General features: G+C 30.6%; 52 protein-coding genes and 1 CRISPR repeat array (1 of these 53 running past the window's edge). Of the genes, 24 read left to right on the top strand and 28 right to left on the bottom strand.

The annotated features are described in order from the left end of the window. Nucleotides 1-491: a CRISPR direct-repeat array (repeat unit 46 nt; unit sequence GTTGTGAATTGATTTCAAATTGTATTTTTACGTGAGCAATCGCAAC) (it extends 1,075 nt beyond the left edge of the window). A gap of 58 nt (nucleotides 492-549) precedes the next feature. The 3 genes from cas2 to cas9 are packed head-to-tail and all read right to left on the bottom strand — an operon-like array spanning nucleotide 550 to nucleotide 6,487. Continuing rightward, nucleotides 550-888, bottom strand: coding sequence for a CRISPR-associated endonuclease Cas2 (gene cas2 / locus SLH33_RS06155; protein ID WP_320418206.1), 339 nt, complete (start codon nucleotides 886-888; stop codon nucleotides 550-552). 24 nt (nucleotides 889-912) lie between these two features. Continuing rightward, entirely contained in the window at nucleotides 913-1,806 is an 894-nt protein-coding gene (cas1, locus tag SLH33_RS06150; protein ID WP_320418205.1) for a type II CRISPR-associated endonuclease Cas1, read from the bottom strand. 49 nt (nucleotides 1,807-1,855) lie between these two features. Then, nucleotides 1,856-6,487, bottom strand: a complete 4,632-nt coding sequence (gene cas9, locus SLH33_RS06145; RefSeq protein WP_320418204.1) for a type II CRISPR RNA-guided endonuclease Cas9 — start codon at nucleotides 6,485-6,487, stop codon at nucleotides 1,856-1,858. A 721-nt stretch (nucleotides 6,488-7,208) separates the two neighbouring features. Here cas9 and SLH33_RS06140 point away from each other — a divergent pair. Beyond that, nucleotides 7,209-7,751, top strand: a complete 543-nt coding sequence (locus SLH33_RS06140; RefSeq protein WP_320418203.1) for a GNAT family N-acetyltransferase — start codon at nucleotides 7,209-7,211, stop codon at nucleotides 7,749-7,751. Here the strand turns inward: SLH33_RS06140 and SLH33_RS06135 are convergent. The 7 genes from SLH33_RS06135 to moaA all read right to left on the bottom strand — a co-directional run bounded on the left by SLH33_RS06135 (nucleotide 7,729) and on the right by moaA (nucleotide 14,236). After that, complete coding sequence (locus tag SLH33_RS06135; RefSeq protein ID WP_320418202.1) at nucleotides 7,729-8,808, bottom strand: HesA/MoeB/ThiF family protein; 1,080 nt, start codon at nucleotides 8,806-8,808, stop codon at nucleotides 7,729-7,731. The two genes, SLH33_RS06140 and SLH33_RS06135, sit on opposite strands and share 23 nt — an antisense overlap. A gap of 65 nt (nucleotides 8,809-8,873) precedes the next feature. Next, nucleotides 8,874-10,001, bottom strand: a complete 1,128-nt coding sequence (locus tag SLH33_RS06130) for an NTP transferase domain-containing protein (protein ID WP_320418201.1) — start codon at nucleotides 9,999-10,001, stop codon at nucleotides 8,874-8,876. Next, the gene (gene proC / locus SLH33_RS06125) at nucleotides 10,001-10,786 is read right to left on the bottom strand and encodes a pyrroline-5-carboxylate reductase (RefSeq protein WP_320418200.1); all 786 of its coding nucleotides are present in this window, start codon (nucleotides 10,784-10,786) and stop codon (nucleotides 10,001-10,003) included. The genes SLH33_RS06130 and proC overlap by 1 nt, the downstream gene beginning before the upstream one ends. After that, entirely contained in the window at nucleotides 10,779-11,255 is a 477-nt protein-coding gene (gene moaC, locus SLH33_RS06120; RefSeq protein WP_320418199.1) for a cyclic pyranopterin monophosphate synthase MoaC, read from the bottom strand. The genes proC and moaC overlap by 8 nt, the downstream gene beginning before the upstream one ends. A gap of 25 nt (nucleotides 11,256-11,280) precedes the next feature. Further along, entirely contained in the window at nucleotides 11,281-11,637 is a 357-nt protein-coding gene (locus SLH33_RS06115) for a four helix bundle protein (RefSeq protein ID WP_320418198.1), read from the bottom strand. A gap of 20 nt (nucleotides 11,638-11,657) precedes the next feature. Then, complete coding sequence (locus tag SLH33_RS06110) at nucleotides 11,658-12,893, bottom strand: molybdopterin molybdotransferase MoeA (RefSeq protein WP_320418197.1); 1,236 nt, start codon at nucleotides 12,891-12,893, stop codon at nucleotides 11,658-11,660. Between the two features lie 353 nt (nucleotides 12,894-13,246). Then, nucleotides 13,247-14,236, bottom strand: a complete 990-nt coding sequence (gene moaA, locus SLH33_RS06105) for a GTP 3',8-cyclase MoaA (protein ID WP_320418196.1) — start codon at nucleotides 14,234-14,236, stop codon at nucleotides 13,247-13,249. A 65-nt stretch (nucleotides 14,237-14,301) separates the two neighbouring features. On the opposite strand from moaA, the gene uvrC reads away from it, so the two are divergent. Next, the gene (uvrC, locus tag SLH33_RS06100; RefSeq protein WP_320418195.1) at nucleotides 14,302-16,095 is read left to right on the top strand and encodes an excinuclease ABC subunit UvrC; all 1,794 of its coding nucleotides are present in this window, start codon (nucleotides 14,302-14,304) and stop codon (nucleotides 16,093-16,095) included. Beyond that, the gene (locus tag SLH33_RS06095; RefSeq protein WP_320418194.1) at nucleotides 16,095-18,305 is read left to right on the top strand and encodes a patatin-like phospholipase family protein; all 2,211 of its coding nucleotides are present in this window, start codon (nucleotides 16,095-16,097) and stop codon (nucleotides 18,303-18,305) included. The genes uvrC and SLH33_RS06095 overlap by 1 nt, the downstream gene beginning before the upstream one ends. A 66-nt stretch (nucleotides 18,306-18,371) precedes the next feature. Here the strand turns inward: SLH33_RS06095 and SLH33_RS06090 are convergent, their stop codons facing one another. Both SLH33_RS06090 and SLH33_RS06085 read right to left on the bottom strand, forming a co-directional pair. Next, nucleotides 18,372-19,904 carry a ribonuclease E/G gene (locus tag SLH33_RS06090; RefSeq protein ID WP_320418193.1) on the bottom strand — a complete coding sequence of 511 codons (1,533 nt, stop codon included), beginning with the start codon at nucleotides 19,902-19,904 and terminating at the stop codon, nucleotides 18,372-18,374. 283 nt (nucleotides 19,905-20,187) lie between these two features. Beyond that, a complete protein-coding gene (locus SLH33_RS06085; protein ID WP_320418192.1) occupies nucleotides 20,188-20,478 on the bottom strand; it encodes an HU family DNA-binding protein in 291 nt (96 codons plus the stop codon). 130 nt (nucleotides 20,479-20,608) lie between these two features. Between SLH33_RS06085 and mutY the strand changes: the two genes are divergently transcribed. The 4 genes from mutY to gldD are packed head-to-tail and all read left to right on the top strand — an operon-like array spanning nucleotide 20,609 to nucleotide 23,983. Further along, nucleotides 20,609-21,655 carry an A/G-specific adenine glycosylase gene (mutY, locus tag SLH33_RS06080; protein WP_320418191.1) on the top strand — a complete coding sequence of 349 codons (1,047 nt, stop codon included), beginning with the start codon at nucleotides 20,609-20,611 and terminating at the stop codon, nucleotides 21,653-21,655. Nucleotides 21,656-21,692: 37 nt separating this feature from the next. Next, nucleotides 21,693-22,127 carry a single-stranded DNA-binding protein gene (locus SLH33_RS06075; protein WP_320418190.1) on the top strand — a complete coding sequence of 145 codons (435 nt, stop codon included), beginning with the start codon at nucleotides 21,693-21,695 and terminating at the stop codon, nucleotides 22,125-22,127. Nucleotides 22,128-22,146: 19 nt separating this feature from the next. Further along, the gene (gene gldE / locus SLH33_RS06070) at nucleotides 22,147-23,439 is read left to right on the top strand and encodes a gliding motility-associated protein GldE (RefSeq protein WP_320418189.1); all 1,293 of its coding nucleotides are present in this window, start codon (nucleotides 22,147-22,149) and stop codon (nucleotides 23,437-23,439) included. Beyond that, entirely contained in the window at nucleotides 23,432-23,983 is a 552-nt protein-coding gene (gene gldD / locus SLH33_RS06065; RefSeq protein WP_320418188.1) for a gliding motility lipoprotein GldD, read from the top strand. The genes gldE and gldD overlap by 8 nt, the downstream gene beginning before the upstream one ends. Nucleotides 23,984-24,018: 35 nt before the next feature. Here the strand turns inward: gldD and SLH33_RS06060 are convergent, their stop codons facing one another. The 3 genes from SLH33_RS06060 to SLH33_RS06050 form a co-directional block, all read right to left on the bottom strand. Then, a complete protein-coding gene (locus SLH33_RS06060; protein ID WP_320418187.1) occupies nucleotides 24,019-24,378 on the bottom strand; it encodes a hypothetical protein in 360 nt (119 codons plus the stop codon). An 8-nt stretch (nucleotides 24,379-24,386) separates the two neighbouring features. Further along, nucleotides 24,387-25,418, bottom strand: a complete 1,032-nt coding sequence (locus tag SLH33_RS06055; RefSeq protein WP_320418186.1) for a COX15/CtaA family protein — start codon at nucleotides 25,416-25,418, stop codon at nucleotides 24,387-24,389. Between the two features lie 233 nt (nucleotides 25,419-25,651). Beyond that, nucleotides 25,652-26,164 (bottom strand): cation transporter, encoded by a 513-nt coding sequence (locus SLH33_RS06050; protein WP_320418185.1) that lies wholly within the window; start codon nucleotides 26,162-26,164, stop codon nucleotides 25,652-25,654. A 93-nt stretch (nucleotides 26,165-26,257) separates the two neighbouring features. Here SLH33_RS06050 and SLH33_RS06045 point away from each other — a divergent pair, with 93 nt between their 5' ends. Then, complete coding sequence (locus SLH33_RS06045; RefSeq protein WP_320418184.1) at nucleotides 26,258-27,130, top strand: DMT family transporter; 873 nt, start codon at nucleotides 26,258-26,260, stop codon at nucleotides 27,128-27,130. 54 nt (nucleotides 27,131-27,184) lie between these two features. On the opposite strand, the gene SLH33_RS06040 is transcribed toward SLH33_RS06045, so the two are convergent. Both SLH33_RS06040 and SLH33_RS06035 read right to left on the bottom strand, forming a co-directional pair. Further along, nucleotides 27,185-29,233, bottom strand: a complete 2,049-nt coding sequence (locus SLH33_RS06040; RefSeq protein ID WP_320418183.1) for an insulinase family protein — start codon at nucleotides 29,231-29,233, stop codon at nucleotides 27,185-27,187. Nucleotides 29,234-29,252: 19 nt separating this feature from the next. Further along, on the bottom strand, nucleotides 29,253-30,566 hold the full coding sequence (locus SLH33_RS06035; RefSeq protein ID WP_320418182.1) for a pitrilysin family protein: 1,314 nt from the start codon (nucleotides 30,564-30,566) through the stop codon (nucleotides 29,253-29,255). A 247-nt stretch (nucleotides 30,567-30,813) separates the two neighbouring features. On the opposite strand from SLH33_RS06035, the gene rplU reads away from it, so the two are divergent. Next, the gene (rplU, locus tag SLH33_RS06030; protein ID WP_320418181.1) at nucleotides 30,814-31,458 is read left to right on the top strand and encodes a 50S ribosomal protein L21; all 645 of its coding nucleotides are present in this window, start codon (nucleotides 30,814-30,816) and stop codon (nucleotides 31,456-31,458) included. Nucleotides 31,459-31,493: 35 nt separating this feature from the next. Continuing rightward, a complete protein-coding gene (gene rpmA / locus SLH33_RS06025) occupies nucleotides 31,494-31,754 on the top strand; it encodes a 50S ribosomal protein L27 (protein WP_320418180.1) in 261 nt (86 codons plus the stop codon). A gap of 207 nt (nucleotides 31,755-31,961) precedes the next feature. Here rpmA and SLH33_RS06020 read toward each other — a convergent pair whose 3' ends face one another. The 3 genes from SLH33_RS06020 to SLH33_RS06010 form a co-directional block, all read right to left on the bottom strand. Continuing rightward, a complete protein-coding gene (locus SLH33_RS06020; RefSeq protein ID WP_320418179.1) occupies nucleotides 31,962-32,615 on the bottom strand; it encodes an HD domain-containing protein in 654 nt (217 codons plus the stop codon). A 67-nt stretch (nucleotides 32,616-32,682) separates the two neighbouring features. Beyond that, nucleotides 32,683-33,690 (bottom strand): aspartate-semialdehyde dehydrogenase, encoded by a 1,008-nt coding sequence (locus SLH33_RS06015; RefSeq protein WP_320418178.1) that lies wholly within the window; start codon nucleotides 33,688-33,690, stop codon nucleotides 32,683-32,685. 3 nt (nucleotides 33,691-33,693) lie between these two features. Beyond that, entirely contained in the window at nucleotides 33,694-34,182 is a 489-nt protein-coding gene (locus tag SLH33_RS06010) for an N-acetyltransferase family protein (RefSeq protein ID WP_320418177.1), read from the bottom strand. Nucleotides 34,183-34,362: 180 nt separating this feature from the next. Here SLH33_RS06010 and SLH33_RS06005 point away from each other — a divergent pair, with 180 nt between their 5' ends. Together SLH33_RS06005 and dinB are read left to right on the top strand one after the other, a co-directional pair. Further along, complete coding sequence (locus SLH33_RS06005; RefSeq protein ID WP_320418176.1) at nucleotides 34,363-35,412, top strand: rhodanese-related sulfurtransferase; 1,050 nt, start codon at nucleotides 34,363-34,365, stop codon at nucleotides 35,410-35,412. 43 nt (nucleotides 35,413-35,455) lie between these two features. Continuing rightward, nucleotides 35,456-36,538, top strand: coding sequence for a DNA polymerase IV (gene dinB, locus SLH33_RS06000; RefSeq protein WP_320418175.1), 1,083 nt, complete (start codon nucleotides 35,456-35,458; stop codon nucleotides 36,536-36,538). Here the strand turns inward: dinB and SLH33_RS05995 are convergent. The 6 genes from SLH33_RS05995 to SLH33_RS05970 all read right to left on the bottom strand — a co-directional run bounded on the left by SLH33_RS05995 (nucleotide 36,535) and on the right by SLH33_RS05970 (nucleotide 43,437). Then, entirely contained in the window at nucleotides 36,535-38,454 is a 1,920-nt protein-coding gene (locus SLH33_RS05995) for a tetratricopeptide repeat protein (RefSeq protein WP_320418174.1), read from the bottom strand. The genes dinB and SLH33_RS05995 overlap by 4 nt on opposite strands. Further along, nucleotides 38,454-39,197 (bottom strand): LytTR family DNA-binding domain-containing protein, encoded by a 744-nt coding sequence (locus SLH33_RS05990; RefSeq protein ID WP_320418173.1) that lies wholly within the window; start codon nucleotides 39,195-39,197, stop codon nucleotides 38,454-38,456. The genes SLH33_RS05995 and SLH33_RS05990 overlap by 1 nt, the downstream gene beginning before the upstream one ends. A 383-nt stretch (nucleotides 39,198-39,580) precedes the next feature. Beyond that, on the bottom strand, nucleotides 39,581-40,360 hold the full coding sequence (locus SLH33_RS05985; protein WP_320418172.1) for an enoyl-CoA hydratase/isomerase family protein: 780 nt from the start codon (nucleotides 40,358-40,360) through the stop codon (nucleotides 39,581-39,583). A 3-nt stretch (nucleotides 40,361-40,363) separates the two neighbouring features. Next, nucleotides 40,364-41,773, bottom strand: a complete 1,410-nt coding sequence (locus tag SLH33_RS05980; RefSeq protein WP_320418171.1) for an ATP-binding protein — start codon at nucleotides 41,771-41,773, stop codon at nucleotides 40,364-40,366. Between the two features lie 48 nt (nucleotides 41,774-41,821). Next, nucleotides 41,822-42,289, bottom strand: a complete 468-nt coding sequence (locus SLH33_RS05975; protein ID WP_320418170.1) for a hypothetical protein — start codon at nucleotides 42,287-42,289, stop codon at nucleotides 41,822-41,824. Next, a complete protein-coding gene (locus tag SLH33_RS05970) occupies nucleotides 42,289-43,437 on the bottom strand; it encodes a DNA polymerase III subunit delta' (protein ID WP_320418169.1) in 1,149 nt (382 codons plus the stop codon). Before SLH33_RS05970 ends, SLH33_RS05975 begins: the two co-directional genes overlap by 1 nt. 124 nt (nucleotides 43,438-43,561) lie before the next feature. On the opposite strand from SLH33_RS05970, the gene SLH33_RS05965 reads away from it, so the two are divergent. From SLH33_RS05965 to SLH33_RS05945, 5 genes are all read left to right on the top strand, one after another. Continuing rightward, entirely contained in the window at nucleotides 43,562-43,789 is a 228-nt protein-coding gene (locus tag SLH33_RS05965) for a FeoA family protein (protein WP_320418168.1), read from the top strand. Next, a complete protein-coding gene (gene feoB / locus SLH33_RS05960) occupies nucleotides 43,790-45,898 on the top strand; it encodes a ferrous iron transport protein B (protein WP_320418167.1) in 2,109 nt (702 codons plus the stop codon). Between the two features lie 164 nt (nucleotides 45,899-46,062). Beyond that, nucleotides 46,063-49,440 (top strand): hypothetical protein, encoded by a 3,378-nt coding sequence (locus SLH33_RS05955; protein ID WP_320418166.1) that lies wholly within the window; start codon nucleotides 46,063-46,065, stop codon nucleotides 49,438-49,440. 63 nt (nucleotides 49,441-49,503) lie between these two features. Next, nucleotides 49,504-50,028 carry a DUF3575 domain-containing protein gene (locus SLH33_RS05950; RefSeq protein ID WP_320418165.1) on the top strand — a complete coding sequence of 175 codons (525 nt, stop codon included), beginning with the start codon at nucleotides 49,504-49,506 and terminating at the stop codon, nucleotides 50,026-50,028. Nucleotides 50,029-50,077: 49 nt separating this feature from the next. Further along, nucleotides 50,078-50,578, top strand: a complete 501-nt coding sequence (locus SLH33_RS05945; protein WP_320418164.1) for a DUF3575 domain-containing protein — start codon at nucleotides 50,078-50,080, stop codon at nucleotides 50,576-50,578. Between the two features lie 26 nt (nucleotides 50,579-50,604). Here SLH33_RS05945 and brnQ read toward each other — a convergent pair whose 3' ends face one another. Next, a complete protein-coding gene (brnQ, locus tag SLH33_RS05940; RefSeq protein ID WP_320418163.1) occupies nucleotides 50,605-51,882 on the bottom strand; it encodes a branched-chain amino acid transport system II carrier protein in 1,278 nt (425 codons plus the stop codon). 323 nt (nucleotides 51,883-52,205) lie between these two features. On the opposite strand from brnQ, the gene SLH33_RS05935 reads away from it, so the two are divergent. Continuing rightward, a complete protein-coding gene (locus tag SLH33_RS05935) occupies nucleotides 52,206-52,988 on the top strand; it encodes an alpha/beta hydrolase (RefSeq protein ID WP_320418162.1) in 783 nt (260 codons plus the stop codon). A 59-nt stretch (nucleotides 52,989-53,047) separates the two neighbouring features. Further along, complete coding sequence (gene upp / locus SLH33_RS05930) at nucleotides 53,048-53,701, top strand: uracil phosphoribosyltransferase (protein WP_320418161.1); 654 nt, start codon at nucleotides 53,048-53,050, stop codon at nucleotides 53,699-53,701. Here upp and SLH33_RS05925 read toward each other — a convergent pair whose 3' ends face one another. Continuing rightward, nucleotides 53,702-54,604 (bottom strand): DUF6427 family protein, encoded by a 903-nt coding sequence (locus SLH33_RS05925; protein ID WP_320418160.1) that lies wholly within the window; start codon nucleotides 54,602-54,604, stop codon nucleotides 53,702-53,704. A 42-nt stretch (nucleotides 54,605-54,646) separates the two neighbouring features. On the opposite strand from SLH33_RS05925, the gene SLH33_RS05920 reads away from it, so the two are divergent. The 5 genes from SLH33_RS05920 to SLH33_RS05900 all read left to right on the top strand — a co-directional run bounded on the left by SLH33_RS05920 (nucleotide 54,647) and on the right by SLH33_RS05900 (nucleotide 57,397). Beyond that, nucleotides 54,647-54,865, top strand: coding sequence for a DUF6341 family protein (locus SLH33_RS05920; RefSeq protein ID WP_320418159.1), 219 nt, complete (start codon nucleotides 54,647-54,649; stop codon nucleotides 54,863-54,865). A 12-nt stretch (nucleotides 54,866-54,877) separates the two neighbouring features. After that, on the top strand, nucleotides 54,878-55,549 hold the full coding sequence (trmB, locus tag SLH33_RS05915) for a tRNA (guanosine(46)-N7)-methyltransferase TrmB (protein ID WP_320418158.1): 672 nt from the start codon (nucleotides 54,878-54,880) through the stop codon (nucleotides 55,547-55,549). Between the two features lie 37 nt (nucleotides 55,550-55,586). Continuing rightward, entirely contained in the window at nucleotides 55,587-55,919 is a 333-nt protein-coding gene (locus tag SLH33_RS05910; RefSeq protein ID WP_320418157.1) for an MGMT family protein, read from the top strand. 101 nt (nucleotides 55,920-56,020) lie between these two features. Further along, a complete protein-coding gene (locus tag SLH33_RS05905; protein ID WP_320418156.1) occupies nucleotides 56,021-57,151 on the top strand; it encodes an Mrp/NBP35 family ATP-binding protein in 1,131 nt (376 codons plus the stop codon). A gap of 9 nt (nucleotides 57,152-57,160) precedes the next feature. Continuing rightward, on the top strand, nucleotides 57,161-57,397 hold the full coding sequence (locus tag SLH33_RS05900) for a NifU family protein (RefSeq protein WP_320418155.1): 237 nt from the start codon (nucleotides 57,161-57,163) through the stop codon (nucleotides 57,395-57,397). Nucleotides 57,398-57,671: the final 274 nt, after the last annotated feature.

Raw genomic sequence — 57,671 nt, 5'->3', positions numbered from 1 at the left:
ATTTCAAATTGTATTTTTACGTGAGCAATCGCAACTGATATGCAAAATGTTAGTCGTAGGATTAAGTTGTGAATTGATTTCAAATTGTATTTTTACGTGAGCAATCGCAACATTTTTTGCGTGCGTATGTACCGTTTCAGTGTTGTGAATTGATTTCAAATTGTATTTTTACGTGAGCAATCGCAACAAAGAAGATGAAGTAAATTGTTATGATGTTGTTGTGAATTGATTTCAAATTGTATTTTTACGTGAGCAATCGCAACCAATTCTTTTTGTACAACGTATACGGTTGGGTTGTGAATTGATTTCAAATTGTATTTTTACGTGAGCAATCGCAACACAGTGCGAGAAGCACAATTAATTATAAATGTTGTGAATTGATTTCAAATTGTATTTTTACGTGAGCAATCGCAACACTGGAATCAATAATAATTTAAGCAAAAGCGTTGTGAATTGATTTCAAATTGTATTTTTACGTGAGCAATCGCAACGTAAATCTTTAAAAGCCTCCTATTTAATGGAGGTTTTACATTTTATAGGATTAAAAAATCAAAACAATTCCAGCTGTTGAGAGGCTTTGGGCTTTTCTATTTCTTTTCTACCATGAAATAATTCCATATTCCCAAACTGTTTATCAGTAAGTTCAAAAATACAAACTTTACCATATTTAGGTAATAAACTCTTTACTCGTTTTATATGCACCTTACTATTTTCTCTACTTGGGCAATGTCGCATATATATTGAAAATTGAAACATAGTAAACCCATCATCAATTAACTTTTTCCGAAACAGATTTGCTGCTTTCCGCTCAGTTTTTGTTTCCGTTGGTAAATCAAAAAGTACTATTACCCACATAATTCTATACGCATTATATCTATTTTGATTCATTTTTGTTATTCAGTAAAAATCACTTTAAAAAATTATTTTCGGATATAAAATTGTTCTACGTTCTCCTGTAAAACACTTATATAAACTTGCTGTTGTAGTGGTTACCGCTACTAAAAGCGGACGAACTTTTCCATCTATTTCAACATCTTCCGTTACTATTTTTAATAAATATGATTTTGCAGTTTTTGTAAGTTCTTCTTCCATTGGATATTCTTCTATAAAAGACAACACCAATTTATCTACAAAAGGTCTGTAAGGCTCCATAATATCATCTGCCAAACAATACGGATTATACTTATTTCTATGAAAAATACCTTGTGCAGGCAACAAACCACTAGTTACCAAAGCACGTGCTACAATGCTTCGTAAAACTGCATATCCAAAATTTAAAAAATTATTAGGAGCAGTACCAAAACGTTTGCGTTGAAAATCGGTTAAAATATATTTCCAGTAGTGGTTGGCGGCTTTTCCTTCCATATTAGTTTCATCTCCAGAAGTTAGTTTTTCTAAATAAGAATTCATTGCTTCAGTGGGTTGACCATTATTCTTTAATAATTGTTTTTGATTACTAATTTTTACCGCAACGGTTTGTTTCCACAGTTGTTTTTTTAATGGAACAGTAGCGTTTAATTGTTCACGCCAGCGTTCGGTAAGTTCGGAATGACCTATCATTGGAAGCATTAAACCGTTTGGTAAATGGTGATTATCGCAATGAATTATTGCCACATTATTTCCCATTAATCGGTTAATTAATTGGGTAGAAATGATAATTTGATGATGGTCGAGTAGCAACAACGCCATATCTTCAATAGGTACTGTTCCTTTTTTTTCTTTGGTCTCGGCACACTCTACTACCAATTGATTTTGTTTTAGTTTTAAGTAAGTAGAATTACCTATGTAGATCGTTCGTTTTAACATAAGTTCTAATCAAAAAAAATGCTCATCTTTAACAATGAGCATTAATTTTTTATTTAATAATTTCTATAATATTTCCTAATCTGTCGGTTTCAAGTTTCCAACAAACTGATTTTATCATAATACCCTGAATGTCTTTTTCCATTTTATTTAAAGATGAATATTCAAGCTTGTTAGCTATAACTTTTGCAACTTCATTTTTAATAAAGAAACACTGATTACCAGAACTACTCACCATTTTATAAATATTGTTAATTTGTTCTCTGGTAGGGGTTTTTAAATCTATTTGAGAAGAATTTTCAATTTCTTCTTTTGTTGGAACATAGACTAAATCGTTAGGTGACAATGTAAACTTAAATGTCCCTAACTCAGCTTTTGGTTGTATTGGCGTACGTTCTTTTTTGGGGATATGAGTAACTGTTTTTTGGTGTTGAATTACTTCATTTAAAGGAATGGTTTCATACATGCGTTTTTGCTGTTCTTTATTCCAATAAATAGCAAAGAATAAATTTGTTCCTTTAGCTGCTTCAACGTATTTGGTTGATTTTGGATTGTTTTCATTGTCAGAAATAGCAAATTTACTACCTACTTCATACAATCTCACTTTATAAATTGGTTGATGTTTTTTGCCATTATTTAGTGCAACTATATTTTTATTTAATTTTTCAACTCCTTCTGGATTAAAAGCGATATCGAATTGCTCTTTTCCGTTTTCATCTATATAATTTTTTAGATGATTTTCTAAAATTTTACGAATACCACTATCGGTAACCGCTTCTAATTGTTTTCTTGTAAACCTATCAGATAAAGCAGTTCTTGTTGCTGTTGCTCCTTTTGTCCATTCATATACTTGTATTTTTTCTACTTTTTTTCCATTAATTTCTAACGGATTATCTTTTAAGTGCTTTTTAATCTTCTTTACATCTTTATCAAATAATGTATGTAAACTTTTAATTTTCTGCTTAATTTGCTTATCAACAATTAAATCTGTTTTTTCTATATAAGATGTTAAACTACTTAATCCTTTTTTTACTTTTTTAATTTTTACACTTCCAGATATCGTTTCTTTATGTAGTGCTTTTCGAATTGCCCAATTTTTCCCTTTAGTTTGTTTTACCAACTCTTTTTTATAATTACCATCTTTTTGCTTTTTCCACTGCCACGTTTTATTATTGGTTTTATTAATAACTCGTAAATTCTGCTTAAAACTAACAATTGTTTTTTCTAATTGATTTTTGGCATCAAAAGGAAAACTTTGCCACGGTAATTGAAAATGTTTTGTATAATCCCCTTCTTTGCTTTTTATTAGTAATTTATCTCGTAAACTAAAATTTTCTTTTTCAGCTTCTAATGCGTGTAAATAATTTGTGTGGTCTTGAGTTGTACAGGCAATAACCAGAGCATCTAAGGCGTGATGACGATGGTCTATACGCTTTTTACTAAATCCGTTTTTGGCAATTTCATCAGGTACTTTTGTTCTAAAAGCGTTTATTTTTTCGTCCCATTCTCCAAAATGGTCAGAATTTGTTATTTCATTTAAACGTTTAAAACGTGGTGCAATAAGCTCATTCCACTTGTCATTTAGCCCCCAGTTTTGCTTTAACCTATTGGTAACAGCTCCTGGTGTTGGCAATAAATTTTTAGAAGTAGATTCTCGTTCTCCTTCTTCTCGTACAATATTGCTTAATAAACTTTTTACAACTTTTGCTATATAACGACTGTCGTTTATTTGTCGTTCGATAAATCCTTCAGGAATATCTTCACTCAATAAGTTTTTAAGTTTAGTTCTATTTTTTTTGAAATATTTACTACAATGAGCTTCGTATTCTTTTAATTTTAAAATTGGTATTGGTTCTTTTCCAAAGCTAGATTGCACCAAAGTCCCTCCTTGAGAAGTAATAAAATTATAAGCAAGTTGATTTCCTTTATATGGAAATGGATTTATTTCACTTTCACAAATAACCTTATTATTTAAGGAATCATCAAAATAACGTGATTGCGGTATAATATGCTCTATTTGATATTCTGATGAAAATAATCTGCTCAACGGAATAATTTTTCCTGTATAAGGCGAAATATACCCTTGCTCTAGCCATAATTTGTACCGTGTAATTTCTGATTTTGTAGGCGAATTGTTTTTTCTTATTTTTTGAATATCGTCTTCGCTCACGGTATTATATGCTACTTCTGGGTTTTGATAAACACCTTCTTCATAAATTTTTAAAATTTCTTGATGACTTGGAGAATACGGGCGAATATCTTCGTTTGTATATTCTGATTTTAATTCTTTTAACAGTTCTTTTATTCGCTGATTTGTGCGTTCATTTTCACTGTTTCTATTGGCTATTTTTTTACGCTTATCGGCAGAGTTTTTCATATCTCTACCTAATTCTACATGAATTTCATCGAAAAAACGTGTAGCCCCATCACCATAATAATTCCAAATATCTCTAACCGTTCGTAAAGTTTCAGTTACAACTTGCTCTACTATCGGATTACGCAAACTATGCTGTTTAAACTTTTTTAAATAGGCAGTAATATCTGCTGAAGTTTTCCATTGTGTAATTTCGCTTACTTCAGAATGTCGCTCATAGACAGCATAACAAGCTTGATAGGTATTTAAACCTTTTAACGGGTTTTTATCTTTAAACTTTAAAAAACTTTTAATGAATTGCGAAGGAATTTCATCATCTGCTACCAAAGCAATAGCTTCTTTTAATGTGGTGTCAGTAATTTTTTGTTCTTCATTAAGTTGTAAATGCTGTATGCGTTCAATAATTTTTTTAATTCGATGTTTTACATCTTCTGGAATATCATTTTCATTCCAGTAACGTCCTATTCGTAATAATGGTAATAGTTTTTTAATAGCTTTTACCGAATATGCTCCGTATTCCGATTTATAAGATGGAATTTTTTTAAAATGTTCTACAAAAGTTGCTTCATCAATGTTATTTTTATTAGCAAAAGTTTTAAGTGCTTCGTCAAATTCGTTTTTGTCTTTTACGGAATAAATAATATGCCATAGTTGTAGCTGAAAACTAATCGTCAATCTACTTAAATCAAAACCTTCAACTTTCTTAAAACACGAAATAAATTGTGCCTTGGTTTCATTTATAGGCATTTTTCTATCTTCTACATAATTCCAACGATATTCTTCTTTTAACTTTTTTTCTAATCTGTTTTTCTTGATTAAATAGTCGATAATTTCCTTTTGTTCAATTTCCTTTTTATCAATTAAAAAATCGAACAAATCGCACCATTCTTCTTCATTTTGAATACATTTTGAAGTAATATCAATATTATTTTTATCTTGTTTATGATAAATTTTTAAGTTGTGTAAAAACTGCCATAAACGAAATTCAATAAACAACGGATGCGATTTTGGAATAGCTTTTAACGCTTTTATAGTTTTTTCCTTTTTACCTGTTTCGGTATTTTCTTTAAAAAAGGTTCGTGTTTCATATTGACAAATAGCAATTGTTGATTTTTTACTTTTTAAAGGGCGTTGATAAAAAATAATATCATCTAAAAAAAGATAGTCAAATCCTTTATCTTTTATATTGTTACGATGCGCTTTGTTTTTTGAATATAAATTTTGAATACAGGTGTTATATAATTTTCGGTCTTGTAATTCAGAGTGTAACTCGATTTGTTTTTTAAGTATAGCTCGTAATTCTTTTTTATAAAACTTACGCTCAATTGTTTTAATAAGTTTTCCTCTAATTTTTTGAGTAGGGTTTGCTAATAAAGTTTCATAAATATATTCGCCAACAGTCTTACCTGACTTATTTACATCTTGTTCGGTTTTCTTTTTTATGGCAATCCAATCTTTTTCAGAATCTACTGTTTTAAAAGTTCTTTTAATAGAATTATTTTTTAAAGTAGAAGTTGTTACAATAAATTCTTTCGTTTTATTTAACCAATTTTTTGGAGTTGTAGTTTGCTTGTCATATTTCCATCCATTGTCAAAATAAATATCATACAGTTTTTCTCCTTTACCTTTTATAGTCTCTCCCGAATCTTCAACTTTATCTATTTTTAAAGTTTCAAAGGTTTTTGTTTTACCTTCAAGATTATCCTCTTCTTCACCCCTTAATTGATAATACCCTCTTTTTTGATTGAAATTGAGTAAAATCCAAGCTAATTCTTGCTTACTTATTTTTTTAGACAAGGCTTTTTTTCGCAAGTAATAAATTGTCCAATCTAATGGGATTTTAGTTTCTGTACCGTTTCCTTTTTTATAAAATAATTGTGGTTGGGCAATTTTAAATTCATCTACCATTTCGTTAAACGAATCCATAAATAAGAAATCAAACTTACCTTCTTTGTTTTTTTGGTAGTTAAATTTTACTTCTTTTTTAAATTGTCCTAATTTTTTATCAAAATCTATATTTTGTTTATAATGCTTGGGTAAAAAATCAAGAATATTTAAAACACGATGTAATCGCTCTCGTCTTAAATTATCACGTTGATACAAACGTCGTACTCCTCTATAACTTGTTCTGTCTGCTGTTTGTGAATGTGATTGGCCTTTTCCAAAATTATCCAAAATATCTTGCGACATTGGTATAATTCTACATCCTAATCCGTTTATTTTCCCTTCTTTTTTATTGAAATCTTGCTGTATGAACGCCCACCCAATAGAATTTGTACCTAGGTCTAAGCCTAAAATTTTTTTAGCCATTTTATTTTTTTGTATTATATAGCACAAGATAAACTTGTATTAATTTTTTTATAAGAGGAAGGTTAGCAATTGTTCACTATAACTACTAACTAGATTAATGAATTAAAAATAAAGAAAATAAAATTATTATGTATGCGGTAAACCGTAACTTATTAATTTTAAAATATGTATATTGCAATTACAATTTTGAAATCAATTCACAATAAGGATTATTCCGTTGTGAAAACATTTAAGTAGCCTCGACTTTCTTCGGGGCATTTTTATTTTATATACTTAATGAAGATGTATTTCAATTGATAGAAATAATCATGTGTTTTAAGTGACAAATTTATTTGTCACTTTTTTTGTACTCAAAAATTGAGTACAAAATGTATTCACAAAAAATCGTACTCAAAATGTACTCACAAAACATACTCACCTTAATTTATTGATTATTATATTATTATCTCTTTTATTTTACTATGAGTACGATGAGTACAAAATATTATAGAAAGTAATGAATAAAAATAAAATAAAATAGCAGTTATGCTAAAAATAGCCGAAACACGTGTCAAAATTGTGTCAAAAAAGACTATATTTGGGTATATTAATAAAAATATAACGATTGAAAATCAATTAATTATGGTTTTTCAATTTTGAAGATACAGTCCCACCTTTGGTACAAAACCTCAGTTTTTTTGCTGAGGTTTTTTTATTTTTATAGAAATCAAACTTTTACACAATGATTTCTTATAAAACAGCCGATACTATTACCGAGTTACAGCAAATTCTGAGTTTGCAACAACAAAATTTACCAAAAAATATTTCCGAAGAAGAGCAAAAAGAGCAGGGTTTCCTTACGGTAGAGCATACTTTAGGTGTTTTAAAAAAAATGAATGCCATTCAACCTCATATTATTGCTGTAAGTAATGATAAGGTTGTTGGTTATGCACTTTGCATGCACAAGAGTTTTAAAAAGATGATTCCTGTTTTGGTTCCTATGTTTACTATAATTGATAGTTTTTTAGATACTAATGTTGATTATATGGTAATGGGACAAATATGTATTGATAAAAATTATAGAAAGAAAGGAATTTTTAGAGGTTTGTATACTAAAATGGCAGAGGAAGTTAGTGACAAGTATGACGCAATTATTACAGAAGTTGATGCCTTAAATATCCGGTCATCTAATGCGCATAAAGCAGTGGGTTTTGAAGAACTAACAAGGTATGAATCGGGTGGTCAACAATGGGAATTGATCATTATGAATTTAAAAAACCAGTAACTCCGCCAATTAAGCTGTAAACTTTTAGAGTTTTATATTTTTCTTTTAAAAGTTTGGTAGCTTGATAACTTGTAATACCCTGTGCACAAACCATAACGTATGTTGTATTTTCTTTTGGATGAAATCCTGAGTTCAACAAATTTTTAGTAGGAATGGTTTTATAGTTAGAAAAAGGGAGTTGCAAATTTTCTAAAACGCAAATAATTTCAACTTGATGGAGTTGATTTTTTAATTCTTCAGGAGAAATTAACCACTCCGGGTTTTGAACTTCGCAACCAACATCAAAATACGTTTCTTTTTCAAATATTTGCTGAATTTCATTTTTTGAAATTGTAGGTTTCAACTTCATTTTTAATTGAGAGTTCTGTAAGGAATTATAAATCAACAATTCATTAGTTAGAGGTTTTCCAACTTCGGTAATGAGTTTTAAAACCTCGTTTACTTGTTGTGTAGCAATAAGTCCAACAATAGCATTTAACGTTCCAGTTGCTGAACAATTAGGAATATCAGTTGCCATGGTTGGAAAAGCATCTCGTAAGTTGGTACTTCTGGTTCCGTCTTTTTGTAGTGCGTTGAATGTAGCTACATAACCATCAAACTTGTACAATGAACCATAAACTAAAGGTTTGTTTGTTAAAACACAAGCATCGTTTACTAAATATTTTGTGGGAAGTGAGTCAGTTCCATCCACAACAATGTCGTAATCCGAAATGAGTTTTAAAACATTCTCTTTATTAATAGGAGAGTTGGTGTAGCTAACTTTTGTAAAAGGAGCTCTTTGTTTTATGAAATTGGTTAAAACTTCAGCTTTTGGTTTGCCAACATCATCTAAAGAATAAAAAACTTGACGATGCAAATTAGTAATATCAACCGTATCAAAATCAACCAAGTGTAATTCTCCAACTCCGCTGGAAGCTAAATACACTGCAACCGGACTACCTAATCCGCCACAACCGACTATCAAAACTTTTGCATTTTGCAGTCTTTGTTGTCCTTCTTCACCAATTTCTGATAAAGTAGTTTGACGTTTGAAAAGTTGTTGTTTGGTGATTTTCATTTTTTTAGTCATTGCGAACCTTTCGACTGTCGCTCAAGACAGGCTAGGTGAAGCAATCTTAAAGATTACTTCGTCGTTTCTCCTCGTAATGACGAGGTAATTTCTCTTTTTGCTTCCTCAAATTCTTCTTGAGTGTTGATATTTCTAATCAAATCATCATCAACTTCTACAATTTCAACATCCGAATTAATTAACATTTTACGCGGACATGAATATCCTTGAGCTAAATATTGCAATAAAATAGAGTAGGCTTTGGGTTCATAAATGGTAATTAACGGCTCTGGAAACTCTTTACTTTTTCCTTTTACCGTAGTGGCCACTTTACTTGGGTTCCTTTTTTGTAATAATAATTCAATTAACTCATTATTTACAAAAGGTAAATCGGTTGCTAACACAAACCACGCTGAATTCGGGTCTTTTTGAAATGCTGAACAAATGCCTCCAAACGGACCTAGATTTAAAAACACATCATGAATTTCTTTTGAATCATCCGATTTGTTTTGAACCGAGTAAAAAGTTTCTGCTAAATGTTCATTCAACAATTCTTTTGCAACTATTTTTTGAGGCTTTCCGTGGTAATTTAATTCCGATTTGTCGCTTCCCATTCGGGTACTTTTCCCTCCAGTTAAGACCAAACCTTTTACCGGAGCAATATGTTCCTCAATAAGATTTTTAAAGTGTCGGGTAATTTTATCAATTTCATCAATTGTGTAACAGGTACTATTCTTTATCTGCGGATATTTCTCAGTTAAAAAAGAAAAATATTCCGTTTGTGGTTTTAGTTTAACTACAAATTGAATGCTGTCTAACTGATCTAAACGTTTTAAAACGGATGCTTCTTTTTCCTCGTCTAAAATCAAGATTTGTTTTGCTCCGCGGTAATGATTTCCATTGATAAACACAAAATCATATTGCGAAAATTGAATTCTTTGTACATAGCTATTTACAGGTGAAGTAGAGTTAATTTGTAAATTTCCTTCGTGATGAAAAGTATATTCAGATACTATATTTTTTTCAATGTCTTTTGCATGAGAAGCATCAAAATACGCCAATTTATAGTTGGATAATTTATCTGAAACCTGACGAATTAAATCAGTAATAATTCCACAATTTGTTCCGAGAATTGCAATTTCATTCGGAGCAAAATTGTCGTTGTGTTTTTTAATTAAGTTGGTATGTTTTTGGTGACTCATTACAAATTTTCAATTTTGTTTTGTGAGGCTAAAATTCCTTGAACAATTGATGAACTAAAACCTTCTTGTTCCATTTTGTTCAATCCGGTAATTGTAATTCCTTGTGGTGTGGTTACTTTGTCAATTTCACTTTCTGGATGTGTGCCATGTTGTAAAATAAGTTCTGCAGCGCCTTTAATAGTTTGTGCGGCTATTTTTTGAGCAAGTTCAGAACTAAAACCTATTTCAATACCACCTTGCATAGACGCTCTAATGTAACGAAGCGCAAAGGCAATTCCACTCGCAGCTAATACAGTTGCAGATGCCATCAACTCGTCTTCAATATACACTACTTCCCCCAAGTTTTTAAAAATGGAAGTAACTAATTCTTTTTGAGTATCTGTACTGTTTATAGTTGAAACACATGTCATTGACTGTTTAATAGCAGCAGCTGTATTTGGCATAGCTCTAAAGAGAGGAATTTCAAGGTTAATAACCTCTTTTAATTCTGTTATGGTAATTCCAGTTACGGTTGAAATTATTATTTTGTTGTTTAAATCAGAAGCTATTTCTTGTAATACACTTTTCGTTTTTTGAGGTTTTACACAAAGTATAATTATTTCAGAATTTTTGACAGCTTCATTATTATCTGTGGTGACTAAAACCCCTAAATCAGTATACTTTTGTAATGTTGAAATTTTTCTTCGGGTTAAACTTAAATTATTAGGATCTATTCCACTTTCTAACAAACCATCAGCAATGGCACAACCTAATTTTCCTGCTCCTATAATTGCAATTTTATTCATTTTTTATATCTGCTTTTCCGCCTGTTTTCTCTAGTAATTTTATCTCTTGAATCACCATTTTTTGACTGATAGCTTTACACATATCATAAATGGTTAAACAAGTTGCAGAAGCTCCGGTTAAGGCTTCCATTTCCACTCCTGTTTTTCCTTCAATAGTAACTTTGCACAATACTTCAACGTGTTCTTTGTCGGTGATGTTAATATTAATATCCACTCCGTTAATTAATAGCGGGTGACACATAGGAATAATATCTGAAGTCTTTTTTACCGCTTGAATTCCAGCAATAATTGCTGTTTGAAAAACCGGACCTTTTTTAGTAATCAAATCATCATTGGTAAAGTGATTAATGATTTCTTCACCTAAATACATGGTGGCTTTTGCTACAGCAGTACGTTTCGTTATTTTTTTATCAGAAACATTGACCATTTTAGGTTGATTTTGCTCGTTTATATGTGAAAAGTTACTCACTTTATTAGTTTTTAATTTTAAGTGTTCAGTTTTTAGTTAAACTTTGCTGTGATGTTTTTACTATGGCGGTTAATAACCTAATTAATTCATGAATATCAGAAAGTAAATCTGTTACGTTAATATCAGTTAATTCACTTTCTTTTAGTAAACGTAACCAATATTTTGTTTCTCGAGCTTCTTTTGAGGATATAGACATTTTAGCTATGAAATCTTTTTTGCTTTGTCCTGCTAAAGCTTCCTCTATATTAGCTCCAATAGAAGTTCCGCTTCTTAAGAGTTGTTTTGAAATAATAAATTCTTTTTCATCTTGAAGTTTTTTATAAAGAGTAATTATTTTCAATGAAAACTGAAAACTTTTTTGTTGAACGATGCTCTCTTTCATAACTTAAAATTAATAATTTATCATTTAAAACTTCGATACGATAGTATCGAAAACACTTCTCCTTTTTTAAACTCCCTTTCTTCTGTTTTAGGTAACTCAATAAAACCGTCAGCTTCAACCAAACTTGCTAAATCACCGGATCCGTTTCCTTGTATTGGAGTTGCAAATAACTGTCCGTTTTCGGTTGTTAGTTTTACTTGTAAAAAGTACGTCAAATCTGGTTTAAAACTTACATCTTCGGTAAGAATTGCTGATTGATCTTGTTGTTCAACTCCAACTGACTTATAGTACCACGGATAAAAATACACCAAACAATTTACAAATGTAGAAACCGGATTCCCAGGAAATGCGAAGACCAATTTTTGAGCTTCTTTTCCGTTTCGCCCACTCATACCTAAAGCATCTGTGATGCCCATCCAAAAAGGCTTTCCAGGACGTTGAGAAACTCGGTGAAAGAGTTTTTTAACTCCTAATTCCTCTAAAACTTCAGGCAGAAAATCAAACTTTCCTTTGCTTACCGCTCCGCTGAATAGCAAAACATCATAGTCGTTTAAAAACGAAGCTATTTTTTGTTGTAAAACCTCTTTTTCATCTGATAAATGTGCTGTTTCAGAAGGAATTTTCAATTCATTTAATAAAGAAACTAACGTAAACACATTACTTCTCCTAATTTGATGCGCTTTCGGAATCTCATCAACATTTACCAATTCATCACCCGTAGAAACAATCATCACTTTAGGTAGTTTCGCAACTTTAACCCTTGATTTTCCAACCGTTGCTAACACACCAATTTCAGAAGGAGAAATAATCGTGTTTTGTTTGATTAAAATATCGTTCTGTTTTCTGTCGGTTCCTTGTTGATGAATATTTTGACCTTCTTTAATATCATCAATAGTTACCGTTGCCATCAATGTATTGATGCTAACATCTTCATAACGAATTACCGTATCACAATTGTTGGGTAACACTGCTCCCGTCATTACTTCGTAACAATGCGCAGCATTTTCCATAGTTTCTTGTGCTGAACCAGCAGGTTGAATTCCTTCAATTTTAAAATCGCGAACACCGTATTGAAAAAAGCGATAATTGAAGGCAATTCCGTCCATGGCTACACGATTAAACGGTGGAAAATCTCTATCGGCGACAATATCTTCTTTTAAAACGCGTCCGACCGATTCTAAAAACGGGATTTCCTCCACACCAAAATCTTGTGTGTTTTGTAATATGATATGTTTTGCTTCTTCTACTGTAATCACTATTATTTAGTAAAAATTATATATAAAAAAACAATATATGTTATAACTGTATATATTATTGTTAAAACCCTCCATAAAGAACTAGTTTTTGTTTTTATGATTTTATCATTATCGATTAATGTAAAAATTATTAAAGGAGGAATTAAAAAAGAGAATAAAAGCAACTTTAAAAAAACATCTTTACCTTTTGGAACTTCATTAAAAATGAAATAAAAAGATAAAAAGTTAAGGGTTAAATCTAGACAGAATTGTAGTTTAGAAGAAAAGATAATGTTTTCGTCTAAAGCTTTAGGGGAAAACTTTTTATTATTACAATATTTAGCTCTTAAAAATTTATATATCATTTCGCTTAATTACCCTCCAATTGTACTCATGCTTTCCGTTACATTTCCTTTTCTATTGGCTTCAGCTTCAAAACCGTCTTTAGGCTTTTGTTTTACCAATTGTAAAAACAGATTTTTTAAATCTTCGTTGCTGGCTCCGTTTCGTATAAAATCTCGCAAATTAAAGACACCATCATCAAACAAACAGTTTTTAAATGTTCCGGTTGAGGTGATGCGAATTCGATTGCAATCGTTACAAATAGTTCGGGTAAAAGCTGGAATAATTCCAACCGTTCCTAAGTGACCATCTACCGAATAATTTCTTGAGGTTGATGATCTTTCCGAAGGAATTTCAACAACAGTATATTGAGATTTTATTTCATTTAAAATGCGAGTGAAGTTCCAATTTTCTTGCGTTTGTCGTTGTCCGTTTCCGTTAAAAGGCATCTCTTCAATAAAGCGAACATCAATATTTCTATCTTTAGTTAAGGCTACAAAATCGTTAATTTCATCTGTATTCACACCCGATTGCACAACCACGTTCAGCTTTACATTTAAAGAGCTTTTATCTAATAGATCAAAGGTTTTAAAAACTTCAGGAAACACATCTCTTCGAGTAATTTTTGCAAACTTTTCTCGTTGTAAGCTATCTAAACTCAAGTTGATGTTTTTGATTTTCTTCAGTTTTTCAAGTTCAGCAATATGTTTTGAAATCAGTGCTCCGTTGGTAGTAATGTTAATGTCGTCTAACAAATCATTAAATGATAACATTTCTAAAAACTTCATAAAATCTTTTCGCACAAAAGGTTCGCCACCAGTTAACCGAATTTTATTAACGCCAAGTTCGGTAAGTACACGAACAATTCGGTACATTTCTTTGTAGGTAAGCAATTCATTTCTCGGAACAATTTCTATTCCGTGAGCAGGCATACAATATTGACAACGCAAGTTACAACGGTCGGTAACCGCTAATCTAACATAGGTAATTTGTCGCCCAAAATCATCCACTAAATTGCTCATAATGTAAAAATACTAAATCTATACACGATGAGACTTTAAAACTCAAAAAATCGTACCTTCGTTCTATGCCAACAGACTTAGAACTACAAGTAAAAACACTACCTAATTCACCCGGAGTTTATCAGTATTTTGATAAAAATGATACGGTTATTTATGTTGGTAAAGCCAAAAATTTAAAAAAGCGTGTTTCATCCTATTTCAATAAAAATCATGAACATGGAAAAACACGAGTGCTTGTTAAAAAAATAGCGCGAATTGAACATGTGGTGGTTGATACAGAAACCGATGCTTTATTATTGGAAAACAATCTGATTAAAAAATATCAACCACGTTATAATGTTTTACTAAAGGATGATAAATCGTATCCGTGGATTTGTATTAAAAAAGAGCGTTTTCCAAGAGTTTTTTCTACAAGAAGAGTAATTAAAGATGGCTCTGAATACTTTGGCCCTTATACCAACGTTCGTACCGTATATGCATTGTTAGAATTGATTAAAGAATTGTATTCGTTGCGTACATGTAATTACGATTTAAGTCAAGAAAAAATTGATGCAGGTAAATACAAAGTATGTTTAGAATATCATTTGGGTAATTGCAAAGGGCCTTGTGAAGGATTACAAACAGAAGAGGATTATATCAATGATTTAAAAGCAATAAGAGATATTCTTAAAGGAAATTTTAAAGAGAGCTTAGAAAGTTTAAAAAAATTGATGATGGATTTTGCGTCTGTTATGAAGTTTGAAGAAGCGCAAAAGATTAAAGAGAAATTAGAATCATTACAAAATTATCAAGCAAAGTCAACTATTGTAAATCCGTCTATTAATAATGTAGATGTTTTTTCTATTATTTCTGATGAAACGCACGGATATGCTAATTTCTTTAAAATTATGAACGGAGCAATCGTTCAGTCATACACCACAGAAATTAAGAAGAAATTAGACGAAACAGATAAAGAATTATTAGAGCTTTTTATTGTAGAAACACGTCAGAGATTTAATTCACTTTCCAGAGAAATTTATGTTCCGTTTAAAGTCGAGGTTGGAAAAGATATTAAAGTAACAATACCAAAGTTAGGTGATAAAAAACGTATTGTAGAATTATCTGAACGTAACGCGAAGTATTATCGTCAAGAGCAATTCAAACAAATAAAAATTGTAGATCCTGATAGGCATGTAAAGCGGATTATGGCGCAAATGCAAAAAGATTTACGATTGAAAGAAGAGCCTCGCCACATTGAATGTTTTGATAATTCCAATATTCAAGGAACCAACCCAGTTGCGGCTTGTGTGGTTTTTAAAGATGGAAAGCCAAGTAAAAGTGATTACCGACACTTTAATATAAAAACAGTTGAAGGGCCAGATGATTTTGCCTCGATGGAAGAAGTGGTTTACAGAAGGTATAAACGTTTGTTAGAAGAAGAGCAACCACTTCCGCAGTTAATAGTAATTGATGGAGGTAAAGGACAATTATCATCCGCATTAAAAAGTTTAGATGCTTTAGGGTTGAGGGGTAAAATAGCTATTATTGGTATTGCAAAACGTTTGGAAGAGATTTATTATCCGGGAGATTCTGTTCCGTTGTATTTAGATAAGAAGTCGGAAACGCTAAAGATTATTCAGTATTTACGTAACGAGGCACACCGTTTCGGAATTACTTTTCACAGAAATAAAAGAAGCAAAGGCGCTATTAAATCGGAATTAGAACAAATTCCAGATATAGGCAAGCAAACTATCACTAATTTATTGCGTAAATTTAAATCGGCAAAAAGAGTAAAAAGTGCTACTTTAGAAGAGCTAACAGATGCTATTGGAAAATCAAGAGCTACTAAAATTTTTAACTACTATCACTCCAAAAAATAATGAAAAAGATATTGTTTGTTTTATTATTAATTCCTCATCTGTTTTGGGCGCAAAAACAGCCTAAAGTAGGTTTAGTTTTAAGTGGTGGAGGAGCCAAAGGTTTTGCACATATTGGAGTGCTAAAAGAGCTTGAAAAAGCAGGTGTTGAAATAGATTATATTGGAGGAACCAGCATGGGAGCTATTATTGGAGGTATGTACGCTGCGGGTTATACAGCTGATCAAATAGAGCAATTGATAGATCATACCGATTTTGAGGCAGTAATGCAGGATAAAATACCAAGAAGAGATAAACCATATTTTCAAAAAGCATATCAAGAGAAACACACTATTTCATTACCAATAAACCTTAGAAGAGGATCAATTGATCTTCCTTTGGGTTTAGCAAAAGGGCAAAACGCACTTAATTTATTAACGGAAATTTTTTCACCTATTGAAGATGTAGATGATTTTAAAAAGCTGCCGATTCCTTTTTATTGTATAGCAACAGATATAGAAACAGGAGAGGAAGTTGTGCTAGAAAAAGGCTCTTTACCTTTGGCAATTAGAGCCAGTGCTTCATTTCCTACCCTTTTAAACCCTGTTGAAATTGATGGACGTTTGCTAATTGATGGAGGGGTAGTTGATAATTTTCCGGTAAACAAAATGATTGATAGAGGAGTAGATATTATTATTGGAGTAAATGTACAAGGAAAATTATATAATAGGAATGAACTCTCTTCTGTATCATCAATTTTAAGTCAAATTATTAGCTTTCAAATTTATGATAAGGTAGATGACCAAATAAATTTAGTAAATATTTATATCCGTCCAAAAGTTACTGATTACGGAGTAACATCTTTTGAAGATAAAAAAGAAATATTAAAAGAAGGTATTAAAGCGGCAAAGGCCTATGAAAATGTATTTAAAAACATTGCTAAATATCAAAAAAAGAAAAAAGAAAAAAGAGAAATTGCAATAAAAAAAGGAAAGTTTTTAATTGATAGAATTGTTATACATGGAAATCAAAATTATAATAGAAATTATATTTTAGGAAAACTACAGTTAAAAGAAGGTGACTCTGTTTCTTATAAAAGTATTTCCCAAAAAATAAATACACTTACAGCAACCAATAATTTTTCTAGAATTGATTATAGCTTTAAACCTTCTTTTGAAGGAAAAAAACTAGAGCTAATTTTAAAAGAAGATTTAGTAAAATCCTATTTAAGATTAGGAGTACATTACGATCATTTATATGAATCGGGAGTATTATTGAATTATAACCATAAAAAATTATTGTTTCAAAACGATGAGCTTTCTTTTGATTTTGTGGTGGGAGATAATATTCGGTACGATTTGCAATATTTTATAGATAATGGTTTTTTATTAAGTTACGGAATGTCTTCTCGTTACAATTCTTTTTCTTCTAATATATTATTTAACATTCAAAATGTAGATAAGCTTAATATTGATTATCGTGATTTTACTAATAGAATTTTTGCTCAAACTACAGTAGATAAAAAATTTGCATTTGTAATGGGGTTAGAACATAAGAACCTAAAGGTGTCTTCAGAAACAATTCTAACATCAAATAACAATGAAACATATTTTGAAAAAGCTAATTACATTAATAGCTATGCATCACTAATACTAGACACGTTTGATAAAGGAATATTTCCTAACAAAGGGTTTTATGCAGATATAGGTTTTAAATGGTATATGTGGTCTGATAGAAATAAAGAGCTTAATAATCTTGCCGATGATAGCTTGCCTTTTTCTCAATTTTCACAAGTGGGAGGAAGTATAAGTTTTGCTTTTACTTTTTGGGATAGATTAACCTTTCAATATATTTCAGATGCGGGATATACTATAGGAAAAGAAGAATCTCAGGTATTTGATTATCGTTTAGGAGGCTACAATCAAAATTACATTAATAACTTCATTCCGTTTTACGGATATGATATAGCAACATTAACAAATCAATCATTTTTAAAATCAGAATTCGATTTTAGGTATAGGGTTTTTGATAGAAACTATATTTCTTTTTTAGCCAATTATGCTAGGATAGAAGAGGATGTTTTTGACGGAGGAAATTTATTTGAAAACACTAAATCAGGTTATGGTATTGGCTATGGAATAGAAACCTTACTGGGGCCTATTGAATTAAAATACACATGGTCTCCAGACCATAATGAAAAAACCGTTTTATTTAATTTAGGTTTTTGGTTTTAAAACAAAAAAACCTCCTAATTTTTATTAATTAGGAGGTTTATGTTTCATAATAAGATATGCTCTTACTTACTTTTTATTAAAAGTAAAATTGTACTGAAGGTACTGATAAGCATCTCTAGGCATAATTTTGATCCACTTTTTGTGTTTTTTAAACCATTTAAAACGGATAGAGTTAACTCCCCTGGTTAAGTATGCAGCAACAAAAGGATGTGCATTAAGCGTTATATTAGTATAGTTTTTGTTACTATTTAATAATCCTTCTAATTCTGTTTCAATTTTATCAATTAAAACAATAGGCGCTTCAACTTCTCCATTTTCGTTTGGATTTGGTTCGCGTGTTTTTATTTCTAATTCAGGTCTTACACGCTGACGCGTAATTTGTACCAAGCCAAATTTACTTGGAGGTAAAATTTTATGCTTGGTTCTGTCTAATGACATGGCTTCTTTTAAATGTTGATATAATTTTTGTCTGTTTTCTGCAGATTTCATATCAATAAAATCAACCACAATGATACCGCCCATATCTCTTAGTTGCAATTGTCTTGCAATTTCTGTGGCAGCAATTAAATTAACTTCTAAAGCAGTTTCTTCTTGGCTTTTTGCTTTGTTTGAGCGGTTACCACTATTAACATCTATAACATGCAATGCTTCAGTATGTTCAATAACTAAGTACGCACCTTTGCTCATAGAAACTGTTTTTCCAAATGATGTTTTAATCTGACGTTCAATACCATATTTTTCAAAAATAGGTACTTGAGATCTGTGCAGTTTAACAATGTTTTCTTTTTCAGGATAAATTTCCTGTAAATACTCTTTTATTTCTAAGTTTAAAGATTCATCATTGGAAACTATACTTGTAAAAGAATCATTCATTACATCTCTTAATAAGGAAGATGCTCTATTTAACTCACTTAATACTTTGGTTGGTGTGTTGTTGTTGGGAATGCGTTTACACATGGCTTTCCAACGGTCTAGTGAGTTTTGTAAGTCTTTATCAAGTTCTGCTACCTTTTTACCTTCGGCAACAGTACGTAAAATAAGTCCGAATCCTTTAGGACGGATACTTTTTGCTAATTTTTTTAATCGATCTTTTTCTTTATTGTCAGCTATTTTTTGCGATACGGACACTCTATTAGAAAAAGGAACTAAAACTAGAAATCTACCGGCTATTGATAGCTCAGAGCTAATACGTGGCCCTTTAGTAGAAATAGGTTCTTTTACAATTTGTACTAATAAATTTTGACCTGATTTTAGTACGTCATTAATACTTCCATCTTTATTAATGTCTTCTTCAAAAGGGAAGTTTTTTAAAGTGAAATCTTTTAATTTACCTGAGCTTACTCTTTTAATGAATTTATTTAAAGATTGTACTTGCGGACCTAAATCATGATAATGTAAAAAACCATCTTTAGGGTACCCCACATTTACAAAAGCGGCATTTAATCCGGTCATTACTTTTCCTATTTTAGCAAGAAAAATATCTCCAACCGAAAACTTATTGTCACCAGCTTCTTTGTTTAATTCAACTAATCTACCATCACGTAATAAGGCAAAATCAATATCAGAAGAATTGGAACGAATTATTAATTCAGTTTTCATCTGAATAAGGTTTTATGCCAACGCACAAATAGTGCGACGACGGATTAAAATTTGTAAACAGGTATTTTTAATACCGTTTGAGGTTATAAAAAACCTCAATGTCAATGAACGTTTAAAGCAAACGAAAAAGTAAGCTACTGCTTACTTTTTCTTATGACGATTTGCTCTTGCTCTTTTCTTTCTTTTGTGAGTAGAGATCTTAGCTCTCTTTCTTTTTTTACCACTTGGCATAGTTACTAGTTTTTAAGCAACCCTAAAGGGTTAAATTAATACTTTATTAAAATTATTTTACAACAACTTTAGCTTTTACACCTTCTGTAAAAGTTTTAGCTGGTTTAAATGCTGGAATGTTGTGAGCAGGAATTTTAATAGTAGTGTTTTTAGAAATGTTTCTACCAGTTTTTTCTGCTCTAGTTTTGATAATGAAGCTACCAAAACCTCTTAAATATACATTATCTCCACTCTCTAATGAATCTTTAACCTCAGACATAAATGCTTCAACAATTGCTAAAACATCATTTTTTTCAATCCCGGTCTTGTCTGAAATGTTTGATACGATATCTGCTTTTGTCATTATAAATATATTTTTATTTATTTGAAATTTTCAAGGGTGCAAATATATGATAATTAATCTATTCCGAAAATAAAAGTGTTTAATTTTATCTTAATAAAATATATTACATTCGCCCTGCTAATTTACATAAATGATTTTTCATAACACGCTAATATATTGGTATTTACAAAAAAAACGAGACCTTCCGTGGAGAAAAACCAAGGATCCATACCGTATTTGGTTGAGTGAAATAATGTTACAACAAACTCGTGTAGCACAAGGTTTACCCTATTTTTTGAAGTTTAAAAAAGCTTTTCCAACTGTTTTTGATTTAGCTAAAGCAGATGAAAGCAAAGTGCTTAAATTATGGCAAGGTTTAGGATATTATTCACGAGCAAGAAATTTACATTTTACCGCTAAGTATATTGCTAATGAATTAGATGGAAAATTTCCAACAACCTATAAAGAGTTATTAAAACTAAAAGGTGTGGGAGATTATACGGCTTCTGCCATTGCTTCTATTTGTTTTGATGAAGCTGCGGCTGTAGTAGATGGTAACGTATATAGAGTAGTAGCTCGTTATTTCGGGATTGATACCCCTATTAATTCTACTGCAGGAATTAAAGAATTTAAAGAACTAGCACAAACTTTAATTGATAAAGATCAACCTGGTTTATACAACCAAGCTATTATGGATTTTGGTGCATTACATTGTAAACCTCAAAATCCGTTGTGTAATCAATGTCCGTTTTTAGAAAGTTGTGTAGCTTTTAATAAAAAACTAGTTGATAAACTTCCGGTAAAAGAAAAAAAGCTAAAAATTAAAAATCGATATTTTAATTATTTAGTGGTAGTTACCAAAGAGAATAAAACCATATTGCAAGAACGAACGGAAAAAGGAATTTGGAAAGGTCTGTACCAATTTCCATTGATTGAAACTCAAGAATCGATTAATGAAAAAGTATTAATTGAAAATGATTTGTTTTCATCTCTTTTTTCTGAAGAAACTATAGTATCTCTTTTTAATAAAGAAGATATTGTGCATAAACTTTCTCATCAACATTTACACACCAAATTCTGGATTGTAAAAACTCAAGAAGTGAGTTATAAAACGGTAGATTTTAAAAATATACACACCTATCCTGTGCCTGTGCTTATTGATAAGTTTTTAACCAACTTTTTAAACATAAAAAAGTAATTTTGTACTTTTGATTAAATACAAAAAACACAAAGCTATGGCAGGAACAGTAAACAAAGTTATTTTAGTAGGGCATTTAGGAGATGAGGTTAAAATGCACTATTTTGACGGAGGCAACGCAATTGGTCGTTTTCCGTTAGCAACTAATGAAACTTATACCAACCGTCAAACAGGAGAACGTGTTACAAACACCGATTGGCATAACATTGTTGTGCGTAATAAACTTGCAGAAATTTGTGAAAAATATTTAACCAAAGGAGATAGAGTTTATATTGAAGGAAGAATTAAAAACCGTCAATACGAAGTAGATGGGCAAAAACGTTATACAACTGAAATACATGTACAAGAAATGACGTTTTTAACCACAAAAAAAGACCCAAATGCTGTACCGCCAGTAACAAATCAATCAATAGCCCCGAATGAACCAAGTTCAACAGTTCAAAAAGATGAAGATGATGATTTACCATTCTAGTTTAACTAAAATTTAAAATTTGGACCCGGAACCCGAACTTTTATTTATCAGTTTTAATTTACTTCACACCGTCAACTTTATAGCAGTTTTGGTGTTATTAATTTGCTCTGCATTAATATCAGGAACAGAAGTAGCATTTTTCTCACTTTCTCAAACAGAGCTTGATCAATTATCAGAAAAAACAAAAGGAAATAGTACAGTAGTAAAACTTTTAGAAGACCCTAAAAAGCTACTCGGAACTATTTTAATAACCAACAATTTTATTAATATTTTAATTGTATTGCTTTTTGCAACTTTAGGAGAGGTACTTTTTAGCAACTTAACAGGAGTTGTAAAATTTTTAGTAGAGGTTGTTTTAGTTACCTTTTTAATTTTATTGTTTGGTGAGGTGCTACCTAAGGTGTATGCTACCAGAAAATCACTTCAATTTGCCAATGCTATGGCAAAACCAATCCATTTTTTAAATATTATTTTAACTCCTTTAAGTAAGCCCTTAACTGGTTTGACAAGTATTATTGAAAACAGATTAGGAAATAGAAATAACAATCTTTCTGTGGAAAGATTATCACAAGCACTAGAATTAACATCTGATGATTCAACCACCAAAGACGAGCAGAAAATTTTAGAAGGAATTGTAACTTTTGGGAATACAGAAACGGTTCAAATTATGAAGCCGCGTACAGACGTTTGTGCCATTTCTTATGAAGAACCTTATGATCAGGTATTGCAAATTATCCTTAAAAATGGATACTCAAGAAACCCTGTGTATAAAGAGAATATTGATAATGTGGTAGGAGTGTTATATGCAAAAGATTTATTGGAGCACCTCAATAAAAAAACATTCAACTGGCAAGAACTGATTAGAGATTCGTTTTTTGTACCGGAAAATAAGAAGTTAGACGATTTGTTAAGTGAATTCCAAGAAAAGAAAAATCATTTAGCTGTTGTTGTGGATGAATATGGAGGTACGAGTGGAATAGTAACTTTAGAAGATGTAATTGAAGAAATTGTAGGTGACATTAATGATGAGTTTGATGATGAGGATTTAGCCTATTCAAAAATTGATGAAAATAATTATGTGTTTGATGGTAAAATAACCATTAAAGATTTTTGTAGAGTGCTAGACGAAGATGATGAAGAACAGTTTGAAGAAGCAAAAGGAGAAAGTGAAACCTTAGCAGGATTTATTTTAGAAGTATCAGGTAAATTTCCTAAGAAAGGAGATAAAATAAACTTTCAAAAATATACGTTTACTGTGGAAGCGTTAGATAAAAAAAGGATAAAACAAGTAAAAGCAACCCGTAATGTATAGATTGGTAATTGTGTTTTTAATGATATTGTTGGTTAGTTGTGGTAGTGAAACTTTGCCAAAACCTAAAGGATATTTAAGTTTAAACTATCCTGAAAAAAAATATGAAAAGCTAAAGGTTGAGCGTCCGTATGAGTTTGAAGTTGCAAAGAATGCAGAGGTGGTTAGTTTACCTAAAAACTGGTTAAAAGTAACCTATCCTGATTTGAAGGCATCGGTAGATATAACATACAGACCTGTTGAAAACAACTTAAAAGAGTTGTTGATGGAGGCTGAAAAATTGGTTTTTGAACATACCATAAAAGCAGAGCAAATAGCTTCTAACAACTTTGAAAATAAAAAAAACAAGGTATATGGAACGCTATATGATATCACCGGTAACTCTGCTTCACAAGTACAATTTCATGTTACCGATAGTGCAAAACACTTTTTAAAGGCTTCATTATTTTTTTATTCTAAACCTAATTACGATAGTGTTTTACCAGCAGTAGATTACCTTAAAAAGGATATGATTAGAATGATGGAAACGTTGAATTGGAGAAACTGATTTTTAACTTATTCTAATATTTTTTCAGCTTATCTTTATTCTTTTAGTAATTCAGATGAAATCCCATAAATAAAGGGGCCAGTTCTATCGCTCCATCCTTTTCCAAATTCTTTTGGTTTATAACCAGCAATATGGCCACTTAAAAGCAGAAGGTTTTCAGAAGTCTTCTTTTCTACAATCAAGTCTACACATGGGTAAATTTTATCTTCACTTAAATATATTTTTTCACATATTTCCTCTACAATATTATTTTTACCTCTGATGATTTTTTCAGTATTTGAAGCCCAATAAAATTCTAAATCATCAGGTAATTTATTGTTGATGTGTGATTCAGCATATATTTTTAATTCTAATAATGTTTTATTAATGAAAACTTTAAAATCTTCTCTTGTCATAATTTAAATTAACTTTCCCTACTCTGCAACCACAAATAGAACTGTAATCCAAACAAAATAGCACCTGCCAATAAGTGTACCGCTTGTGTTCCTAATGGGAATTCAGCGTAATACATTAAGATACCGGTAATGGTTTCCAAAAAAATTAAGAAAACAATCCAATTCACCAGTTTATACCCTAAATCTTTAATCTGATTTAAATAAAACATACCTAGATTCACCAATACAATAGCAATGGTAAATGATCTGTGAAAATAGAATTTAAAACTCGGATTCATTAAACTGTAGTGTTTGTTTTCAAATCCGTATAATTTTACTTGTTCATCAATAAACTGTCGCACTTGAGTACCCATTGCAATTTGAATCAGTGAAAAAATTACTGAGATAATAATTAACTTACTAAATAAAGAATTGTGTTTTATTATGTTGTTTTGAGTTGATGATAATGGTTTTTTAGAAACCATAAATAACAACCAAAGTAACAATGCTACAATAATTAATCCAGCAACCATATGTATGGTAATGATTGTTGGTTTTAAGTTAGTATCTACCACGGTTTTTCCTAACCACGCTTCAAAAAGCATTAAAAAGAAGGCGCTAAAAGCAAGTATAGGTATGGTTTTATTTTCTTTCCAAAACTTAGCAGCAACATATACAAAAAATAAAAAAACGAAACCAGATAGTACAGATGCTAATCGGTTAATGTATTCTGTCCAGGTATGATATTTATTAAACTTTGCGTAATTGTGTTTAGTGTACTTATTCCAGTTATTTAAGTTAAACTCTCTTGAGGTTTTTAAATCACTTTCCGCCACAAACAAAGCTTCATCTTTAACTATTATAGTTCCTTTTTTATATTCTTTGTTTGGTTGCCACGTTATTTGTTCTTCAGATGTTGGTGGTATATAATATCCAAAACATTTTGGCCAATCAGGACAACCCATTCCAGAGCCAGTCATTCTAACAATAGAACCCGCTAAAAAAATTGCATAAACAGAAATTAAAGTAATTTTTACAATTAAGGGAAAGTGTTTTTTCACACGTTTAATTTTTAGTAATTATTTTAATTAAATTAATAATAAAAATAAGAACGCGTGTAACCACTCGTTTCACTCGTTCTCACATTAAGAAATTTAAATATCATCCTTTGATGAAGTAATTTTAAAATTTCATAATGTTCGTTTCATCAAAGAAATTTGTGCAAAGATACAGTAATCCATAAAAAAAGCTCTCTGATTTCAGAGAGCTTTTTCTTATAAAGAATAACTTTTTATTATGCTTTTTTAGCTGTACAGCACGCCATTTTACAATCGTCTGCACAAGCTGTTTTTTCTTCAGCTTTTTTAACACAGCATTCCATTTTGCAATCAGCTTTACATGCTGAAGCGTCTTTTTTATCTGTACATTTTTTTTCGCATTCAGCTGGGTTACATTCTTTTTTTGCTGTAGTTGCTTCCGCAGCCTTATACATATCACCACTACCAACACCTTCTACAAATGCAATTAAATCTGCTTTGTTAGTTTTATTAGCATCATATTTAATAGTTGCAATACTGTCAGCAAATACAACTTTTGCATCTAAAACTCCTTCTTTTTTTGCTAATTTAGATTGAATGGTTTTAGCACAACCTATTTCACAAGTCATTCCAGAAATATTTAAAGAAACTGTTTCTGCTTTTGCTTCTGCTACTTCTTGTTTAGTCTCGTCTTTTTTGGCGTCATTTTTACAACCCACAGCAATAAATACAATTAATGCTAATGCGAATAATATTTTTTGAATTTTCATACGATTTCTCTATAAAATTATTGTACAAATTTATCAAAAAAAGGATAGTATCTATATAAATTACCCGATTTTTGTTGTGTTAAAAAATTAATAATGAACAACCAACAATTAAAATGGGTGTATTTAGTGGTGCTTTCCTTAATTTGGGGAAGCTCTTTTATTTTAATGAAAAAAGCATTAATAGGGTTAACGCCTTTACAAGTTGGTGCTCTTAGAATTTTAATCACTTCTTTCTTTTTGGTATTAATAGGTTACAATAGTTTAAAAAAGATAAAAAAGAAGCATTGGCCATATGTTTTTTACAGTGCTTTGTTAGGTACCTTTTTTCCAGCTTTTTTATTTGCTTTTGCAATTACAAAAATTGATAGTTCTATTGCATCTATATTGAACTCGTTAACTCCTTTCAATACATTTATGGTAGGAGCTTTGGTATTTGGTTTTGTTTTTAGAAAACAACAATTAATTGGTATTTTAATAGGATTGGTTGGAACCATTATTTTAATAGCCAAAGGAGCAGATATGAATCCGAACCAAAATTATTGGTTTGCTTTGTTACCAATAACATCTTCCATCGGATATGCTTTTAACGTAAACATTATCAAAAAATATTTACAGGATTTAGAACCATTAGCTATTACCACAGGGAATTTTGTGTTGATTTTTATTCCTACATTATTCGTTTTAACTTATACAGGATTCTTTTCAGCTTTTGAATTTACTTCAGAAACCAAACCTGCACTATTTTATATAACTATACTGTCAATTTTTGGAACAGGATTAGCAAAAGTGATGTTTAACAAGTTAATACATATGTCTTCACCGGTTTTTTCAACATCTGTTACGTATTTAATTCCTATTGTAGCTGTGATGTGGGGAATATATGATGGAGAAAAGCTGAGTTTTTTACAGCTGTTAGCGGGTTCTGTCATATTGTTAGGTGTATATTTGGCTAACAGAAAGAAATAAAAAAGGTTCAACATTTTGTTGAACCTTTTTTGCTATAACAAAAAGTAATGTTAACTATTTAAAATCGGCTTCAGAAACACCTTCATTTACTTTGATTTCATCTACTTCAAAAACCATTTTCATAGGCCCCATTGATCGAGTCATTTTATGTGGAAATTTAATTCCGTTTACTTCTTTGTAATCACTAAACTCAATTGGTACTTTCATTTCTCCTTGAGGTCCTTTTCTGGTAACTACTTCTTTAACTTTTAAACCAGATTCGGCATCATAAAAAATCTCTTTTTTTCCTGATTTGATTACATAAGCATTTTTACCATCAATAGGTTCTAGTCTATCTAATTTTCCGTTCTTATAGGCAATATCTGCAAAAGGAGCAGAATTATTTTTAGCTTCTTCTAACTCTTCACCAATTAGTTCCTTTTTTTGTCCTCGTGCTTCTTGGAATCCTTTTGTACCGTCAAAAATTTTCTTTTGCATAACATTTCCCATCACAGAAACAACAGTTGATGACTTATTTGGAGCTGCTGACTTTTGTGTTAATTTTAATTCCATTCCTTGTACTTTAGCAGTAGAGTTAATTGCTATTGTTTTTACATTAGCAACTTTATCTTTACCGCCAATAGCTTCAAAATATGTATTTACTACAGAGGCAGCTGTAACTCCATCAGGAATTGGTAAAGTCATTTCGGGCTTTTCAGTCGGATTTCCATACTTGTCAAAATAGTTGATTTTATAATCAGCAGTTTTTTCAAGATTCTTTAAAACATCAATTCCCTTACCGGTAATTACAATACGAGCTTTATCTCCTCTAAAATATTTAATTGCTGCGTTTTGAACATCTTCTAATGTAACAGCATTGATGTTCTTTAAATAGTTTTTGTAGTAATCTTCTGGTAAATTGTTGGTTAAAATGTTTAATGCGTAAGCAGCTACAGTTTCCGGTTTTTCAACATTTCTTACAAAACTACCAATGTATTTTGCTTTGGCAATATCTAACTCTTCTTGCGTAACTCCTTGGTAGCGAACCTTGTTTATTTCTTTTAAAGTTTCTACCATAGCGCTATCTGTTACCCTATTTCTTACAGATGCAGTTGCTTTAAATCGAGAAGCATATCTGCTAGAGCCAATTCCTGAATAAGCGCCGTACGTATATCCTTTATCTTCACGTAAATTTTTATATAATCTACCAGTACCACCACCACCTAAAATTTGGTTTGCTAGTAATGCTGCGTAATAATCTTTATCATTCATGTGAAGATTTACACTGTTGATAATAGATAATTCTGATTGAACAGCATTTGGCATGTTCACAAAATTGATTTCAGTAGTGGTTGGGTTTTCAACTTTTGGTAATTCAGCTTTTGGTAAATCTCCCTTTTTCCAATCAGAAAATAATTTAGTAACTAAACTTTTTACGTTATTAAAATCAATATCTCCAACAATTACTAAGTAAGCGTTGTTAGGTTTATAGGTTTTGTTGTATAAATTTTGAATGTCTTGTAAGGTTACATTTTTTAAGGTTTTTTCAGAAGTAAATTCTCCGTAAGGATGATCTTTTCCGTAGGTAAGCGCGTCCTCAACCCTACTAGCAATTGCAGCTACACTATTTTCATTAGATTTTATACCATCTAATGATTGTTTCATTTGCTTGTCAAATTCCTCTTGAGTAAACACAGGGTCAAAAGCAGCGTCTGCCATTAATTCTAAAACTCGTGGAAAGTATTTTGACAAAGAACTTGCTCTAGCGCCTTCATCCCAAAAAGAAATATTAGCTCCTAAAAAGTCAACTTCTTCATCAAAATTTTCTTTGCTAATATTGGTTGATCCGGTTCCAAGCATCCCACTTAATAAGCCTTCCACTCCTTTTTTATCTCCGTATGCCATTGGCACGTTATCTATAGTTAAAGTGGCCGTAACTCTTGGTAATTTATGGTTTTCTACTACTAAAACTTGTAATCCGTTAGAAAGTGTAAATTTTTCCGGAGAACCTAAATTAATTTTAGGTGCAGATCCCGGTTTAGGTTGTTTGCTTCTGTCAATTTGTGCCGTGACAGTTAACGATAGAAAAAATATGGTAAGAATTGAAAATATTTTCGTTTTCATTTTAATGCTGTTTAGTTGATTATTTCTTTTTTGGTAAGTACTCAATAACTACTCTTCTGTTTTTAGCTAAATATTTTTTAGCCACATCCCTAATTTCTTCTTTTGTAATTGAGTTTACTATGTCTAACTCAGTATTAATTCTGTTGGTGTCACCCACTAACATATAGTTTCTGGCTAATGAGTTTGCAATTCCTTGAACGTTTGAGTTTGAAGCGACAAAACGGTTTTCAAACTTATTTCGTACTTTTTGTAAGTCTTTATCAGAGATTAATTCAGTTTGTAATTTTTCAATTTCTTCATCCATTTCAGTAGTTAAATCATCTAAAGATGTTTCATCTAAAGGAATAGCACCAATATTGTAAACGCTGTAATCTTCTAACTCGCGAGCAAATGAAAATACTTGAAAGGCTTTCTTTTTATCATCTACTAATTTTTTATATAGGCGAGAACTCTTTCCGTTACTTAAAATAGTGGAAATAACATCTAACACTAAAGATTCTCTTTCTTTCATAGATGGAGTTTTATGTGCTAAAATAATAGCAGGTAGTTGAATGTTGCTATCGTATTCTTTTACCTTTTTTTCTAGAGTTCTTTCGGGTTCAATAATTGTAACACGGTTTGGTAATGTTCTTTGAGAAATAGGTCCAAAATAATCGTCAATCATTTTTTTAGCTGTAGCTTTTTCAAAATCTCCAGCCACTACTAAAACTGCATTGTTTGGCATGTACCATTTATCGTAAAAAGCTTTAAATTCTTCTAATTTTGCAGCATCTAAATCCTTGATGTAACCAATCATAGGTCTGCCGTACTTATGATTATCAAAAATATGGTTGTAAACATCACCGTAAATAATTTTTCCATATGGTGCATTATCCATACGTTGTCTTTTTTCCTCTTTTACAACTTCATTTTGAGTGTCTACAGCTTTTTGATCGATGATAGGGTGCATTAATCTTTCCGATTCCATCCATAATGCTAATTCTAAGTTGTTAGATGGAAAAGTTTCATAATAATACGTTCTGTCCCAATTAGTATTTGCGTTTCCTGTCCCGCCGTTGGCAGCTTCAATTTTATTCCATTCACCTCTTCCAATATTTTTTGTTCCAGTAAAAAGCAGATGTTCATAAAAATGTGCCATACCTGTTTTTCCGTCTACTTCATCTTTGGCTCCTACATGATACATTACACCTACAGTTACTACTGGAGCAGAACTGTCTTGATGCAAAATTACATGCATTCCGTTTTTTAGATTATACTCTTCAAATTCTACTTTTTGGGCACTAATCCCCATAGCAAATGCAATAGCAGTAAGAGTTAGAATACTTTTTCTCATTTGGTTTTTAATTAAATTTTTTGACTGAATTAGTAATTTGACGCAGATGATAGCAATTTGTTACGAGTTGAATAAAAAATTATCTGCCTACTTTTCAAATTTAATGAAAAGAGAGAAATAAGACGACAAATAAATGTTTAAATTTCTGATAAACAGGTTGTATTGTAATAAAAAAGATGTATATTTGCACCCGCATTTTCTATTGGAAAGTGTGTAATTAATTAAGTATAAACGCAAAACAAATAGTATGTACGCAATCGTAGAGATAGCAGGGCAGCAATTTAAAGTAGCAAAAGACCAAAAAGTTTACGTTCACCGTTTACAAGAAGCAGAAGGATCAAAAGTAACTTTTGATAAAGTAATGCTTATTGAAGATAATGGAAGTGTAACTGTTGGCGCCCCAGCTATAGAAGGTGCAGGAGTAACTGCAAAAATTTTAGGACACTTAAAAGGTGATAAAGTAATCGTTTTCAAAAAGAAAAGAAGAAAAGGTTACAAGAAGAAAAATGGTCACCGTCAGTATTTAAGTGAAATTCAAATTGAGAGCATTGCTACTTCAGGAGTTAAAGCTACTAAGAAAGCTGAACCAAAGAAAGAAGCAAAAGCTGAAACTAAAAAAGCGGCTCCAAAAAAATCAACTGGTAAAGCAGATGATTTAAAGAAGATTGAAGGAATTGGTCCTAAAATTGCAGAAACTTTAGTAGCTGCTGGAATTTCAACGTATGCTGAATTAGCAAAAACTGAACCAGCTAAAATTTCTGAAATCATTGCAGGAGTTCGTGGAAACCACGTAACAGACACTTGGCCAAAACAAGCTAAATTAGCTGCTGATGGTAAGTGGGATGAATTAAAAGAATTACAAGATAAGTTAGACGGAGGCGTTGAAAAATAAATCCGTAAAGTTTAACCTAAAAAAACTCAATAGAAATGGCTCATAAGAAAGGTGTCGGTAGTTCGAAGAACGGTCGTGAATCGGAATCGAAACGTTTAGGAGTAAAGATTTTTGGAGGACAAGCTGCAATTGCAGGTAATATTATTGTTCGTCAAAGAGGAACACAACACAACCCAGGTGAAAACGTATATATGGGTAAAGATCATACTTTACATGCTAAAGTTGATGGTGTAGTACAATTTCAAAAGAAAAGAGATAATAAATCATATGTTTCTATAGTTCCATTTGAGGCTTAAGAAATAAACTGATAAGTATAAAAAACAAAAACGCTCAACCATTGGTTGAGCGTTTTTTCGTAATTGGGGATTACTAATACAAGGGGGTAATAATACTATTACTATAGTAAATGTAATTAAAATTTAAGAAAACGCAAGAGATTTCTTAAAAAACACATAATTTATTAACATATGTAAATAAAATAACAAATTTATTTAATAAATAGTTTATTTTTTTGCTTCCCATTCACTAAAGAACTGATTTAGAAATACTTCTAAAAAGTTATGACGCTCTTTGGCTAATAATTTTCCGGTTTTTGTATTCATTTTGTCCTTGAGTAATAGTAGTTTTTCATAAAAATGATTAATAGTCGGAGCAGTAGATTTTTTGTATTCTTCTTTGGTCATATGTAGGTTTGGAGGAATTTCCGGATTGTATAATTCCCTGTTTTTAAATCCGCCATAGTTAAAACAACGTGCAATTCCAATAGCGCCAATAGCGTCTAATCTATCCGCATCTTGAATAACATCTAGTTCTGGTGAGTTAAATTGTTGATCAAAATTTCCACCTTTAAAAGAAATGTTTTTAATGATTTCTTCTACATGACTTATGATATCATTATCTACTTTTTGGCTTTCTAAAAAAGATCTTGCTTTTTTAGGGCCAACTGTTTCGTCTCCATTATAAAATTTACTGTCAGCAATATCATGTAATAAAGCGCCTAATGAGACTACAAATTCATCTACATTTTCATTTTTAGCAATTAGCAATGCATTTTTATATACTCGTTCTATATGAAAGTAATCATGTCCTCCTTCAGCTCCTTTTAGCGTTTCTTTTACAAAATTGATAGTTTTTTGTACGATCTGTTTTTTATTCATAACTCAAAAATAACAATAAAAAAATCCCGCATAAACCTATGCGGGATTTAATTAAAAAATGTAGTTCTTAAACCGAAATTGAACTTTTAATTAAGTTGTTTGCTACTAAATATTCAGCAATTTGAATAGTATTTGTAGCAGCACCTTTACGAAGGTTGTCTGAAACAATCCACATGTTTAATGAGTTTGGTTGCGATAAATCTCTTCGTATTCTTCCTACAAAAACATCATCTTTTCCTTCTGCAAAAAAAGGCATTGGATATACATTATTTTCAATATCATCTTGAACAGTTACACCATTTATCTCTGATAGTATTTTACGAATATCTTCCACTTCAAAATGGTTTTCAAATTCGATATTTACTGCTTCAGAATGACCTCCAACGACAGGGATTCTTACAGCAGTTGCTGTAATTCCGATAGCAGGATCACTTAATATTTTGTGTGTTTCTCTCACTAATTTTAATTCTTCTTTAGTGTAACCGGCTTCTTCAAAAACATCACAATGAGGTAATGCGTTTTTATGGATTTGGTGTGGATAAGCAGTTTCACCGTCAATTCCTTTTGATTCGTTTTCTAACTGTTGAACCGCTTTTACACCTGTTCCGGTAATTGATTGATAAGTTGAAATTACCAACCTTTTAATTTCATATTTTTTGTGTAACGGAGCAATAGCCATTACCATTTGAATTGTAGAACAGTTTGGGTTTGCAATAATTTTATCGTCTTCTGTTAGTTCAGAAGCGTTAATTTCTGGAACAATCAATTTTTTAGTAGGATCCATTCTCCAAGCCGAAGAATTATCAATTACTGTGGTACCAGCTTCTGCAAATCTTGGAGCCCATTCTAATGATGTGTTTCCTCCAGCAGAAAATAATGCGATATCTGGTTTTTGTAAAACGGCTTCTTGTAAACTAACAATGGTGTAGTTTTTTCCTTTAAATTCTAATTCTTTTCCTACTGAACGTTCTGAAGCAACCGGAATTAATTCTGTTACCGGAAAATTACGTTCTGCTAAAACTTGCAACATAACGTTTCCTACCATTCCTGTTGCACCAACTACTGCTACTCTCATATTTTATTTTTTTAGGACGAGTTGCCAATAACCAACATCAACCCAATTATTAAATTTATATCCTATTTCTTTAAAATGTGCAGATTTTACAAAGCCAAATTTTTCATGTAATCTAACACTGGCATCATTAGGTAATGAAATTCCTCCCATTAATATATGCACATCTAATTTTTGTAATTCATTAATAACAGACTCATAAAGCAACGATCCAATTCCTTTTGATGTGGTATTAGGACTTAAATAAATAGTTAATTGAACACTTTTTTTATAGCCACTTCTGGTTTTCCAAGCACTTGCGTTTGCAAATCCAATTATTTCGTTATTTACTTCGTAAACAAACCAAGGGAATTTTTGAGTTACTTCATTAATTTGATCGGTAAAATACTTTTCAGAAACTTCATTTTCTTCAAGAGTTGCAACAGAAGTTCTTACATAATAATTGTAAATATCTGTAATTGCTTTAGCGTCTTTAGGAGTTACTTTTCTGATCATTATTTTAATCAATGAAATTACTCATACAAAGTTCAACAAAAATTATTTTCATTGATCTTAAAAGTTTAAAAAAATTAAATGAATGTTAAAAATTAAACACATTCAACTTTTTACAGCTAAAAACTTAAAAAATGGTACATTTGCACTCGAAAAATATTGTTTAACTTAAAAAAGTATAGCATGCAACTGTACAACAAGTTAAGCGCAGAAGAACGCGCTAAATTAATTGATGAAGCGGGGAAAGACCGCATTACTATTTCTTTCTATCAATATTTCAAGATAGAAAATCCACAACTTTTTAGAGACAAGTTATTTATTGAATGGAACAAGCTTGATGTGCTTGGAAGAACTTATGTTTCTTACGAGGGAATAAATGCCCAAATATCTGTTCCAGCAGAAAACTTCAATGCTTTAAAAGATCAGCTTGATAGCATTTCATTTTTAAAAGATATCCGATTGAATGTGGCTGTAGAACAAGACAACAAATCATTTTTAAAGCTCAAAATTAAAGTTAGAAATAAGATTGTTGCTGATGGATTGAATGATGATACATTTGATGTAACAAATAAAGGTGTACACTTATCTGCAAAAGAATTCAACGAAATGTTAGCAAATCCAAACACAGTTTGTGTAGATATGCGTAACCACTATGAAAGTGAAATTGGACATTTTGAAGGAGCAGTTACTCCAGATGTAGATACTTTTAGAGATTCTTTAGATATTATTGAAGAAGATTTAAAAGAGCATAAAGAAGATAAAAACTTATTAATGTATTGTACTGGCGGAATCCGTTGTGAGAAGGCATCAGCATATTACAAACACAAAGGTTTTAAAAATGTTTTTCAGTTAGAAGGAGGAATTATTGAGTATACTCGTCAGGTAAAAGCAGAAGGTTTAGAGAATAAATTTTTAGGTAAAAACTTTGTTTTTGATCACCGAAGAGCAGAAAAAATTTCTGATGATGTAATTTCAAACTGTCACCAATGCGGAGAACCTTGTGATACGCATACAAACTGTGCAAATGAAGGTTGTCATTTATTATTTATTCAGTGTGATAAGTGTGCAGAACAAATGGAAAACACTTGTTCTACTGAATGTCAAGAAATAATTCATTTACCTTACGAAGAACAAAAAGAATTACGTAAAGGGAAACACGCAAGCAACAAGATATTTAAAAAAGGACGATCTGAAAAACTGAAGTTTCAAAAAGGAAGTTCTTGCAGTATATAATTTAAAAGCTCTCAGTTTTGAGAGCTTTTTTTAATTTTACCATATGGAACTACAACCACCATATCGTAAAATTATTCATGTTGATATGGATGCGTTTTATGCATCTGTTGAGCAATTGGACAATCCTGATTTATTAGGAAAACCAGTTGCTGTGGGTGGTAGTGAAATTCGCGGAGTGGTTTCGGCAGCAAGTTATGAAGCGCGTAAATTTGGAGTTAAATCTGCGATGAGTGGAGTGCTGGCCAAAAAGAAATGTCCGCATTTAATTTTTGTGCCTCCTCGTTTTGATCGCTATAAAGAAATATCTGCAAAAATTAGAAAGATATTTTATGATTATACTGATTTGGTTGAGCCACTTTCTTTAGATGAAGCCTATTTAGACGTTACAGAAAATAAGAAAGGAAATCCCTCAGCAAGTTTAATTGCCCAGGAAATTAGAGATAGAATATGGGAAGAGCTTGAGTTACGAGCATCAGCAGGAATATCTATTAATAAATTTTTAGCGAAAGTAGCATCGGATATAAATAAACCGAACGGACAAAAAACCATCAATCCTGAAGATGTAATTCCGTTTTTAGAGCAACTTTCAGTAAATAAGTTTTATGGAGTAGGTAAAGTTACTGCTGCAAAAATGCATAACCTAGGAATCTTCACTGGAAACGATTTAAAAGAAAAATCATTAGAAGAACTCACACAGCTTTTTGGAAAATCTGGAAAACATTACTACAATATTGTTCGCGGAATTCATAATAGTGCAGTAAAACCTAACAGAATTAGAAAATCTATTGCTGCAGAAAGAACCTTTGATGAAAACTTATCTTCTGAGGTGTTTATGCTAGAAAGACTTGATAGAATTGCGAATGAGTTGGAAAGAAGAATGAAGCATTCTAATACCAAAGGAAAAACGGTAACTTTAAAAATAAAATATTCAGATTTCACCCAACAAACACGTAGTAAAACGGTAGATTATTTTATTCAAAAAAAACAAGAATTTATGCCTTTAGTTAAAGAATTGTTGTATCAAGAAAAGCCAAAAAATTCTGTACGTCTTTTGGGGATTTCTTTTAGTAATTTAGATACCGAAAAAAAAGAACCGGTTTGGGTACAATTGAAATTCGACTTTTAATTTAAAGGGAAAATTAATGAAACTTTTGTACCTGTTGGATTTCCCTGGTCATCTTTTAAATCGGTATACACAATTGAGCACTCTGCCGAATAATCATGCGCAAATGTATTTAGTCGTTCTTTGGTTAAATCAATTCCAATCGATTTTCGTTTTAAAGATTTTCCTTTTTTTATTTCGGTAGCTAATTCCCTTCCCACACCATTATCTTTAATAATTATTTCTAACTGAGAAGGAGAAATTTTTGATACAGACAAAGTGATCTTTTTTTCTCCTTTTTTAGAAGAAAGACCGTGCCAAATGGCATTTTCAATAAATGGTTGTAATATCAATGGAGGTACTTTGATGGTGTCAGTATTAACATTGTCATTTATTTGAACGGTGTAGGTTATTTCATTATTAAATCTAATATTTTCAATACTCATATACAAATCCATAGTATTGAGTTCGTCTTTTAAACTCACCTCTTTAATTTTTGAAACGTCAAGTATATTTCTAATTAATTTTGAAAATTTATTTAAATAATAAACAGCATTCTTTTGTTCATTATTAATTATGTATAGCTTAATAGAGTTTAAAGCATTAAAAATAAAATGCGGATTCATTTGGGTTTGTAGCGCCTGTTGCTCTAATAAAAGTATTTTTTGGTCATTTTTAAGCATTCTTTGTATATAAACAGAATATAAAGCAACGCTTATTAAGGCTAAGCTAATTAAAGTAATAATTAAAATATTACGGTTTCTTGCTAGTTGAAGTGTTTGAATTTTAGTTTTACTTTCTAAGGCATTTATTTCATTTACTTTAGACTGTATATTGTGTTTAGAAATTAAATTATTAACATATAAAATGTTTTTCTCACCTACTGTTTTCTTTTCTAAATTATTGGCTTTTTTATAGTATTGAAAAGCGACTTTTAATGAATCTAATTTTTGATATAATTCAGATAAATAAAATGAAGTATTTATTTGATTTTGAATAAAATGGTAGTTTTCAGAGACAACTAAAGCTTTTTTTAAGTGTTCTTTTGCAAGATCTAATTTATTATTTTTTAATTCTGCTAATCCAAGGTTAGACAACGTATTTGTTCCATAATACTTGTCGTTTAGGGTTAGGCTTATAGGATATATTTTTTGAATAGTATCATAAGCAGCTTTATAATCACCTTTCTTAATTAAAGCTCCGCAAATACTATTGTAACATATAACCTTACCTAATTTTGAATTAATTTCAAGATTGTAACTTAAAGACTTTGTGTAGCTTATGAGGGCTTCATTGATAAGTCCTAGTTCTTCTTGTGCTTTTCCAATATTTTGATAATTAATGGCTAGTCCTCTTTTGTTATTTAGTTCTTCTTGTACCTTAATACAGGTGTTAAATTGATCTAAAGCTAGCTCATATTGGTGCAGTGTAAGATAAATATTTCCTATACTATTTTGTGAGACACTAATACTTTTTTTATTTTCTAAATTAGGTTTTTTTATTTTTTTAGCTAATGAAAGTGCAGATTGATGGTAGTCTAAGGCGTTTCTAATATCATCTTGTCTTCTATATATAACTCCTATTAAATTTAACGTTAAAATTTGAACATCTACATTACCCGTAATTTCTGCAAGTTTTAGAGCTCTTTGATGATACTCTAACGCTTTTGAATATTCAGATTGATTTCTGTATGCTCTACCCATAGAGTTTAGTGCAAAAATCTGTCCAATAATATATTTAGTGTTTAAACTTTTATCAAATAAACTTTGTGCTTCATAAATAGTAAGATCTTGTTTGTTTAAATAATTATGTAAGCTAAAATAATCTATAGGTTTGCTTTCAATAATGTGATCAATATAGGTTTTGATCATATCATTGTTTTTCTGTGAAAAAGCAGAAAAAACTATGGTAAACAGTAATAAACCAATTAATTTTTTCATTAAAATTTGTCTAAAAAAGCGGATTTTCTTTGCCTTGAAACAGGAATTTTATGATTTTGATCAATAATTACGTAGCCATCTGTTTTGTAAAATTCTCTTACTTTATCTAAATTGATGATGTAAGAATTATGAATTCTAAAAAACAAATCGTTAGGAAGTAGTTCATTAATTTCCTTTAGTTTTTTTGTAACTACAATTTTTTTATGGTTAATTGTGAATATGGTAGAATAGTTTCCGTCAGACTCAATATACAGAATTTCAGATGCTTCTAAAAATAATAATTTGCCATCAGTATTTATAATTATTTTCTTTTGATGGAATTTTTCATTGAATTTAATTAAAATCTCTTCAAACTTTTCATTGTTATCAACTTGCGTCAACCTATAGTTAAATTTTTTAATTTTTTTGAGAGAATTTTGTAAATCATCTGTATCTACCGGTTTTAAAAGGTAATCTATTGCTTCATTTTTTAAAGCTTCAATAGCGTAGTCATTATAAGCAGTGGTAATAATAATAGCAAAATCTTTTCTTTTAAGTTGATTAATAAACTGAAAACCATCCATGGTTGGCATTTCAATATCTAAAAACAAACAATCAATTTTATTTAAATTTATATAAGAAAGAGCTTCTTCGGGAACAGTAAAAGTTTTAATAATTTCAATTTCATCACTAAAGTTAGACAGTTCCCAAGCCAGACTTTTTATAGCTTTGGGTTCATCATCTACTATTATTCCTTTTATCATAACATAGGGTTTAAGGTTATAAAAATAGCATTTATGAAATAAAAATCAATAAAAAAAGTGTTTTTATACTTAAAATCAAACAAATTATGTGTTTTTTTGTGCTATTCACACAAAATTTATTGCACATTTAAATATTAATTAATAGATAAGGTAATGTTATAGTTGTATCTTATTTATATTAATTCTTAATCAATTAATAACCAATTATATAATATATCTTACCAATTATACATAAGAATTAATAATACTGTTTTTTTCAATTATATTTGATGTGTTGTGATTCTTTCACACAATCATAGTTGATAAAATGGGGATTATTTAATTATGGTATTATAAAACGCCGCTGAAAAGCGGCGTTTTTAATAGTAAATTATTTAGATGCTTTATTTACCTGGGAAATCTGCTTTTCTCTTTTCTAAAAAAGCATTCGTTCCTTCTTTAAAATCTTCAGTTCCAAAACAAGCTCCAAATTGCTTAATTTCAGTTTCAAAACCATTTATGTTTTTAGTACTGTCATTTACAGCTTTAATAGCTTTACTGATAGCTACAGAAGAATTATTCATTATTTTACCAGCTATTTTTTGAGCTAGAGATAATAATTCTTCTTGAGGCACTACATGGTTTACCAAACCTAAATTTTTAGCTTCTTCGGCAGAAATCATGCCTGCTGTCATAATCAATTCCATAGCTTTTCCTTTACCAATTAATTGAGGTAGGCGTTGTGTACCTCCGTAACCAGGAATAACACCTAAGGATGTTTCTGGTAACCCCATTTTTGCATTTTCAGAAGCAATTCTAAAATGACAAGCCATGGCTAGCTCTAACCCGCCGCCCAAAGCAAAGCCATTAATCAAAGCAATTACGGGAGTTGATAAGTTTTCTACAAAGTCAAATAATAATTCTTGTCCTTTTGCAGCTAATTTACCTCCTTCTTCTACAGAAAAATGTGCAAATTCAGAAATATCTGCCCCAGCAACAAATGCTTTTTCACCGCTACCGGTAATTAAGATTACTTTTATAGTATGATTAGTGTCTAATTTTTTAAAAGCTTCATGAAGCTCTTGAATAGTTGCTTTGTTTAATGCATTTAGTTTTTTAGGTCGGTTAATGGTTATGGTTCCTAATCCGTTGTGTTCATCAACTAAAATGTTTTCAAAATTCATGATTTATTTTTTTGGTAATATTATAGTAAATTGTGTTCCTACACCTTCTTTGGATGTAAATGAAATTGAGCCTCCGTAAGCTTCAATAATTTTTTTAATCATAGGTAATCCTAAGCCCATACCACTAGTTTTTGTAGTAAATTTAGGTTCAAAAATAAGTTTTTTGTTTTCTTCAGGAATTCCTTTTCCGTTGTCGGTAACTACTATTTTAAAATTATTTCCTTCAGACAATACTTTTACTTCAACCATAGGGTTTTTATTTTCTGGTTGAATGGCTTGTGTTGCGTTTTTAACCAAATTGGTAACAATCCTAATAAGTTGAGTTTTGTCTAAATTAGCAAAAATTTGTTCTTCTTCTGTAATGTATGTGATATAATCTTCATTAAAAATATCTAACGCATGTTTTATTACATCTATTACCTCTAAATTTTCTTTACGTTGTGTGGGCATTTTAGCAAAATCTGAAAAAGCAGAAGCAATTGAGCTCATTACATCTATTTGTTGAATGAGAGTTTGACTATACTCGGTTATTCGCTCACGAATTTGAGGATCATTGGGGTCAAATTTTCTTTCAAAACTTTGAACCGTTAATCGCATTGGTGTAAGCGGATTTTTAATTTCATGAGCAACCTGTTTTGCCATTTCTTTCCATGCTTGCTCACGTTCACTTTTAGCTAATTTTACAGCACTATCTTCCAATTGATCAATCATGTTATTGTACGCTTCAATTAACGAGTTGATTTCTGAACTGGCAGAGCCTAGAGTAATTTTTTCATTTCTTTTATTTAAGCGTGTTTCTTTAATTTTTTCAGAAATGGTTTGAATAGATCTTGTTATATAACTTGAAAGTAAGTATGCAAGTAAAATAGCAATTAAGAACATTAAAATGTAAACTAAAGAAAGACGTGAAATAAATTCCTTTAATTCTTTTTCTTGTAGTTCGTTATCTTGAGCAATTTGGAGTTCTAAAATTCCAATACGTTTAAACCGGGTATCGTTTATATATGTGTATGATGATTGATATGTAACCCCTTTTTCGGTCTTGCTTTTAATAATTCTGTATTCTGAACTTTTACCCAGTTCGTATAACACGTCAGGACTTAATGAGTTTTCTTCTACCTTTTCAAAAGCTATAGGAACAGATGATTTTAATAAACAACCATGCATGTCATACATGCTAATGGTTAGTTTATGTACTCTTGCCATTTCATAAATATTACCTTCAAAAATGTTAGCTAAATTTTCGGTGGTAATTGGATACGTGGTTTGTTGTAATTTTATTTCAATGTCTTGTTTAGTGGCATCCTCTTTTCTACCAAAACGTTGAATGTTATAATCTTTGGTTTGTTCATCATATTGATAAATGGTAACTGTTACAATTAATACAGATGTTAACAGCACCAGTACAATCATTGATAAAAAAATACGATTTCGAAGAGATATGTTATTCAGTATAGACAATTATTGTAAAATTCTTTTTGTTTTCATTATTAAAGTATCATCAAATTCACCATCGTTATCCCAATCATAAATTACTTTTCCATCAAAGCCTTTTTCTGTTTGTTTAATTATATACCATGCTTGAACTTGTTTTCCTAAATATGGGTAATCTACATATAAGCTATCTCCTTTTGTTTTCCATATTCCAGAAGTTTCATTAATTTTTGTTCCGTCTGCTTGTTTAAACCATGCAGAAAATGTGCCATCTTTTTTGTAGTTAGATTGCGCTTTTCCAGCATTAGGTGTTTTAAAATCATCTTCAAATACAGATGTACTATCAGATTTATTAATAGTTAGAAATTCAATTTTTATATATTCTGTTTCCCATGAACCTACCATATAGTTTTGTAAGTTTTTTTCTTTGGGAGAGGAACAAGAAGCTAATAATAAAAGTGTTGCTATGACTAAGAAGTTATTTAGTAATTTCATTAAACATTAAGTTTTTCTTCTTTTGTATGTAGTAATCTAGTTAACCTAATAGATAAATCTAACAAAATAATTTTTGCATTTCCATTTCTTTCAATATGATATTGTGCATCACTCAATTCTTTTTCAATGGTTAAGATATTGCCACTATGAATAAACGGAGCGAATTTTTGTAATTGAAAATTTGGAGTTGCAGTTTCTAAAAAAACTAAATCTGGAGCGCCATAATTTAGTAGTAATGCTTGTCTGAAAAAATGCAAGCAGTATTGAAGAAACTGTTTTTGAGTTTCTCTACCCGATTTTGCTATGGTTTCACTCCATTGAATTAAATCTTGAATAACAGCAGCATTTCCTTTGGCTTTAAATGCACTTCTAATCCATGTTATAAACCATTCTTCAAATTGTAAATCTTTAGAGTCGTGATGAAAAATATGCAGAGCTTTATTAAAATTACCTTCTGCTTGATGAGCAATTTTAGCAGCTTCATTTTCTGAAGCACTTTTTTTTATAAGTTCTTGTGCAATATCAGCTTCACTTAAAGTAGGAAAATGAAGCGCTTGACATCTTGATCTGATGGTATTAATAATTTGTCCTTCATCTTCAGTAACCAATAAAAAAATAGTTTTTGAAGGTGGCTCTTCAATTAGTTTTAATAGCTTGTTTGCAGAAGCAGTATTCATTTTTTCAGCCATCCAAATAATCATCACTTTAAAACCTCCTTCGTATGATTTTAATGATAATTTTTTAACAATATCTTCTGCTTCATCAACACCTATTTGTCCTTGTTTGTTTTCTACGCCAATAAATTGAAGCCAGTTGAAAAGACTTCCGTATGGGTTTTCGGTTATAAAACTTCTCCAATCATCTAAAAAAAGATTACTTATTGGATGATTTTTAACATTTTCATTTGTAGTAACAGGAAAAGCAAAATGCAAATCAGGATGCTGTAATTTTTCACACTTTAACGCACTAGTTTCTGGGTCATCAGAAAAGTTTGTAAGCAAAAATTGTGCATAAGCAATTGCCATAGGCAATGTACCACTACCTTCTTTGCCTACAAATAATTGTGCATGTGGCACACGCCCATTTTTTGCAGATGTCTTTAAGTGTTCTTTTATATGCTCTTGACCTATAATTTTATCAAATGTCATACAGCAAATATAAGACTTAAAAAACTAGTTCAAACTTACTTCTTTAGAATGATTCTAATTTAGTATATTTGCCTCCTAATTACTGTCTTTATTAGGTAAAAGGCAAATTTTCAAAGTATTTACATTGAGTACAATAGCATCTTTACGTGTTGGAGAAAGTGGGATAGTTCTAGAGAATTGTTTAGATAAAATTCCGTTAAAATTATTAGAAATGGGTTGTTTACCTGGAGCAGAGGTTGAACTAATACAAATAGCACCGCTAAACGATCCGTTGTATATCTGTATTAATGGAAGTCATTTAGCGATACGAAAAGAAACTGCTCAAGAAATAAACATTACCAAAAACGAATAGATGAGCAAGAAAAAAATACAGGTTTCGTTAATTGGTAATCCAAATACAGGAAAAACCTCATTATTTAATCAGCTTACAGGGTTAAATCAAAAAGTGGGTAACTATCCAGGTGTTACGGTAGATAAAAAACAAGGAATTTGTCATTTAACTAAAGATGCAACAGCAGTTATCACAGATTTACCGGGTACCTATAGCATTAATCCAACTTCTATTGATGAAAGCATAGTTTTAAAAACATTACAAGATAGGGATGATGAAAATTACCCTGATGTTATTGTAGTAGTTGCTGATGTTGAAAACCTAAAAAGAAATTTACTTCTTTTTACACAAATTCAAGATTTAGAAATTCCGACTTTATTGGTTATTAATATGGCTGATCAAATGAAAAGAAAAGGAATTTCTATAGATGTTGATTTGTTGAAACTTGAATTAAAAACAGATGTCATTTTAATAAGTGCCAGAAAAAGTATTGAAGTTTCTAAAGTAAAAGAAAAGATTCTTGCACTTAGTAAAATTACTAAGGGCAATCCAGCATGTATAATTTCAGATAAGATTGATGCTAAATATTTTGAAGAACTCAGAAAAGTAAGTCCAAATTACACGTTATATGAGCTTTGGTTAATGGTTACTCAAAACCATTTTCCAAAAACAATTTCTACAGAAGAAAGGGAAAAGATTGTCAATTTTCAATCAGATATTAGTCGTGTTAAGAAATACCAACATAAAGAAACCATTTATCGCTACCAAGCTATTAACAATGTATTAAAATCGGTATATAAAGTTGATAGTTCAAAAGCTACAGATATAAGAAGCAGATTAGATAGAATTTTTACTCATAAAATATTTGGTTATGTATTTTTCTTTGGAATTCTGTTACTAATATTCCAATCTATATTCGATTGGGCTTCTGTACCTATGGATTTTATTGATGGTTTATTTGCACAACTATCAGAGTTTACAAAAACAAATCTTCCTGCAGGAATGTTTACCGATCTTATTACAGATGGAATTATACCGGGTATTGGTGGAGTGGTAATTTTTATTCCTCAAATAGCTATTTTATTCTTCTTAATATCTGTTCTTGAAGAAACAGGTTATATGAGTAGAGTCGTTTTTTTAATGGATAAAATTATGCGCAAATTTGGAATGAGTGGTAAAAGTATTATTCCTTTAATATCGGGAACAGCATGTGCTATACCAGCAGTGATGTCTACCCGAACAATTTCAAGTTGGAAAGAACGATTAATAACCATATTAGTTACTCCGTTTACAACATGTTCTGCTCGTTTACCAGTATATGCAATTTTAATTGCTATTATAATTCCTAATAAAAAGCTTTTTGGATTTTTAAGTTTACAAGGATTAACTCTATTGGCGCTTTACGCTATCGGATTTATCTCTGCAATAGTAGCTGCTTATATTTTACATAAAACCCTAAAAATTAAAAGCACTTCTTTTTTTGTGGTGGAAATGCCTAATTATAAAATACCATCTTTAAAAAATGTTTTTTATGATGTTTTAGAAAAAACAAAAGCATTTGTTTTTGGTGCAGGCAAAATAATATTGGCAATTTCAATAGTGCTTTGGTTTTTAGCAACTCACGGTCCGTCAACTTTTGATGTTGCGGAAAAAAATGTATTAGAAAGTGTAGAAAATCAACAACTTTCAGAAGTAGAGCTACAACAAAAAATAGCTTCAGCAAAACTAGAAAATTCGTATATTGGAATAGCAGGGAAAATGATTGAGCCTGTTGTAAAACCTTTGGGATACGATTGGAAAATAGGTATAGGGTTAATAAGTTCATTTGCTGCCAGAGAAGTTTTTGTAGGAACGTTAGCAACTATTTATAGTATAGAAGGGGTAGAGGATGAAGCTACCATTAAACAACGAATGGCTACAGAAATTAACCGAAAAACCGGTAAAAAAAGATTTAATTTTGCCACAGGAATGTCTTTGTTAATTTTTTATGCATTTGCTATGCAATGCATGGCAACTTTAGCTATTGTAAAAAGAGAAACCAAAAGCTGGAAATGGCCATTAGTTCAGTTATTTGGGATGGGTATTTTAGCATACATTTCAGCAATATTAGTATATCAATTCTTAAAATAATGCAAGAAATTTTAACTTATATCACAGTTATAGCCGCTATTGCTTTTTTAGTAATAAAATTTATTTTTCCTTCTAAAAAAAAGAGCAAATGTGGTACAGATTGTGGTTGTTCATAACAATTGTGAAAGAATAAACTATTTTTGTTGGTAGTGCGTTTGTAAAGTATGACCAAAAAGCTATTTAGTATTTTCTTTTTTTTCTGTGCTGTAATAGCCTCAGCACAAATAGCCTCTAAAGAATTTCGATCTAAGATCTTTTTGGTTAAAAAAGATACTATTGAGTTAGATACACTAAGCATCAACTCTCAAAAATTTAAAATATTTACTTCAAATGATGAGTTAATTTCTCCAGAAAATTATCGGGTAGACTTTTCAAAGGCACAACTTATTATTAGTAAGGAAAAATATTATGAAATAAAAGTAGAATATTACCGCTTTCCTGATTTTATAACAAAAACATATAGCCCTTTTGATAAAAGACTTATAGTACCCAACACATCTGTAACAGATAAATTATATAGTGAAACTACTAATAAAAAAGCAGAAGAGATAAAATTGTTTGACGGGTTACAAACCAGTGGTTTTATAGCTAGAGGAATCACAGCAGGAAATAATCAAAATGCAGTTACCAATGCTTCTTTAGACTTAACAATTGAAGGAAAGTTATCTAAAAATGTATCTATCAGGGCAAATATTTTTGATACAAATTTTCCGCTTCAAGAAAATGGATATTCTAAAAACATTACTGATTTTGACAGAATTTTTATTGAACTTTTTAGTGAGAATTGGCGAGTCAAAGGAGGAGATTTATCCTTAAGTAATAATGATAGCTACTTTCTAAATTTTGAAAAACAAGTATCAGGAGTTGAGGTTGCTGCAAACTTGAGTAAAAAAACCAATGCATTGGCATCTGGAGCAGTGGTAAGGGGGCGTTTTTCATCTTTTGATTTTATTGGTATTGAAGGTAACCAAGGACCTTATAAGATTTTTGGACCAAATAATGAGTCGTTATTGGTAATTGTTGCAGGTAGTGATAAAGTATTTGTAAATGGAGTTCAGTTACAAAGAGGAGAAAATAAAGACTATATAATTGATTATAATCTAGCGGAAATTCAGTTTAATACCACTTACCCTATAACGAATGACATGAGAATAAGATTGGAGTTTCAGTTTTCTGACAAAAATTATACTCGTTTTGTTACTTATGAAAAGGCACAGTATGTGGGAGAAAAATTTTCAATTGCTGGATATTTTTACAATGAAAATGATGCTAAAAACCAACCCTTACAACAAAGTTTAACCAATGGTCAGAAACAAATTTTAGCAAATGCAGGAAACGATGAATCGCAAATGGTGGCTCCTAGTGATTATCCTGACACCTACTCTCCCAACCGAATTCAATATAGAAAAGTGACGGTAAACGGGATAGAAACTTTTGAGTATTCTACTGATGAAAATGAAGAATTATACAATGTATCATTTTCTAATTTAGGAACAAATTTAGGGAGCTATGAAGTTGACCAAACCATTGCTATTGGAACAATTTATAGATATGTGGGTGAAAACTTAGGAAGCTTTGCTCCAGTTGTTAGGTTAGTAGCTCCAACAAGTTTACAGGTAGCGGTTGTAAATTCAAGTTATAATCCGTCAGAAAAAACAAAATTACAAGCAGAAATTGCGTTGAGTAATAGTGATAAAAATCTATTTTCATCCATTGATGATGAAAACAATAAACAAATTGCTACAAAATTAGGTTGGAACCAAACTTTGTTAAATAAAAGATGGCAATTAATTAGCGATATTAATTATCAATTTATTCAAGAAAATTTTACGACTATACAACGCTTTAGAAATGTTGAGTTTAACAGGGATTGGAATTTGTTTAATGCTAATGGGAATCAGCATTTTTTAGGCTCATCAATCACATATAAAAATAAAAAAAGCAGTTTTATTTCTTACGGATTTAGTCATCTGAATTTTTCTAATAGTTTTAATGGAAATAAACACGAGTTGAATGCTAAACTTGGAGAAAAGAAAACCGTTTTTTCATTAAGAAGCAGTTTACTTTCTAATACTTCCACTATTGAGAAAGACAGATTTATTCGGTTAAAGTCTAGAGTTGAACATAGTTTTGGTAAACCTTGGATTGGAGCATTGTTAAGTTTGGAAATAAATGAAAGAAAAGAGAAAAGTACTGATAATTTTATTAATACGAGTCATCAATTTAAAGAATACGAAACCTTCGTGGGTGTAGGAGATTCTGCAAAGGTGTTTGCTAAATTTGGGTTTAATTATAGAACTAATGATAGTGTAAGAGCAAATAAATTTACCCAGGTAAACAACAGAAAAACATATTATGTAAATAGCAGGTTAATCAAAAATAAAAATACAAACCTGTCCTTGTATGCGAATTACCGATTAACTGAAAACGCTTTTTTAGAAGATGAAAAAGCATTGAATTCCAGAGTTATTTTCAATCAAAGATTATTTAAAAAATTTGTAACGTTAGGTTCGATTTTTGAAACTTCGTCTGGGAATATAGCTCAGCAAGAATATGTATACATTAAAGTTGAACCAGGTCAAGGATATTATACATGGATAGATTACAACAATGATGGATTACAACAGTTTGAAGAGTTTGAAATAGCACAATTTCAAGATCAAGCAGACTATTTGCGCGTAGCGCTTCCTAATATTAAATTCTTGCCTACTCAAAAAGCACAATGGAAACAATCTGTTACGTTAAATCCTTTTCAGTGGAAAAATTCCAAAGGGCTTAAAAAAACTCTTTCACATTTTTATAATCAAACCTATTGGTTAATTGATAATGAACAACGAAGAGAAGGAAATAGTTTTAATTTAAATCCTTTTGATTTTGATGAAAATAAACTACTTGCGTTGAGTTTTAATTTTAGAAATAGTTTTTATTACAACAGAAATTTACAAAATTATAGTTGGATCTATACGTACGGAAAATCACAAAATAAACAACAGTATACTATAGGAAATCAAGAAAGTAATTCGTTTATTCATCAGCTAGAGTTTCAGCATAAACTTACTAAGTTTTGGTTGTTTGATTTAATGGGAGCAGCTTCAAATAATAAGCTAAATACAGAAAATTTTGCCAGTAGAAATTATAAATTAAAGGCAAAAGAAATTAACCCTAAACTTACCTTTTTATATAACAAAGATCATCGTTTTTCTGTTTTTTATCACTTTAAAGAAAAAGAGAACCAATTAGAAGATTTTGAAAAGTTATCACAACAAAAAATAGGGGTAGAATATTTTTATATCAGTAAAAAGAGAAATCAAATAAGTGCAAATTTTAATATGTTTTTGAATGATTTTATCGGAAATCAAAACTCACCTGTGGGATATCAAATGTTAGAAGGATTGCAAGCAGGCAAAAACTATACATGGAATTTTTTAATGAATCAAAAAATAAATTCTTTATTAACCTTAAACTTAAATTATTTAGGTAGAAAAAGCGAGACCTCAAAAACTATACACACAGGCATGGTTCAGGTAAAAGCTGTTTTTTAATTTTTTCTGATATTTTGAAAGGAATAATTGCTATGTTTGAAGTCAAAATTCAAAAAAATTAATATGAAAAAAATTATCATTTTTCTAGTCTTAGCAATTTCAATTAATGCATTTTCTCAAGAGCAAGAAAAAACCTCAGAAACTAATAATCATAGAGCGAATGAATTAAAGTTAAACGGATTGTATATAGTAGCTGGTGCTATAGAAGTTACTTATGAGCGATTATTAAACGAAGAAACAGGTATAGGTATTTCGGCTATGGTTCCTTTATCTGAAGATATTAAAGATGAACTACAGTATTATATTTCTCCGTATTTTAGAAAGTATTTTGGTTCAAAATATGCAGCAGGTTTTTTTGTAGAAGCTTTTGGAATGCTTAATTCAGCTGATAGAAATGACTTTCTTTCTAGTACTGATGAGTTTGTTACCGATTTTGCTTTAGGTATTGGTGTGGGAGGAAAATGGGTAACCAAAGGAGGTTTTATTGCTGAACTTAATTTAGGGTTTGGTAGAAACCTTTTTAACAGTAATCAAGATTACAATAATACTGTTGGTAAAGCAGGAATTACTGTAGGATATCAGTTTTAAAAAATATTTTATTCAGTATTTTAGCAGTATAAAATTTATATAAAATAAAATGAAAAATTTTCTAGTAGCAGTAGCAATATTTGCAAGTTCAATTATAAGTGCACAGCAAGAAATTACTGTTGATTTAGCAGATGCTTTAGCTATGAAAACTCTTGAAGTTTCTTATGAGTATTATTTGAGTGATCAATCATCGGTGGGTATTTCAGGACTTTTTAATTTTGAAGGACGAAGCTCTGATTTTAGATATAATGAAGACAATATGATCACACCATATTTCCGTCATTATTTTACGAGTAGTCGTAACTGGAATTATTTTGGAGAAATTTTCTTAGGAATTAATTCTGGGAAAGAAGAAATTGAATTAGATGGAGCGCCTAATGTTTATGAAAATTATACTGACGGGGCTTTGGGTGTTGCGATAGGAACTAAATATATTTCTAACGGCGGATTTGTAGTAAGTGTTCTAGGAGGTATAGGTAGAAATATGTTTACCGATAAATCTCCGGTTGTAGTACCAAGAGTTGGATTGAATTTAGGTTACAGATTTTAATCTAAAAAAATTTTAATAAGAATCCGCTATGAAGCGGATTTTTTGTTTTTAATAATGGAATTAACAACTAAAAAACTTACAAAAGCAGGTAATACCCAACCTAAATTGTGTTTTGCAAACGGAATGTAATTCTGAATTCCACGAAGTATATTTTTGTCCATAAAAAACTGTAAAAAATCAGGAATGCTAAATATAAATGTTGTCAAAATAACCCATTTAAAAACAACTGACCTTGCCCATTTTTCTGGCACAATATTTAGTAAAATTAAAACAATGGTTATTGGGTAAATAAACATTAAAACAGGTAGCGCAATATCAATAATAAAATGCACATCAAATTGCCCAACAATAACCCCAAGTAAACATCCTACAAAAGCAGTAATGATATAAGTTGTAGGTGTGTTATGTAATCCTTTAACATAATCAGAAATTCCAGTTACAATTCCCACAGCAGTAGTAAAACAAGCTAAGGCGACCAAAGTACTTAAAAAAACGGTTCCAATATTTCCTAAAGTTTGAGTGCTTAAACCAGTTAAAACTTCTGTTCGCGTTGCATTTTCTGAAAAAATGTTTGAAAATAAAGCTCCGTTATAAATTAAGCCAGCATATATAATTAGTAAACCTGATCCAGCAATTAAACCTGCTTTAGTAATAATTTCTTTTTTTACTTCAAAAGATGAATCTTTTTTAAAGTTCATAGATATAACCAAAACTCCACCCACAACAATAGCTCCAATAGCATCAAAGGTTTGGTATCCTTCAAGTAATCCAATTACAAAAGGAGCATCAAAAGATGAGGCTTTCATAATTTCTGAAGAAGAAAAAATCCCGATCAAAATAACCACTACTAAAATAAAAAAGATAAACGGAGTTAAGAATTTACCTAATAAATTCAATACTTTACTTCTGTTGATAGCAAATATAAAAACGAGTAAAAAATAAATGCTGCTGGTTAGTAAAGAACTACTACCAAAGTACGGGTAAATAGCCATTTCATGAGTTACAGATGCTGTTCTAGGAGCTGGTAATAGAATAGCAATAGCGTAAATTATAACACAGTAAATAGTGCTAAAAAGCGGTGATACTTTTTTGCCAAAATCATAGATAGTACCTTGTATGCGTGCATGTGCTAAAATTCCTAAAATTGGAACAAATACAGCTGTTAGAAAAAAACCAATGGTTACTAAATACCAACTTATTCCTGCATCTTTTCCTAAAAAAGGAGGAAGAATTAAGTTTCCGGCACCAAAAAACATTGAAAATAGAGCAAATCCAGTAATAAAAATCTCTTTGGTTTTATTCATTTAGAAACAATTTTTGTTTTGAGCAAAAATAATAAGACTAACTAAAATAAATAAAATTTTTAATGCTATAAAGGTATTGTACTCATACAAAACAGAGAGTAGTGAGGAGCCATAATTGATTTTACATTTTCTACAAATGAACTAAAAAAAGCCGTAAATTTCTATTTACAAAAACAGCAGTACTAGAAAGTAGAACAAAAAGCAAAATTTAAACAATCTAAATTACCAGAATCCATATTTTTTATAAATAAGTGAGTTTAAAAAAGGAGAGTTTAGTATGTTTTTTAGGTAAATAACTACAGAAAGATACATATTTTTGTTTCATGCAAAGCTTCATTAATTATAAAAACATTCAAGTAGCGTATTCTAGCCAAGGTAAAGGAAGTGCTATAGTTTTATTACATGGTTTTTTAGAAAATTCTTCTATGTGGAAATATTTAATAGAAGATTTATCAAAAAAAAATAAAGTCATTTCAATTGATTTACTAGGGCATGGTAACACTGAGTGTTTAGGATATATTCATACCATGGAGGAAATGGCAGATGTTGTTAAAGCGGTTTTGAAATCATTAAAAATTAGAAAATCAACATTTATTGGACATTCTATGGGAGGCTATGTAGCTTTAGCTTTTGCAGAAAAGTACACTAAAAATATAAAAGGACTGTGCTTAATGAATTCTACAGCTCAAGCTGATAGTAAAGAGCGTAAAGAAACTAGAACTAGAGCTATTAAAATGGCACAAACAAATTATAAGAGTTTAATTCAAATTTCAGTAGCTAATTTATTTGCAGAAGAAAGTAGAGAGTTGTTTGCTAATGAAATAGAAACTTGTAAACAAGAAGCGTTAAAAACTCCCATACAGGGTTATATTGCTTGCTCAGAAGGAATGAAATTGCGTCCTAACAGAGAGTCTGTTTTATCATCAGCAACATTCAAAAAAATGATAATTACAGGAAAAAATGATCCGATCATAAGCTTAGAATCTGCTCAAAGAGAAGCAAAAAGAACCCAAACTCCTTTAAAAGTGTTAAGTCACGGACACATGAGTTATATAGAAAATAAAGAAGAGCTTATAAAAACACTCACAAACTTTATAAAAAACTAATTTTCTAGTTGTTTAGCATCACAGTATCTTTTGTAAATTGCAACCAAAATATAAATCAAATGAAAGTTCATCATATAGCTCAACAAAATTCAATTCTCAATAAATTTTTAGCTGAAATTAGAGATGTATCTATACAAAAAGATAGAATGCGTTTTCGTAGAAATATTGAGCGTATTGGTGAGGTTTTAGCCTATGAACTTAGTAAAGAACTGTCTTATACGTCAAAAGAAATAGCCACACCATTAGATATTAAAAATACGCAACTACCACCTAAAGATATTATTCTATGTTCAATTTTAAGAGCTGGGTTACCAATGCATATGGGAGTGTTGAATTATTTTGATGATGTTGATAATGCTTTTATTTCAGCGTACAGGCATCATCCAAATAATGATTTAGATATTGAAATTGAAGTTGAGTATTTTGCATCTCCTTCTATTGATAATAAAACTTTACTGTTAATAGATCCAATGTTGGCTACAGGAAAATCATTAGTTGCTGTGTATGAAGGAATAAAAAGATATGGAAAGCCAAAGCAAATTCATATTGTAAGTGCTATTGGATCTGAAGAAGGCGTTGAGTACGTAAAAAATCACTTTCCTGCAAACACAGAGCTGTGGATTGCTGATATTGACCCGATATTAAACTCCAAAGGGTATATAGTGCCAGGGTTGGGTGATGCAGGTGATTTATGCTATGGAGAAAAACTATAGCTAAATAAAAAGCATAACAAATGCGCCAATTATAAATAAGCCAAGAATTATATCAGAAAACCATTTTTTTTTAAATAATTCTAAAGCATTGGCAATGATTATAGCTGCAGGAAAAAAAGCATACGACAGCTCACTTCCATTTCTTTTGGAAGTTAGTATTATTAAACTAATAGCTACCCCTAAGTTTATTAAAACTAAAATCCAGTTTATTCTAAATGTATTTTTTACAGCAAAAGCTTTAGGTGTTTTTAAAACAATAGAAACAATAACTATTAAAATAAAGGCAACGATAGAAATAATATAAGCAGGTTGCTTGTAAAAAGTAAAATTGTAAGGAGTGTACCAGTTAAATAATCTAGTAAAATCATTAGGCAAATTGTACCAATAACAATATGTAAAATATAGAAAAACAAGTGTAAAAAAACCTATTATAGGAACAAAAACAGCATGAATAGTTATTTTTTGATGATATAAAATAGCAGCATATAAAAGTACTCCATATACTGCAGAAAAAGGTTCAATTAAAAAAGAAACTCCTAACCACAAACCACCATCAAAAAACTTTAAAACTAAATTTTTAGAAGATTGTAAACTGTAAACTTTTCTTAAAAAAAGAAGCAAAGCAACGTTACTGTAAAAAGTAGGAGAAATTTTTAAACCTTCAGGAAAAAAACCATATAAAAGCACAAAAAATAAAAAAGCATAAGCATTATCAAAAGTCAGGTTATTTTTACTAGTAATAAAGTTAAAAACACCTAAAATCAACAAAAACAAAGGTAAATACAGAGCTGTATTTAAAGGAATAATTTGGTTGATAATAGCACCTACAAAAAAACAAGAAAAAAACATTAAAATTATTACGGTAGTAATAGGTTTAGATTTATTGAAAAAGTTGGTTAACATGTATTCTTTTTATACTTTTGCAGCTGTAAAGATAATCAAGTTATGTTAGCATTAAATATTTTTAGACTTATAGGAGATTTATTTAAGATATTATTTATGCCTTTTGAATGGTTACGTTTAACTGTAGCTAAAGGAAATGCAGGTTGGTGGGCAGCAAATGCTATTAACTGGGTTTTTGTTTTAATTCTTTTCGTTCTTTTAGGATATTGGATCAGTGAATCTTTACGTTTCAAGAAAGAAGGTACTGAAGACAGAGCTTAATCTTATACTACATTGGGAAGTAAAAACAAGTTAAAACGTTTCAAAGAAAATGAAACGTTTGATAATGTTATTCAGCCAACAAGAGAAGAAGTAACCAATAACTTCCCTCTTAAAGGAAATTGGCACACCTTTTTTAAAAATGAGAATCCGATAGTTTTAGAATTGGGTTGCGGAAAAGGAGAATATACCATTGCCTTAGCAGAAAAAAATCCGGATAAAAATTTTATTGGCATTGACATTAAAGGAGCGCGTTTTTGGCGAGGAGCTAAAACAGCTTTAGAAAATGAAATGAACAACGTTGGGTTTATCCGTACACAAATAGAATTAATCGATTTAATTTTTGCTGAAAACGAAGTTGATGAAATTTGGATTACTTTCCCAGATCCACAAATAAAATACAAACGCACAAAGCATCGTTTAACCAATTCAGATTTTCTTAAAAAGTATCATCATATTTTAAAAGAAGGTGGAGTGGTAAACCTAAAAACCGATAGCGAGTTTATGCACGGTTATACATTAGGTTTATTGCATGGTGAAGGACATGAAGTTCTACATGCCAATCATGATGTGTATAAAGATTATTACTCACCAGAAGAAGTTACCGGTACACAAACTTTTTACGAAAAACAATATTTAGAGCAGGGTAAACCAATTACCTATATAAAGTTCAAATTAAAGTATTAAAAATCCTGCTTATTGCAGGATTTTTTATTTTTAGAGCATGAAATCATCATCATCAGATAATTTTTTTGAAAGAGTGTATGAAGTCGCTCGATTAATTCCCTACGGAAAAGTTACCAGCTATGGTGCTATTGCCAAATATTTAGGAGCCGCTCGTTCCGCTCGTATGGTAGGTTGGGCAATGAATAATTCCAGTGAAAAAGACGTGCCTGCACACCGAGTTGTAAACCGAAAAGGAATTTTAACAGGTAAGCATCACTTTGACGGAACCAATTTAATGCAGCAATTATTGGAAAGTGAAGGAATTATTGTTATTGACAATCAAATCCAGAATTTTGAAAGTGTTTTTTGGGATCCAACCAAAGAGCTATAAACACAAGCTATTAATCTATAAAAATTCAAAATGTAAACCTTTTATTTTCTGATAGCTAAAATGTATCTTTGCAATTTAGATTAAATATAAGTAAGCGTTTAATGAGTTTTAATAAACAAGATATATACAAAGCGTTAGAAACCATTACTGCTCCTGGAGAAGGAAAAAGTTTGGTAGAAAACGAAAATATAACAAATGTAGTAACTTTTGGTAATGAAGTAATTGTAGATGTTACTATAAGCAATCCTTCTTTACAAGCAAAAAAGAAGATTGAGGTTGAAATCATGAAAGCCATTCATCAACATGTAGATCAAAAAATTGATGTAAAGGTAAATGTAAAGGTTGAAGTTCAACAAAAAGAAAAAACAAATCAAATAAAAGGAAAAGAAATTCCGAATATCCAAAACATTATTGCCATAGCATCAGGTAAAGGAGGAGTAGGAAAGTCTACCGTTACTTCAAACTTAGCGGTTACGTTAGCCAAAATGGGCTTTAAAGTAGGTGTTTTAGATGCAGATGTGTATGGGCCTTCTCAACACCTAATGTTTGATGTAGAAAATGAAAAACCACTTGCTGTTAACGTTAATGGTCGTTCAAAAATGAAACCCATTGAAAACTATGGCGTAAAATTGTTATCTCTTGGTTTTTTCACTAACCCTAGTCAAGCTGTAATTTGGCGCGGACCCATGGCTTCAAAAGCCTTAAACCAATTAATTTTTGATGCAGATTGGGGCGAGTTAGATTTTTTATTAATAGATCTACCACCAGGAACAGGAGATGTGCATTTATCTATAGTACAAGCAGTACCAATTAATGGCGCAGTTGTGGTAAGTACACCTCAAAACATTGCATTGGCCGATGCCAAAAAAGGAGTTGCAATGTTTCAACAAGAGTCTATAAATGTACCTGTATTAGGTATTGTTGAAAATATGGCGTATTTCACCCCAAATGAATTGCCAGACAACAAATATTATATCTTTGGTCAAAACGGAGCTAAAAACTTAGCAGAAGACATAAATACAGCGTTTTTAGGAGAAATTCCGTTAGTTCAAAGTATAAGAGAAGGAGGAGATGTTGGGCACCCAGTTGCATTACAAAAAAACACACCTCAAGAAAAAGCATTTGATAACATTACCAAAGAAATGGTATCACAATTATTAAAGAGAAATGCAAATTTACCACCCACAGAGGTAGTAAGAATAACAACCATGAGTGGTTGCAGCACAAAATAAAATATAAAAATGGCAACAAAAGAAACAGTAAACAATGTAGAGAAAGCATTAGAAGAAATTCGTCCTTTTTTGTTGAGTGACGGAGGCAATATCAAGCTTTTATCTGTTGAAAATAATATTGTAAAAGTTCAGTTAGAAGGAGCCTGTAGTGGTTGTTCGGTAAACCAAATGACCCTTAAAAATGGTGTAGAAGCAACTATTAAAAAATACGCCCCAGAAATAGAAGAGGTTATCAATGTAGCCTAACATGATAAATGTCAGGTTTTTAAATCCTGATAAAAATTATTTTTGTGCGTTCCTTTCATTAATTTGAGGTCTAAAAACCTCAAATTAATGAAAGTCGGGCTATACGCGCTACACGGTAGCTTGCTGCTATCCCTAACGCTTTTGCCTACAACTATTAAAGATTAAAAATATCAAAAAACAATCCCTACATAAAGGATATTTTACACTAAATATGATAGAAACAGACATATTAATTATAGGAGCAGGTCCCACAGGTTTATTTACAGTTTTTGAA

It is taken from the genome of Tenacibaculum sp. IB213877, assembly GCF_034043975.1.
Taxonomy (GTDB): Bacteria; Bacteroidota; Bacteroidia; order Flavobacteriales; family Flavobacteriaceae; genus Polaribacter.
This window is presented reverse-complemented; position numbering and strand designations above follow the sequence as displayed.

Excerpts from the sequence above, each read along its gene's own strand:
- cas2 (WP_320418206.1), bottom strand. The coding sequence starts at position 888 with ATGAATCAAAATAGATATAATGCGTATAGAATTATGTGGGTAATAGTA.
- cas1 (WP_320418205.1), bottom strand. The coding sequence starts at position 1,806 with ATGTTAAAACGAACGATCTACATAGGTAATTCTACTTACTTAAAACTA.
- cas9 (WP_320418204.1), bottom strand. The coding sequence starts at position 6,487 with ATGGCTAAAAAAATTTTAGGCTTAGACCTAGGTACAAATTCTATTGGG.
- SLH33_RS06140 (WP_320418203.1), top strand. The coding sequence starts at position 7,209 with ATGATTTCTTATAAAACAGCCGATACTATTACCGAGTTACAGCAAATT.
- SLH33_RS06135 (WP_320418202.1), bottom strand. The coding sequence starts at position 8,808 with ATGAAAATCACCAAACAACAACTTTTCAAACGTCAAACTACTTTATCA.
- SLH33_RS06130 (WP_320418201.1), bottom strand. The coding sequence starts at position 10,001 with ATGAGTCACCAAAAACATACCAACTTAATTAAAAAACACAACGACAAT.
- proC (WP_320418200.1), bottom strand. The coding sequence starts at position 10,786 with ATGAATAAAATTGCAATTATAGGAGCAGGAAAATTAGGTTGTGCCATT.
- SLH33_RS06115 (WP_320418198.1), bottom strand. The coding sequence starts at position 11,637 with ATGAAAGAGAGCATCGTTCAACAAAAAAGTTTTCAGTTTTCATTGAAA.
- moaA (WP_320418196.1), bottom strand. The coding sequence starts at position 14,236 with ATGAGCAATTTAGTGGATGATTTTGGGCGACAAATTACCTATGTTAGA.
- uvrC (WP_320418195.1), top strand. The coding sequence starts at position 14,302 with ATGCCAACAGACTTAGAACTACAAGTAAAAACACTACCTAATTCACCC.
- SLH33_RS06095 (WP_320418194.1), top strand. The coding sequence starts at position 16,095 with ATGAAAAAGATATTGTTTGTTTTATTATTAATTCCTCATCTGTTTTGG.
- SLH33_RS06090 (WP_320418193.1), bottom strand. The coding sequence starts at position 19,904 with ATGAAAACTGAATTAATAATTCGTTCCAATTCTTCTGATATTGATTTT.
- SLH33_RS06085 (WP_320418192.1), bottom strand. The coding sequence starts at position 20,478 with ATGACAAAAGCAGATATCGTATCAAACATTTCAGACAAGACCGGGATT.
- mutY (WP_320418191.1), top strand. The coding sequence starts at position 20,609 with ATGATTTTTCATAACACGCTAATATATTGGTATTTACAAAAAAAACGA.
- SLH33_RS06075 (WP_320418190.1), top strand. The coding sequence starts at position 21,693 with ATGGCAGGAACAGTAAACAAAGTTATTTTAGTAGGGCATTTAGGAGAT.
- gldD (WP_320418188.1), top strand. The coding sequence starts at position 23,432 with ATGTATAGATTGGTAATTGTGTTTTTAATGATATTGTTGGTTAGTTGT.
- SLH33_RS06060 (WP_320418187.1), bottom strand. The coding sequence starts at position 24,378 with ATGACAAGAGAAGATTTTAAAGTTTTCATTAATAAAACATTATTAGAA.
- SLH33_RS06050 (WP_320418185.1), bottom strand. The coding sequence starts at position 26,164 with ATGAAAATTCAAAAAATATTATTCGCATTAGCATTAATTGTATTTATT.
- SLH33_RS06045 (WP_320418184.1), top strand. The coding sequence starts at position 26,258 with ATGAACAACCAACAATTAAAATGGGTGTATTTAGTGGTGCTTTCCTTA.
- SLH33_RS06040 (WP_320418183.1), bottom strand. The coding sequence starts at position 29,233 with ATGAAAACGAAAATATTTTCAATTCTTACCATATTTTTTCTATCGTTA.
- SLH33_RS06035 (WP_320418182.1), bottom strand. The coding sequence starts at position 30,566 with ATGAGAAAAAGTATTCTAACTCTTACTGCTATTGCATTTGCTATGGGG.
- rplU (WP_320418181.1), top strand. The coding sequence starts at position 30,814 with ATGTACGCAATCGTAGAGATAGCAGGGCAGCAATTTAAAGTAGCAAAA.
- rpmA (WP_320418180.1), top strand. The coding sequence starts at position 31,494 with ATGGCTCATAAGAAAGGTGTCGGTAGTTCGAAGAACGGTCGTGAATCG.
- SLH33_RS06020 (WP_320418179.1), bottom strand. The coding sequence starts at position 32,615 with ATGAATAAAAAACAGATCGTACAAAAAACTATCAATTTTGTAAAAGAA.
- SLH33_RS06015 (WP_320418178.1), bottom strand. The coding sequence starts at position 33,690 with ATGAGAGTAGCAGTAGTTGGTGCAACAGGAATGGTAGGAAACGTTATG.
- SLH33_RS06010 (WP_320418177.1), bottom strand. The coding sequence starts at position 34,182 with ATGATCAGAAAAGTAACTCCTAAAGACGCTAAAGCAATTACAGATATT.
- SLH33_RS06005 (WP_320418176.1), top strand. The coding sequence starts at position 34,363 with ATGCAACTGTACAACAAGTTAAGCGCAGAAGAACGCGCTAAATTAATT.
- dinB (WP_320418175.1), top strand. The coding sequence starts at position 35,456 with ATGGAACTACAACCACCATATCGTAAAATTATTCATGTTGATATGGAT.
- SLH33_RS05995 (WP_320418174.1), bottom strand. The coding sequence starts at position 38,454 with ATGAAAAAATTAATTGGTTTATTACTGTTTACCATAGTTTTTTCTGCT.
- SLH33_RS05990 (WP_320418173.1), bottom strand. The coding sequence starts at position 39,197 with ATGATAAAAGGAATAATAGTAGATGATGAACCCAAAGCTATAAAAAGT.
- SLH33_RS05985 (WP_320418172.1), bottom strand. The coding sequence starts at position 40,360 with ATGAATTTTGAAAACATTTTAGTTGATGAACACAACGGATTAGGAACC.
- SLH33_RS05980 (WP_320418171.1), bottom strand. The coding sequence starts at position 41,773 with ATGATTGTACTGGTGCTGTTAACATCTGTATTAATTGTAACAGTTACC.
- SLH33_RS05975 (WP_320418170.1), bottom strand. The coding sequence starts at position 42,289 with ATGAAATTACTAAATAACTTCTTAGTCATAGCAACACTTTTATTATTA.
- SLH33_RS05970 (WP_320418169.1), bottom strand. The coding sequence starts at position 43,437 with ATGACATTTGATAAAATTATAGGTCAAGAGCATATAAAAGAACACTTA.
- feoB (WP_320418167.1), top strand. The coding sequence starts at position 43,790 with ATGAGCAAGAAAAAAATACAGGTTTCGTTAATTGGTAATCCAAATACA.
- SLH33_RS05955 (WP_320418166.1), top strand. The coding sequence starts at position 46,063 with ATGACCAAAAAGCTATTTAGTATTTTCTTTTTTTTCTGTGCTGTAATA.
- SLH33_RS05950 (WP_320418165.1), top strand. The coding sequence starts at position 49,504 with ATGAAAAAAATTATCATTTTTCTAGTCTTAGCAATTTCAATTAATGCA.
- SLH33_RS05945 (WP_320418164.1), top strand. The coding sequence starts at position 50,078 with ATGAAAAATTTTCTAGTAGCAGTAGCAATATTTGCAAGTTCAATTATA.
- brnQ (WP_320418163.1), bottom strand. The coding sequence starts at position 51,882 with ATGAATAAAACCAAAGAGATTTTTATTACTGGATTTGCTCTATTTTCA.
- SLH33_RS05935 (WP_320418162.1), top strand. The coding sequence starts at position 52,206 with ATGCAAAGCTTCATTAATTATAAAAACATTCAAGTAGCGTATTCTAGC.
- upp (WP_320418161.1), top strand. The coding sequence starts at position 53,048 with ATGAAAGTTCATCATATAGCTCAACAAAATTCAATTCTCAATAAATTT.
- SLH33_RS05925 (WP_320418160.1), bottom strand. The coding sequence starts at position 54,604 with ATGTTAACCAACTTTTTCAATAAATCTAAACCTATTACTACCGTAATA.
- SLH33_RS05920 (WP_320418159.1), top strand. The coding sequence starts at position 54,647 with ATGTTAGCATTAAATATTTTTAGACTTATAGGAGATTTATTTAAGATA.
- SLH33_RS05910 (WP_320418157.1), top strand. The coding sequence starts at position 55,587 with ATGAAATCATCATCATCAGATAATTTTTTTGAAAGAGTGTATGAAGTC.
- SLH33_RS05905 (WP_320418156.1), top strand. The coding sequence starts at position 56,021 with ATGAGTTTTAATAAACAAGATATATACAAAGCGTTAGAAACCATTACT.
- SLH33_RS05900 (WP_320418155.1), top strand. The coding sequence starts at position 57,161 with ATGGCAACAAAAGAAACAGTAAACAATGTAGAGAAAGCATTAGAAGAA.